Annotated in this window: 34 protein-coding genes (1 of these 34 running past the window's edge); 5 read left to right on the plus strand and 29 right to left on the minus strand. The window is 67.6% G+C overall.

What is annotated here, in order from left to right:
* The 17 genes from NM2_RS19355 to NM2_RS19435 all read right to left on the minus strand — a co-directional run.
* The coding region (locus NM2_RS19355) for an NAD-glutamate dehydrogenase domain-containing protein (protein WP_245718117.1) at window positions 1–2,937 on the minus strand (2,937 nt) is incomplete at its 3' end.
* A 138-nt stretch (window positions 2,938–3,075) separates the two neighbouring features.
* The gene (locus tag NM2_RS19360; RefSeq protein ID WP_067670575.1) at window positions 3,076–3,825 is read right to left on the minus strand and encodes a hypothetical protein; all 750 of its coding nucleotides are present in this window, start codon (window positions 3,823–3,825) and stop codon (window positions 3,076–3,078) included.
* Window positions 3,822–4,916, minus strand: a complete 1,095-nt coding sequence (locus NM2_RS19365; RefSeq protein WP_067670577.1) for a discoidin/SUN/FTP domain-containing protein — start codon at window positions 4,914–4,916, stop codon at window positions 3,822–3,824. The genes NM2_RS19360 and NM2_RS19365 overlap by 4 nt, the downstream gene beginning before the upstream one ends.
* 77 nt (window positions 4,917–4,993) lie before the next feature.
* Window positions 4,994–5,365: a helix-turn-helix domain-containing protein gene (locus NM2_RS19370; protein ID WP_245718118.1), complete on the minus strand. Its 372-nt coding sequence runs from the start codon at window positions 5,363–5,365 to the stop codon at window positions 4,994–4,996.
* Window positions 5,362–7,077, minus strand: coding sequence for a type VII secretion protein EccE (eccE, locus tag NM2_RS19375; protein WP_067670581.1), 1,716 nt, complete (start codon window positions 7,075–7,077; stop codon window positions 5,362–5,364). The genes NM2_RS19370 and eccE overlap by 4 nt, the downstream gene beginning before the upstream one ends.
* Window positions 7,074–8,429, minus strand: a complete 1,356-nt coding sequence (gene mycP, locus NM2_RS19380) for a type VII secretion-associated serine protease mycosin (protein ID WP_067670583.1) — start codon at window positions 8,427–8,429, stop codon at window positions 7,074–7,076. The genes eccE and mycP overlap by 4 nt, the downstream gene beginning before the upstream one ends.
* Window positions 8,429–9,961: a type VII secretion integral membrane protein EccD gene (eccD, locus tag NM2_RS19385; protein ID WP_067670662.1), complete on the minus strand. Its 1,533-nt coding sequence runs from the start codon at window positions 9,959–9,961 to the stop codon at window positions 8,429–8,431. The genes mycP and eccD overlap by 1 nt, the downstream gene beginning before the upstream one ends.
* The gene (locus NM2_RS19390; RefSeq protein WP_245718119.1) at window positions 9,958–11,469 is read right to left on the minus strand and encodes a MinD/ParA family ATP-binding protein; all 1,512 of its coding nucleotides are present in this window, start codon (window positions 11,467–11,469) and stop codon (window positions 9,958–9,960) included. The genes eccD and NM2_RS19390 overlap by 4 nt, the downstream gene beginning before the upstream one ends.
* A gap of 35 nt (window positions 11,470–11,504) precedes the next feature.
* Complete coding sequence (locus tag NM2_RS19395; RefSeq protein WP_067670664.1) at window positions 11,505–12,386, minus strand: ESX secretion-associated protein EspG; 882 nt, start codon at window positions 12,384–12,386, stop codon at window positions 11,505–11,507.
* 5 nt (window positions 12,387–12,391) lie between these two features.
* The gene (locus NM2_RS19400) at window positions 12,392–12,697 is read right to left on the minus strand and encodes a hypothetical protein (RefSeq protein ID WP_067670585.1); all 306 of its coding nucleotides are present in this window, start codon (window positions 12,695–12,697) and stop codon (window positions 12,392–12,394) included.
* Window positions 12,698–12,748: 51 nt separating this feature from the next.
* On the minus strand, window positions 12,749–13,126 hold the full coding sequence (locus tag NM2_RS19405; RefSeq protein WP_067670587.1) for a hypothetical protein: 378 nt from the start codon (window positions 13,124–13,126) through the stop codon (window positions 12,749–12,751).
* A gap of 94 nt (window positions 13,127–13,220) precedes the next feature.
* Window positions 13,221–14,456, minus strand: a complete 1,236-nt coding sequence (locus tag NM2_RS19410) for a PPE domain-containing protein (RefSeq protein ID WP_067670589.1) — start codon at window positions 14,454–14,456, stop codon at window positions 13,221–13,223.
* A gap of 30 nt (window positions 14,457–14,486) precedes the next feature.
* Window positions 14,487–14,801, minus strand: a complete 315-nt coding sequence (locus NM2_RS19415; protein WP_067670591.1) for a hypothetical protein — start codon at window positions 14,799–14,801, stop codon at window positions 14,487–14,489.
* A 105-nt stretch (window positions 14,802–14,906) separates the two neighbouring features.
* On the minus strand, window positions 14,907–18,914 hold the full coding sequence (eccCa, locus tag NM2_RS19420; protein WP_067670593.1) for a type VII secretion protein EccCa: 4,008 nt from the start codon (window positions 18,912–18,914) through the stop codon (window positions 14,907–14,909).
* A gap of 3 nt (window positions 18,915–18,917) precedes the next feature.
* Window positions 18,918–20,471 carry a type VII secretion protein EccB gene (gene eccB / locus NM2_RS19425; RefSeq protein WP_067670595.1) on the minus strand — a complete coding sequence of 518 codons (1,554 nt, stop codon included), beginning with the start codon at window positions 20,469–20,471 and terminating at the stop codon, window positions 18,918–18,920.
* 4 nt (window positions 20,472–20,475) lie between these two features.
* Window positions 20,476–22,236 carry a type VII secretion AAA-ATPase EccA gene (eccA, locus tag NM2_RS19430; protein ID WP_067670597.1) on the minus strand — a complete coding sequence of 587 codons (1,761 nt, stop codon included), beginning with the start codon at window positions 22,234–22,236 and terminating at the stop codon, window positions 20,476–20,478.
* 381 nt (window positions 22,237–22,617) lie between these two features.
* Complete coding sequence (locus NM2_RS19435) at window positions 22,618–23,571, minus strand: C40 family peptidase (RefSeq protein ID WP_067670599.1); 954 nt, start codon at window positions 23,569–23,571, stop codon at window positions 22,618–22,620.
* Between the two features lie 216 nt (window positions 23,572–23,787).
* On the opposite strand from NM2_RS19435, the gene NM2_RS19440 reads away from it, so the two are divergent.
* Entirely contained in the window at window positions 23,788–25,053 is a 1,266-nt protein-coding gene (locus tag NM2_RS19440; RefSeq protein WP_067670602.1) for a hypothetical protein, read from the plus strand.
* A gap of 26 nt (window positions 25,054–25,079) precedes the next feature.
* Here the strand turns inward: NM2_RS19440 and NM2_RS49130 are convergent, their stop codons facing one another.
* Both NM2_RS49130 and NM2_RS19450 read right to left on the minus strand, forming a co-directional pair.
* A complete protein-coding gene (locus tag NM2_RS49130; protein ID WP_067670604.1) occupies window positions 25,080–27,116 on the minus strand; it encodes a hypothetical protein in 2,037 nt (678 codons plus the stop codon).
* Window positions 27,117–27,258: 142 nt separating this feature from the next.
* The gene (locus NM2_RS19450) at window positions 27,259–29,163 is read right to left on the minus strand and encodes a type VII secretion target (RefSeq protein ID WP_169816196.1); all 1,905 of its coding nucleotides are present in this window, start codon (window positions 29,161–29,163) and stop codon (window positions 27,259–27,261) included.
* A gap of 137 nt (window positions 29,164–29,300) precedes the next feature.
* Here NM2_RS19450 and NM2_RS19455 point away from each other — a divergent pair, with 137 nt between their 5' ends.
* From NM2_RS19455 to NM2_RS19470, 4 genes are all read left to right on the plus strand, one after another.
* Window positions 29,301–30,689 (plus strand): hypothetical protein, encoded by a 1,389-nt coding sequence (locus tag NM2_RS19455; protein WP_067670665.1) that lies wholly within the window; start codon window positions 29,301–29,303, stop codon window positions 30,687–30,689.
* Window positions 30,690–30,733: 44 nt separating this feature from the next.
* Window positions 30,734–31,165: a YbaB/EbfC family nucleoid-associated protein gene (locus NM2_RS19460; protein WP_067670609.1), complete on the plus strand. Its 432-nt coding sequence runs from the start codon at window positions 30,734–30,736 to the stop codon at window positions 31,163–31,165.
* Between the two features lie 72 nt (window positions 31,166–31,237).
* Window positions 31,238–32,896, plus strand: coding sequence for a hypothetical protein (locus NM2_RS19465; protein ID WP_067670611.1), 1,659 nt, complete (start codon window positions 31,238–31,240; stop codon window positions 32,894–32,896).
* A gap of 2 nt (window positions 32,897–32,898) precedes the next feature.
* Complete coding sequence (locus NM2_RS19470) at window positions 32,899–46,944, plus strand: zeta toxin family protein (RefSeq protein WP_169816197.1); 14,046 nt, start codon at window positions 32,899–32,901, stop codon at window positions 46,942–46,944.
* On the opposite strand, the gene NM2_RS19475 is transcribed toward NM2_RS19470, so the two are convergent.
* The 10 genes from NM2_RS19475 to NM2_RS19520 all read right to left on the minus strand — a co-directional run.
* Window positions 46,938–47,843 carry a transglycosylase SLT domain-containing protein gene (locus NM2_RS19475; RefSeq protein ID WP_067670615.1) on the minus strand — a complete coding sequence of 302 codons (906 nt, stop codon included), beginning with the start codon at window positions 47,841–47,843 and terminating at the stop codon, window positions 46,938–46,940. The two genes, NM2_RS19470 and NM2_RS19475, sit on opposite strands and share 7 nt — an antisense overlap.
* A gap of 305 nt (window positions 47,844–48,148) precedes the next feature.
* Window positions 48,149–50,689 carry a hypothetical protein gene (locus tag NM2_RS19480; RefSeq protein WP_067670617.1) on the minus strand — a complete coding sequence of 847 codons (2,541 nt, stop codon included), beginning with the start codon at window positions 50,687–50,689 and terminating at the stop codon, window positions 48,149–48,151.
* Window positions 50,690–50,703: 14 nt separating this feature from the next.
* Window positions 50,704–51,006, minus strand: coding sequence for a hypothetical protein (locus NM2_RS19485; protein ID WP_067670619.1), 303 nt, complete (start codon window positions 51,004–51,006; stop codon window positions 50,704–50,706).
* An 8-nt stretch (window positions 51,007–51,014) separates the two neighbouring features.
* Window positions 51,015–51,386: a hypothetical protein gene (locus tag NM2_RS19490; RefSeq protein ID WP_067670621.1), complete on the minus strand. Its 372-nt coding sequence runs from the start codon at window positions 51,384–51,386 to the stop codon at window positions 51,015–51,017.
* Window positions 51,387–51,395: 9 nt separating this feature from the next.
* Window positions 51,396–52,115 (minus strand): hypothetical protein, encoded by a 720-nt coding sequence (locus NM2_RS19495; protein WP_067670623.1) that lies wholly within the window; start codon window positions 52,113–52,115, stop codon window positions 51,396–51,398.
* Window positions 52,112–52,462, minus strand: coding sequence for a YbaB/EbfC family nucleoid-associated protein (locus NM2_RS19500; RefSeq protein WP_067670625.1), 351 nt, complete (start codon window positions 52,460–52,462; stop codon window positions 52,112–52,114). The genes NM2_RS19495 and NM2_RS19500 overlap by 4 nt, the downstream gene beginning before the upstream one ends.
* The gene (locus NM2_RS19505) at window positions 52,459–53,949 is read right to left on the minus strand and encodes a PPE domain-containing protein (RefSeq protein WP_067670627.1); all 1,491 of its coding nucleotides are present in this window, start codon (window positions 53,947–53,949) and stop codon (window positions 52,459–52,461) included. The genes NM2_RS19500 and NM2_RS19505 overlap by 4 nt, the downstream gene beginning before the upstream one ends.
* Before the next feature lie 29 nt (window positions 53,950–53,978).
* Window positions 53,979–55,652 (minus strand): hypothetical protein, encoded by a 1,674-nt coding sequence (locus NM2_RS19510; RefSeq protein ID WP_067670629.1) that lies wholly within the window; start codon window positions 55,650–55,652, stop codon window positions 53,979–53,981.
* On the minus strand, window positions 55,649–56,230 hold the full coding sequence (locus NM2_RS19515) for a hypothetical protein (RefSeq protein ID WP_067670631.1): 582 nt from the start codon (window positions 56,228–56,230) through the stop codon (window positions 55,649–55,651). Before NM2_RS19515 ends, NM2_RS19510 begins: the two co-directional genes overlap by 4 nt.
* Before the next feature lie 120 nt (window positions 56,231–56,350).
* Window positions 56,351–57,671: the 3' portion of a C40 family peptidase gene (locus NM2_RS19520; protein ID WP_067670633.1), read on the minus strand. It continues 206 nt past the right edge of the window; only the last 1,321 of its 1,527 coding nucleotides appear in the window; its start codon lies beyond the right edge, outside the window; its stop codon occupies window positions 56,351–56,353.

A 57,671-nucleotide genomic window follows, 5' to 3' on the forward strand; every position in this document is an offset into this window, starting at 1 on the left:
ATCGACATCCAACTCAGCGAAATGCCGCTTCACACTCTCCCACGCACCCTTGGCCGTGATACCCATGGCCTTGTGGTCGTAGCCGGTGGACCCGCCGGAGGCGAAGGCGTCGCCGAGCCAGAAACCATAGGACTGGGCGACCTCGTTGGCGATATCGGAGAACGTCGCCGTTCCCTTGTCCGCGGCCACCACCAGATAGGTGTCGTCACCGTCACGGCGAACCACACGCTCGGGCGGAATCACCTCTCCCGACGCATGATCCACGTTGTCGGTCACGTCCAGCAGACCCGAGATGAACGTCCGGTAGCACGCGATACCTTCGGCCTGCGCGGCCTGCCGATCCGCCGCCGGGTCACCGGATGGCGCGGGCGGCTGCTTCACCACGAAACCACCCTTGGCACCCACCGGCACGATCACCGCGTTCTTCACCGCCTGAGCCTTCACCAAACCCAAGATCTCGGTACGGAAATCCTCCAACCGATCCGACCACCGCAACCCACCACGAGCCACCGGACCGAACCGCAGATGCACACCCTCCACCCGAGGCGAGTACACGAAGATCTCGAACTGCGGCCTGGGCCTGGGCAATTCGGCGATCTCGCGGGGATCCAATTTGAACGACAGCTGCGGTCGCGGACCGCCGTCCGCGTCCCTGCGGAAGTAGTTGGTGCGCAACGTCGCCGAGATCAGACCGAGGATCGCCCGCAGAATGCGATCGGTGTCCAGGCTGACGACCGCATCGATGGCATCGCGCAGATGTGCGGACACCTCGGCCGCGCGGACCGCGGCCGCCTCGGGCACGCCGTCGGGATCGAAACGGGCGTCGAACAATTCGGTGAACCAGCGCGCCGCGGCGGGATGGGCCAGCAGAACCCGGGTGATGTTCGCGAAGGTGTACGCGAATCCGGCCTGCTGCAGATACTTCGCGTAGGCCCGCAGCACGGCGATCCGACGCCAGTCCAGCCCCGCGCGCAGCACGAGTTCGTTGAGCTGATCGACCTCCGCCCGACCGAGCCACATGGCCGCCACGGCATCACAGAAGCGTTGGCGCACAGCGTCTTCGGCGGATGTGCCGGGCAGGCCCGGCCGGGTGAGCTCGCGCTCGAGATCCGGATCGAGGGCGCTCCGCAACAGCGTGGCCGGGGCCCGGAGCCCGAAGTCGTAGATCCATCGGCTGGTGTGGCCGGGCAGGTCGATCCGGTACGGGCGCTCGTCGAGCACCTCCATGCCGAGGCTGTGCAGCAGCGGCAGAACGCGGCTCAGCGAAACCTCCGAACCGGCGACGTACAGCGTGAAACGCCATTCACCCGAGGGGGATTCGGGATCACGATACAGATTCGACCCGACCGCGCCGTCCGTGAGCGCGGTCAGCCGCCGCAGATCCTCCAGCGCCCGGGCCGGTTCGTATTCCTGCTGATAGCTCGGCGGGAAGGCATCCGCGCTGCGCTGCGCCAGAGCCGCGTCGAGCTCCGGCGCGCTCGCCGCCGCGGCCACCAGCCGGTCGACCCAGGTGCGGGTACTCGCGAACAGCAGTTCCTGGATCCGGTCGCGATTGGCCTCGGACAGATCGACCGGCGGGGCCGGGCGGTCCCGATGCACCGTGAAATAGATTGCGGCAACATCGGATTCGGTGACCCGCGCGGAGTAGGCGAGGTGCTCGCCACCGAATTCGGCCGCCAGCACGTCCTGCATGCGCAGCCGGACCTCGGTGGAGTACCGATCACGCGGCAGATAGACCAGGCAGTGCACGGCGCTGCTGCGCTCGTCACGGCGCAGGAACAACCGGACCTGACGGCGCAAACCGACATTCATGACGGCCGAGACGGTTTCGAACAACCGGCGCGCGTCGGTGGCGAACAACTCTACGCGCGGGAAGGTTTGCAGCATCTCGAGCATCGCCCGGCCGGAGAAGGAGGTCAGGTCGAGCCCGGCCCATTCGATGACCTGGTGTACGCGCCGCGAGATCACCGGGATGTCGAGGATGTCCTCGTGCGATCCGGTGACGGTGAAGGTTCCGGCGAACATGTGCACGCCCGGTACGCTCCGGCCCGATTCCGTGCCGGGATCCGCGACGCTCACGAAGCACAGATCCGCGGCCCCGGGCAGCGCCGACTCGACCGAACCACCGGCCAGGCGCAGCGCAGGCCCCTCGGCCCGCACCCCGGGAACCGCGGCGCAATCACGCAGCACACCGAGCCCGGCGCCGGTGAACTGGACCGACTCGGCGGGCCCGGGCTCGGCCGGGGCGAGCGGGTAGTAGCCGTAGCCCAGGACGCTGAAGTGACCGTCGGCGAGCCAGCGCAGCAACCGGGCGTACTCGCCCGTCTCGTCGTCCCCGCCCGAGCGGGCCGCGAGTTCCAGGCGGTCGGCCACCCCGGTCATGAGATTGAGCATCGCGGGCGAATCGTCGTTCACCCGGCGCAGTTCCGCGAGCTGCGGTAGCAGCACCCGTTCGAGGCCGTCCAGCGCGTCGGCATCCGTAGCCGGGCTCAGCTGCACGTGGATCCAGGACTCGGCGGTGGTTCGAATGTGCACGTCCGGATGCCCGTCCGCCTCGCGCGGTGACACCCCCTGCAACCGGCCCGCGGTGTCGCGGGCGACATCGAATACGGGATGCACGACCTCGGCGATCACGACACCCAGACGACGCAGCGCCGAGGTCACGGTATCGACCAGCATCGGCATATCGTCATTGACGATCTGAATCGCCGGGCCGAGCTCACTACCGTCCGCGACCCGGTAGACGCGGGTCAGCGCGACGCCGGGCTTGCGTAGCGCGGCGAGTTCGAGATGGTGGCGGAAGATTCGTTCGGCGCGATCGGTGATCGCCGGCGCCGCCGCACCCGGCTGGATCCACCGGAAGTACACCGCCTCGAGATCGGTCGGATCGTCCCGGAACCTGGTTGCGGGGACCGTCCGCTGGGTGGTAGCCATCATCACTCCGCACCTTCCGTGGAGATCGAACCGTGCCGCCGGTCGGTATATACCACTATTTAACGGCACATTATTTATTGTGCCATCGTGGCCTAATCGCGTGTTCCCACCTGCTGGAAGAGGTCCGTCACCCGGACGTCGTCACAGGATCAGGCCCGCACGCACCAGGAAGCTCCGCGCGCTCGTCCGATCGGCGAAACTGCTTGTCTCGATTCGTAATCCACTGCGGGCGTCGGCATACCACGCGGTCATCGATGGCCCGATCGCCACGAAGACGCTGCCGGACGCCAGAACCGTCGGGCCGGCGGCTCGCCAGCCCGCGATGGTCTGCGCGATCTCATCCGACTGCTCGACCCGCACCGAGAATTTCAGCGGCGCTCCACCGGTGATGCCGCCCATGAGGAGTGAATTCCTCGAATCGACGACACAGTTGTCGACGGGCGACGGCATGTCGGAGTGCTGGCACGTCGCGGCATTGCGCAACAGACCGGGCAGCGCGTCGAGCGAGTCGAGCTGCCCGATCGTCGGCGCCGTGGGTGCGCACGATCGGATCACCAGGACCACGAGTACGCCCATGGCCAGGATCAGGACCAGAGCCGCCTTCCACGACCTGGCCGCAAGCCACTGGTCAACGAGCGCGGCCAGACCGGACACGACGGTCTTCTCGGTTTTCGCCTCCGCGTGCTGGACCTCGGCGACGTCATGTCCGGCGTCCCGGACCAGCCTCGCGGTACCGTGCAACGCCTTGTCGGCTCCGGCCAGAATCGCATGGCCGGGTTCGGCGACGGGCGCGGGCGCGTCGGCCAGCGGCGCACCACAGTGGGCACAGCGCGAATCCGCACCGACGTTGCGATGCGCGCAGTACTGGCAGACCAGGTGAGAAATACTCAATTTCCAGTGATCACAATCGATGAGATGGCGGTGACATTGACCGATGGATCGCCCTTCGACTCCAGGATCGTCAGCGTGATCTTCGAGGCGCTCACCGGCGGGGAGAGCTTGGTGACCACCAGATTGCGCTGGTCGAGAGTCTGCTGCGTGTAGGTGGTCAGGTTGGAATCGTTGAGCTGATACGAAACGCGGCTGACCGTGCGGTACTTGTCCCACTGGTCCGCACCGTCCGAACCGACGCTGTCCCAGCCGGGCACGATGCCGATCGAGCTCACCCGGTAGGTCTTGTCCAACTCGATGGTCAGGACCTGCCCGTCGACCTTGTAGGCCCGCACGCACGCCCACGCCTTCCCCGACGACTGACCGGCGAAGGCGTCCATCGCGTCGGTACTGCCCGACGGGCAGTGTGCCCGAGCCGATTTCACCTGAACGGTGGCGGAAGCCTCGTCCGTCGTCGGCGCGGCCGCCGACGACGACGGCGCCGCCGCCACGGGGGTGACGACCGCCAGCTGACTCGTCTTCTTGTCGTCGCCGCCGGTCGTGACGAGCACGATGATCAACAGCACCACCAGCACCGCGGCCACCGTGAGCGCGACCTTGGGCTTGCGCAGCTGGATCAGCAGATCCCGGCCGAATCCCGCGGCCGAGGTGGGCCGGGCCGCGGCGGGCGCCGCGGTTGTGCGACCGGTCGGCGGCGTTTCCGCCCTGCTCGCCGCCTCCGGTGGCGACTCGGGCCGGTTCGCGGTCACCTGGCCCAGGTCCGAGGAGAACGGCGGGCCCGAGGGGGGCTCCGCCGACTCGCCGTTCAGCAGCGCCATGATGCGATCGCTGGCCCTCGGCGCACCGCCGACATGTCGTGGCCCCGGCGGCGCGGGGTCCGGGTCGGGATCGGGATCGAATCCGAGCGGCTCACCGGCGCCCGGATGCCCGACGATTTCGCTGGTGACCGTCGGAATACTGATCGCCGGATCCGCGGTCGACGCGCCGGCCGCCGGATCGGCGGATCGTCCTAGCGCAGGGTCGGAGAGCAGAGCTTCCAGAACCGCACCACGATGGCGAATAAAAATATCTCCCGGGTCCGAGTCGGACATCCCCGGATCATATCCGCGACGGACCGCGCGACGGGTGAGCCACTATTCCCACCACAGAGAACAATTCTCCGCAGCGCTCAGGATTCCTTGTCGCCGGTGACGAAATACTCGGGCGGGACATCGAATACTCGCGCCAGGGCGATTATCAGGTCGAGCCGCGGAATAGCCTCGCCGTGCATGAGCCGATACAGGCCCGACTGCGACACCGGCACATCCGGATAAGCCAGCTCCAAATGCTGGGCCAGGGCGTACAGCGTCAGTGACCGGGTCAATCCGTCCTCGGTCGATACGACCGATTCGGAAATCAAATCCGCCAGTCGACGGGAGAAAATTGTTGCCGCGACTTGCCTCGGGGTCATCGTGTCCGCACTGTCCTGATCCTGAAAATCTTCGCTGGTCGTCTCGGAATCAACTGCCACATTGATAAACATACCGTCGCCTCCAATCACCGCACGCGAGGTTTCTCGGGCAGCGGAACTGTTGTATACACCTCGAGCGCAGTTCCGGGTTCGGAAACTTCGGATACTGCGGGTGGGGATTCGAAATATCGAGTCTCGCCACGCGGCTCGATCAACTCGACCCGCACCTTGCGCATCGGGATGCTGACATCGACCGAGGTCGCGCTGACCTGATCGATCGCCAGATCCGCCGAGCGGCGGTGCGGTGTGCCGGGCTCGCTGATGGTGACGGTCGTGTGCGCCGCCGACACCCGTGGTGGCATCTGGTCGAATACGGCGATCGTAGCGGGCGAAGTGTGATCGTCCGTGTCCGTACCGGTGCCGTCGGTATCGGGCGCCAACCGCAGCGAGGTGGGGTCGCCGACCACCGACACCAGCTGCGACCAGCGCTGCGGGCGGCTCGAATGCACCTCGACATCCGCCCCGACCACCATCGCTCGCAGCACGATCTGTTGTGCCACAGGCAGATTCGCATGCACGTCGATGGTTCTCCGCTGTGGGTTGTAGCGTGCCGGATCGAACAGCGGCAGCGCCAGGGTGTGCCGCGGCTGACCGCTGATGGCCCCGAGGATCTGACCGTTGGGGCCGATCGCGATGGGCAGTTCGGCGAGCAGTTCGTCGGATGCGAGGTCGTTGCCCGAATCGTCGCGCGGCACGTCCCGGATCGATGTCCCGGTGGGGAGCGTCGCCAGCAGTGCCACGGACTGCCGCCCACCCAGCGAACGCAGATAGCCCGGCGGCGCGGTGGTCAGGGCGGGCCCGACGTAACGCACCACACCGCGCGATCCCAGGGCGCCACCGTCCAGGCTCACCACCAGGGTGGTCCGGCCCCGGTTCCAGGTCCAGCAGTCGTCCAGGCCCGCACCCTCGAGCCGGGTCCAGTCGATGAGGAAACTGGACACGCTCCGCCCCGGCACCGAGGACTCCAGATGTCCCCACTTCTCGCGCAGGTCCGACAACTCGACTCCGGCATGCAGCAATCTGGTCGCCTCGCGCAGCGCGTCCGCCGGTAGCGCGTGTGCCGCCGTCCCGTGTTCGCGCAGCCTGCCGGCGATGCGGTGTGCCGCGGTGGCCAATGCCCTGGGCGCCGACTCCTCGACCGGTCCGCGCCGGGCCAGAACCTCGAGGTTGCGTTCCTGATCCAAGCGGACCACCAGCCAGGTCTGCCGATTTCCCACCACGGGATGCGAGCCGATCAACTGGTCGTACAGCATGCTGTAACTGCTGGCCGATCTGACCCGCTGCGCGGTGGTCACGATGTCGATGTCGACGGCGATGCCGTACTGGTCGAGCATCGGAACCAACGCGTCGACCGGCACGGTGTCCTCGGTGTACAGGGTGTTCTCACCGATCACGGTGGGCAGGTCCAGATTCGGCGCCAACTGGATCATCGCGACCAGCGTCGAGCCCCCGTCGTGGATACCGCAGGCGCCGGCGGCGACCGTGACGTCCCGCACGGACAGCGGGGTGGCGCGGAGCTGGGCGCGAGCCGCGCGACCGAACCGGTACTCCGCCCAGTCGAGCGACCACCGCACCGCGGTGCGACCGTTCACCCGGACGATCACGGTGACCAGCAGCGCGGCGACCACCGTGGGGCCGATCCACCAGGGCAGCCGAGCCCACATTCCGACCAGTACGAAACTGCCGCCGATCACCACCGTGGCAACCGGTCCGCGATCGAGACTGCCGATCCGAATCCTCACCGCCGTCTCCCGATCACGGAATTCGCGCAAACGGCGCCCACACCCAGCAGGACGGCGACCACCACGACGATCGTCGCCGCCGCGGCCGGGCGGTAATCCCTCGGGCGCGGCGGTACCGGCATCCGCAGCTGCGACCACCGGAAGAGCCCGGCGGGCGGCTGCGGCGGCGTCCGATAGCTCAACGCGGCCAGCGGATCGATGACACCGGCCCCGACCGTGTTGTCGATACCACGAGCCGGGGCGTGCGCGGACGCGGTCAGCCGCGCGGCGATCTCACTCGGAGTCTCGTTCGGGAATCGCGACCGCAACAGCGCGGCGACCCCGCTGACGTAGGCCGCGGCGAACGAGGCGCCACCGACCGCCACCAGTTTGTCCGGCTCGCCGACACCGTTGATCACCCCGCCGCCCCCGGGGCCCAGCGACTCGATTCCGGTGCCCGGCGCGGCCACCGAAACCCACGGTCCCACAAGCGAATCCTCCATCGCCGCGCCATTGGCGTTGGTGAACCCGACGGTCAGCACATCGGGTGAGAACCAGCCCGGGGTGGATATCGTCTTCACCGCCGCCCAATTCCGGGGGTCCGCGGGCCGACCCGGGTCGATGGCCGGGTTCTGCTCGCAACCCGAAGTGCCCGTATTACCGGCTCCGGCCACGATGAGCGCGCCCCGGACGTGCACCGCGTAGCCGATCGCGGCCGAGAGCACCGACTGATCGACGTGGGCGTCGGCGGCCATACAGACCGGCAGCGACACCGCGATCACCCCGGCCCCCAGATTCGCGGCGTGGGTGATGGCGTGAGCCAGGGCCCGGACATCGAGGTTCACCTGCTGGTTCGGATCCGAACTCGCGGGCAGGTCGGCCCGGAACGCGCCGGAGTGATATCGGATGGACACGAGCCGCGCGTCCGGCGCGACACCGGCGAAGCCGTCCCCGGAATCCGGTGCGCCACCGATGATTCCGGCGATCAGCGTGCCGTGCGCGTCGCAGTCGGACAGGCCGTCGCCACCGGCCGCGACATAGTCGCCGCCGCCGGTCAGATTGGGCAGCCGTGGACTCGGCGACACCCCGGTGTCGACGATGGCCACGGAGACACCCGCGCCGCGGCTCAGCGCTCGCGCGCGGCGCAGATCCAGTGCTCGATCCGGCGGCGGCACCTGCGACAGGTCACTGTTCCGCAGGACACCGGTCGCCTCGCAACCCTTGTCCTGTTTCGTCGGAAGTTCGGGTCCGGGTGGACCGTCGGGAGGTGTCGCCCCGACCAGCACCACGGGCGGATCCAGCGCCGCCGCCGGTGCCGCGCAACAGGCCAGCACCAGCGCGGCCAGCGCGGCCGCGGGAATGGCGACGCGCATCAGATCGCCCGCATCGCCGTGTAGATGCCCATGATCCAGAAGGCGATGATGGGGACGATCAGGACGAACGCGTACTCGACCAGGTCGACGATCCGGCGGGTGACCGGGGACAGTCGCTTGTCCGGCAATTTCATCGCCGCCAGGCATCCGATGCCCGCCGCGAGGGTGACCACCACCGCGACCAGGAGCCGGGCCGGGGCACTGCCGTACGTTCCGACCAGCACCAATCCCGTACCGACCACCGTCACGACGGAGGCGGCGAGCAGTGCCAGGGCCTGGACCCGGTCCGGATACCACCGCACCCGCAGCACCAGGATCCCGGCGACGGCCGCGGCGAGCACGATCTCCCGCACGCCGCCCGGACTCGCCGCGGCCGACACCACCGAGGCGACCGCCAGCAGCACCGACATCGCGACGATCAATCCGCGCAGGCTGGTGACCGCCAGCCGGGCCCGGCCTTCGATGCCGGATTCGCTGTGCTGATAACGGAATTCGGGATCATCGGCCGGATCGTGGTCCGGATCCATGTCGCGCGCCGATTCGGCGTCGAAGATATCGGCCAGCGTCGCCGGCGCGACCTCGTTGCCGGGGTCGGGCAGGTCGGGCGGCCGGATGCGGGCGGCGGCCACCGCCAGCCGCGGGGCCAGCGTGAGCCCCACCAGCCCGGCGAAAACGGCTCCGCCCGCCACCTGCCCCACCGACACATCGAAATAGGCCAGCGGCAGCGCGAGGACGGTCACCATCACACCGAGCACCGTGACCGCCATCAATGTGGCGATGCCCCGGCGCGTCAGCCGCATCATGGTGGCCGCGGCGACAGCGGCCACGACCGATCCGGCCGCCACGTTGGCCGCGGCGAACCCACCGGCCCGCCCGTACGCCGACGGCACCAGCATCGCGCCGCCAGCGAACAGCAGCGGCAGCGCCGCGAGCGAAAGTCCCAGGCACAGTGCAGGTTCGGTGTGCCGCCGGCCCGTGATCAGCGCCGCCGCCCAGCAGGCCGCGCCGAGCAGCAGCGCCGGCAGCCCGCACCACACCACCGAGCCCTCCCGCGACCAGGACAGCGACAACATCGCCGCCGTCGCGGCCGAACCGGCCACCAGGGCGGCCAAGCCGGCGATTCTGGTTGTCGCGGGGTCGAACTCGGCGAATTCGCGTTCGTTGATCCGGGCCAGCGCATCGGTGATGTCCTCGACCACCGGCGTGAACATCTCCGCCGACTCGACCACCGACAGCATCAGCACGGCGCCGTCCACGATGTCGTGATCAGCGAGGCTGCGCCAGCGTGGCAGCGGCGGTTCGCCGGGACGAGCCAGACTCCACTGCCCGCTCGGCGCGGCGAAGTCGACGGTCTCGTCGTCGATCGAACCGGCCAGCACGTCCAGCAGGTCATCGATATAGGTCTCGATCGTGAATTTGGTCGGCACCACCACATCGACCTGATAGCTGGCCACCATGATCGCGATCCGGGCCCGCGCGACCTCCGCGGACGCCTGCGCCGGAGCGGGGGCCGGGGCGAAGGCCGTGCTCATCGCCACCCTCCGCGGTCACCCGTGGCGGCCGGGTAACTGGGGAATCCGTCCGCCAGCGACGCGGCGAGCTCTTCGAAGGCCAGCGCGGTATCACCATCGAGCAGGCGCAGATCGACTTCGCCGCCCTCCGCGAGATGGGCATCGTAGGGCACGATGCGGGTGGGCCGCTGCGCCGAGCTGAACAGCTTCTCGATCTGGTCGACCTCGACGGTCGGTCTGGCGGCCTGGTGGTGCACGATCGAGATGATCGATTTGGCGATCAGGTGGTGCATCCCATGCGAATTCAGCCAGTTCAGGGTCGCGACCGCACCCTTCACCCCGCCCACCGTGGCCGGGGTGACCACTACGACCGCGTCGCTGGTCCGCAGCACGGTATTGGTCACCGAATCCAGCACGCCCGTGCCGCAGTCGACGATCACGAGGTTGTAGTGCCGCCGCAGCACCTCCACCGCCGAGGTGTACTCCTGTCCCGAGAGCGCCTCGGTGGCCTCGGTGTTCCAGGGCGACGCGATCACCGCCAGATCGGCCTCGTTGATCGAGGTGAACGAGTGCACGGCGGAGAACGCGTCCAGATTCCCCGCCTGCGCGAGGTCGCGCAGGGTCAGGCCGTACGGATGACGTTTGGTGCGAGTGGGCAGATCCCCGAAATCCGGGTTCCCATCGATGGCGACGACCCGGTCCGGCCGCAGGACCGCGAAGGTGGAGCCGAGGGCGGCGGTCACGGTGGTCCGGCCCACACCGCCCTTCACGCTGATCACGGCGATCTGATAGGTCGAGGTGAGCTGGCGGCGGATTCGGCCGCGGCGATGTTCGGTGCGCTGCTCGGCCGGGGACAACCCCAGGTTGAAGCCGACCTTGTTCAGCGCGCCGCGCATACCGCTCTGGGATTTCAACTGGGCTCGCCGGGCGGCGGCGATATCGGCGAGCAGATCGGCGGAGGTCAACGCGACCGGCAGCACCTCCGCGCGCCCGGCGGTGTCGTACGCGGCGCGCTCGGGCACTCGGGGCGCGGGCAGGCCTGCACCGGGCTGCTCTGTGGCCCTGGGGTTTTCGGCAGAGTTCGCGGATTCCCATGCCGCTGAGGCATTTTCGGCGGCGGCGGTGAATCGTGGTGTGGCCGTGGATGTTCGCGCGGGCGGCTGCGGCACGGGCGGCGCCGCGGTGGCCGCCCCGGGTTCCTGCGCCGACCAGGTCTGGTTCGGATACCGGGTCTCGGCGGCCGGACGCGCGGCCGCGGATGTGGCCGACACCGATCCGGCGCCCTCGAACCGGTCGCCGCGCTCAACCGCGCGAGGCGGCGCGGGAACCTCGGACCCGGCCGCGGAGTAATCCGGCGTGCCGCCATCCGACGGCTCGACCGATGCCGAGGTGTTCGCCTCCTGGGCGACCGGCCCCTGACTCGGCGCCGCTGCCGCCTGCTCGTCGACCGGCGCGAAGAAGGCGTCGTATCCGCCCCGAGCCCGCACGGACTCGGTCGAATGACCGTTCATACTCGGTGCTCGGTTCATTTCCCTCATCCTCTCGAAGAACCCAGCGGGAACGCTCAGCCGGTTCGGCTGGTTTCGAACCAGCTGCGGCCGGGCAACACATCGATCAAGGCCCCGATGCCCGCCTGCAGGGCCGTGTCGTACCCCGGGGTGTAGGTAGCCCAGACCTCGCCGTCCAACGCCACGCTCGGCGATACGACGAACCGCCCGGACCGGGTGTCGAACACGCTCAGGCACACTTCGGGTTGCGGTGACGTGCCGTCGTGGTGCTCGATCACGACCACCTCCGCGCGCCGCACCACCTCATCGAAGACCCGGCTGAGCACACCGGCGGCGTGCGGTGTCGCGCCCAGCTCGACCAGGCCGCGGCGCCACTCGGCGGGGTCGGACAACACCTCGCCCAACTGCTCGGACCGGACCGTGACCGGCTCGAACCGCAATGCCTCGCCGGGGCCGAGCGCCGCGGACAAGGCGGCGGTGACGGTGTCGAGCTGGCGATCCGGCCGGAATACCGGCTGGATGACGACATGGTCGTCGCACCGCACCGCGAGCACATGGGTGTCACCGGCGCGCACCAGCGAGAAGCGCAGCATCTCCCCCGGCTCGCCCTCCTGCCCGATATCCACGATGCGAGCGACCAGCTCCATATCCGGCCGGTACAGGCACTGCAACCAGTGCTCCACCGTCGGGTGCACGGTGTCGTCGTCGATGAGCACACCCGCCTCGGCGAGCTGCTGCGCGACGATCTCGTGGGCCGGATCCCGGCCTCCGAGGTGGTAGGTGCTCGGCAGTAGCGCCAGTACCGGCGGATAGGAGTCGATGCCGACCAGATGTTTCAACAGCAGGGCGGCATCGACGTTCAGATCGAGGGCGATCGGATCTTCGTTCTCTCCTTCGCTCGGCGGGTCACCGACGGCCGAATTGGAGATCCCGGGCATCACCGTCAGATGTGCGACAGGAACCCGGCGCTGACGGCGTGGTCGGTGTGCTGGATGTAGTCGACCGCACTCACCACCGTCTTGTTCAGGGCCGCCAGGTCGTTCTCGTACGCGTCCAGCCGCTTCTTCAATTCGCTCAGAATCTGCGACGCCGCCTCCGAACCCTGGCCCTGGAATCCCTGGACCAGCGCCGTCCACATCTTGCCGAGGTCGCCGTTGGTCTGATTCATACCACCCGCGATATGCGTCGTGTGAATCGATGCCTGGTTGACCAGGTCGTATTTTGCGCTGACTACTCCACTACCGGACATTTTACTTCGAACCTTTCCAATCAGAAATTTAGCGAGGGAAATACCGCCGCGTCAGAAACTCGTGTCAACCTTCGAGAAACTGGTGTTTCCAGCGGTGTAGCTGCTATTGCTGCTGTCGTCGGCGAAGGCCGTGCCCTTACCGACCATATTGGCCGAATCCTGTGCCGCCTGATCGAATTTCACGTGCGCATCCCGGAGCGGAGTCAGAATGTTCTGGTCGAGATAGTTGGCCAGCCGCTGCGCCGAGCTGATCGCATTCTGGACGGCGTTCTGGGTTTGCGTCCCCGTCTGACCACCCAGCGCGTTCTGCCATTCCTGCTGGTTCGACTGCAATTGACTGATGTGGCCGAGGAGTTCTCCGTGCGCCGTCGCCGTCGCCTTGGCGCCGGCGACCAGATTCTCCGGATGCGCGAGCGTAAGTTGGGACATTTCTCATTCCTTTCGCGGACTTACTGTCAACCCCGGCCGAATCACCGCGGAAGCTTGTTCGAGGGTTGGGGACGCGGCGCGACCACCGGGACGACTACTCATCGGACCCGCCCTCATCGCTGTACTCGATGACGCCGACCACGGGCGTGTGCTCCAGCACGGGCACGTCCTGCGGATCGCCCGGCGTGTAGACCTTCGACGCCTTCTTCTCGTCCTCGTCGCGGCGGCGACGCATGCGCCCCTCGGGTGCGATGGCCCCGCGGGGCGCCGCCGCGCGGGTCACCGGCGCCTCCGCCGGAGCGGCCGAGGAGGCCCCGAATGTCCTTGCGCCCGTTCCCGACCGCCAGTTGGCCGGCATCTTGTATCCGGTCGAGGCGCCCGACATCGAGCCCAGCCGGCCGCGAGTCATACCGAGCGCCACCGCATTGACCGCGCCCGCGCCCACCGTCCCCGACCTGAGCGAGTCCTGCGAGCCCGTGGACACGTGCTGCTGGTTCACCACCGAGTCCTGGGATCCGTTCGTCCCCGGATCCGAACCCGAGACGCTGGGGTCGACATTCGGCGACGACTGTTCGGCGGCCGCGGTCTGCGGACTCGTCGGATCCGCCGATTGCGTTGTGCTGGAAGGTATCTGCTGGCTCTCCGACCCGGTTGTGCTGCTGGATTGCAGCAACGAGGAGGATCCGCTCATCGTCGGGGAGTACAGCGCTGTTCCCAGACCTCCCGAGCCGCCCGAGCTCAGGTAGTCGACCGACATCGCGGTCGGCAGCACCGGACCACCCGCATTGGAGACGATCGGCTGTGCGAGTACCGGTTCCGGGAAGCTGGCCAGAATCGGCCCGAGCGTCGCGGCGTAAGCGCCCATCACGCCGAGAGCGGCTCCGACGATCGCGAAGATCTCGGTGTCCATCGCCAGCGCCAGCGGTGCGACCGGAGTGGAAACCGCCGCGGCCGCCTCCAGCACCGCCTGCCGAACCTCGAACTCGGCCAGCCATACGCTCAGGCCGACCATCGCCTCCTGCGCCGTCGTGTAGGTCGTCGCGACGGCATTCAGCTGCGCGGCGGTCGCGGCGGCCACATCGCCCTGCGCGCGCAACCAGCTCGCATGCTCCCGAAATCCGGCCTGGGCGGTATCGGATGAAGGCCCGCGCCAGGTCTCACCCATCTGGGTCATCGAGCCGTCGGTGCCGGCCGCGGCGGCGTGCAATTGTGTGGCGATTGCCGTATAGGATTCGGCGGCGATCACCGTCGGAAATGCCCCGGGGCCGATCAGCACCGGGTCGATGATCGCATGTGCGGCCAGCACGAGGGAATCGAATGGCAGCAGCATGACATCAGCTTTCGCACCAGGAATCGTCGATTATTCGACGAATGTCGATCGACCGAAGACGGATCCGCCACCCAGCAGGTCGGCGATCAAATAGTCCGCGCCGATCACGGGCAGCACCGCACTCGCCTCCGCGCCGCAGCCGATTCCGTGCAGCGCGGCCGGAAAGAAAGTACCGGCGTGTTCGAAAGCCGCGAGCGGCAACTGCGCGCTCACGACGTCGGCGGCCGGAGCGAGCGGAACCACCAGCGGCGCGACCTCGGTAATGGTCTGCAGGACGTCGGCCTGGGTGGTGCCGAGCTGCCCACTGATGACCGAGAGATGTTCCGGAGTAACCTCGAGAGCCATGGCATTCTCCTAACGGGCGATGCAGACCCGTGCGGGTCGTATATCGAGAACGCTAAAGCATTCCCACTCTTGGGGATATCCGTCGATCGAGCCCCGACCTGCGGTTCAGTCTTGATCCGGCTTCCAGGCAGCCTGGACGAGATCCTTGCGCGAATGCAGCGGCTCGACGAAGATCCCGCGGCCCAGCGGCTGCTTGATCGGCTTCACATCGCCGATGAGCGCACCGTCCAATCGCGAGCCGTCCATGATCAGACCCGAGGAGTTGAGGTTCTTCATCTGGCCCATCACGTTGTCGTAGAGGGCCATGTCGGCCTGCGCGATATTGCGTGCCGCGATGACGTGCAGGCCGGTGTCCCGACCGTCGACGATGATGTCCTTCAACGAATCCAGCGGATTCATCTGCCCGCGCTGCGCGACCATGTGGTAGTCGTCGATGACCACGAAGATCTCCGGCCCGGTCCACCACGAGCGCTCCTTGAGCTGCTGTGCGGTGACGCCGTCCGGCGCCCGGCGGCTGCGCATCTTCGCGGCGAACGGGGGCAGGCCCTCGATCAGGTCGCGCTCACTGGTCAGATAACCGATCAGATGTTCCTCGGGTACCGCGTCCATGTGCTGGCGGCGGTAGTCGATCAGCAGTACCCGGGCTTGGTCCGGAGTGAACTGTCGTGCAATGGATTCCAGCAGAGCGCCCAGCACCGTCGATTTACCGCACCCCGACGAGCCGACCACGATCAGGTGCGTCGAGACACCGAAATCGACTGTGGCAGGACTCAAATCGGACTCGCGGACACCGAACGGCACCACCAGGCGCTGTGCCAGGGTGGTCGGCTCCGGGATTGCGGCGGTGATCTCGTCCAAGCCGATCGCGGCCGGCAGCAGCTTGACCTCGGGAGCCCTGCGGCTCTCGTATCGCTCGTTCAAGTGCTGCACGGCAGCGGCCAATCCGGCAGCGGCAGAATCGGATTCGCCCACACCATCGATGCGCGGCAGCGCGGTGAGCATGTGCAGCGCCTCGTTGGAGATGCAGCGGCCCGGACGATCCGGCGGAATGGCCGCGACGACCGCCCGGTGCGCACCGAATACGGTGTCCGTCAGGTCGCCGAGCCGCATCTCCAGCCGCGTCTGCACCAGATCCTTGACCGCCGGGCGGATCGCCGCCCATCGCGAACTGCTGACCATCAGGTGGACGCCGTAATTGAGGCCCTGCAACGCGATCGACTCCATGACCGGCTGGTACTCGTCGAAATACGGTCCGTTGGCGGCGAATCCGATATCCCAGCCGTCGATGACGAAGAACACGTCGCCGTGCACATCGCCGCGAGCGGCGAGTTCGGCCGATTCCCGAGGTACACCGCGCCGCCGCCGGAATTCCCGCATGGAGTCGATGCCGAGGTCGGCGAACAACGATTGCCGGCTCGCCAGCAGGCCGGTGATCAGCGCGAAAGTTCGCCTGATCCGGTCGCCTTCACGGGCGGAGGCGACCGACCCGACGTGGGGTACGCCGCGCAGCGCGGACAAACCGCCGGAGAAATCGAGGCAGTAGAACTGCACCTGTTCCGGGGTGTGCGTCAGCGCGGCGGACATGATCAATGTCTGCAACGCGGTCGACTTGCCCGACTGCGGGCCGCCGACGACCGCCGTGTGACCACCGGCCCCCGACAGATCCACCGACCACACGTCCTGACGCTGCTGCCGCGGCCGGTCCATGATCGCCACGGGTATCCGCAACGACCCCGCGGGCACGGTGGACACGAGCCGCTCCAGCGTCGGCGCGACGTTCAACGGCGGCAACCACATCGCGTGCGCCGCGCGACCGTGACCGGCCAGCTGCTGCAGCGCGATCTCCATGACCGTCACCGGCTCGGTCTCGACGGTCTCGGGTGTGATCGGATCGGGCTCGGGGGCCGGCTCCGGCCGCGTGTTCGGGATGAACGCGGCGGTGAACCGTTGCGGCGGACGGTATCCGCCGCCGGGCCGGCGGGCACGCTGGGTACTGGCCGCGGAGATCTGCGCAGGGGCGACATAGGTGCTGCCGACGTAGGCGGCCTGAAAGCGTTGCAGATCGCCCGAACCGACCCGCAGATAACCCGATCCCGGTTTCTTGGGCAGATGGTAGGCGTCGGCCGTGCCGATCGCGTCACGGGAATCGCTGGTCTGGTTGGTACGCAACGCAACCCGGTAGGACAGATGGGCTTCGAGCTCACCCATCCGGTTGGCGGGCACCTTCTGCGATGCCAGCAACAGGTGGATGCGCAGCGACCGGCCGAGCCGTCCGATGGCCACGAACAGTTTGGAGAAGCTCGGGTGCTGCTCGAGCAGTTCGGCGAATTCGTCGAGGATGATCAGCAATGTCGGCAGCGGCGCCAGCTCCGCGCCTTGCTCGCGGGCGCGCTCGTAATCCGCGACGCTCGCGAAGTTGCCCGCGTCGCGCAGGATCCGTTGCCGCCGCGCGATTTCGCCGTTGATCACGTCCTCCATGCGGGTGACCAGATCGGCCTCCTCCTCCATGTTGGTGACCACGGCGGTGACGTGGCGCAACCGGTCGAAGCCGAGGAATGTCGCGCCGCCCTTGAAGTCGACCAGCAGTAGGTTCAGCACGTCCGGCGAATGCGTCGCCACAGCCGAAAGCACAAGTGTCCGAAGGAATTCCGACTTTCCCGAGCCGGTGGCGCCGATGCACATGCCGTGCGGGCCCATGCCCTCCTCGGCCGACTCCTTGATGTCCAGGTAGACGACCTGACCGGTGGGATCGTGGCCGACCGGGATGTTCAGCCGCGCCCGGTCGCTGTCGCGGCGACGGGGCCACTGCCGTTCGACCCGCAGCGCGCCGGGATCGGGAACGCCGACCATGTCCTCCCACGAGGTGCCGCCGCTGGCCTGCTCGGCGGCCACGGCCTCCACCACCGTCGACAGACGGTACGGGGACAGGCCGCGGGCCAGAGCCGTCATCGCGGGCACCGACATGGCGTCGGCCATGCCGACCCGCCGATGTCCTCGCGAGGTCACCTCGTGCAGCTGATGGTCGGCGGCGACCTCGAACGCCAGCGCCCGCGGCAGGCTCTGCTCACCCGGACCCAGCCGGATCCAGGTGCATCCGTCGATACCCGAGATGTCGCGCTCGGTGGCGGCCCCGCTCACGCCGACGATCAGCAGGAAGTGGGTGCGGTCCAGGGTGGGTTGCGTATTGGCGGAGAACGGTCCCCGGTTGAGTCCGGCCAGCACCTTCGCCCGCAGCTCGGACACGGTCCGGTAGACCATGCGGCTGGACCCGATCGCGTCGGTGTCGCTCGGATGTTGTGTGTGCGGAAGCCATTTGAGCCACGCCCACTCCGGTGCGTCCGGATTCGGCAGCACGGCGGCGATGGCCACCTGATCGGGACCGTGCAGCACCGCGACCTCCGCGATCAGCGCGCGCACCAGAGCCGCCGACGCCTCGGCGTCACCGTCGAAGCCGACCTGCGGCGCCGACAGCAGATTGATCGCGACCGGCATCCCGCCCACCGTCGAGTACGCCTTCGCGAAACGGGTCACCTCCACCACCCCGACCGGATCCAGGTCGGAGGTGGGCGCCGCCTCCGGCACGATCACCCGCACCTGGTTGGCGATCCGGCCCCGGCCCACCCGCGCCCGCAGGAATTGCGGACTCGCGACCTGCACCTCCCACATCCGGGTGCCGCCGACCAGCCGCGAAATCTCGGCGGGACCGGGATGCGTGTGGCGCAGGAACGTATACAGCTCCGCCTCCGCCTCGTGAACGGACTTGCGGTTGTCGGCGATCGAGCGCAGATAGTCCTTGCGCTCCTCGTTGAGTCCGGCCGCGCCCCCCGCACCGTTGCCGCTGACCGCCCCGCCCATCATCCCCAGGCTCGACACCAGCATCATGGCCGGGAACATCAGCATCGTCGGTGACATGCCGCCGCCGTTGCGGAACATCATCACCATCATCCCGCCCATGCCCGCCATCATCACGACGGGCATGATCATGCGCAGCCGCGACGGCGGTACCGGCCTGGGGAGTTCGGTGGGCGGTTGCAGCCGGAGTTCGGTGATCGCGGGCGCCTTGGGACCGCGGACCGCGCGAGCCGGTCGCACGAATCGACGAGTGGCAGTCATGGCTCAGCCTCCGGCTTGGTTGGGGATCGCGATGGCGGCCTTGTCCACCGCGACGCCGTCGTGCTCGATGCGCGCATCCCGTTGCGACAGAGCGGGACCCACCGCGAACAGCGAGACGATGCTCCACGGCGCGGGCACCGGCGAGCGCAGCCCGAGTGCGGCCAGGGTCTGGTCGCCGCTGTCGCCGGGCGGGACGTCGAGCCCGTAGCGGACTCCGCTGTCGGAGACCCAGAACAGGCCCTCGCGCAGCGGCGATCCCGGATCGGTCCCGGTCACCTGAACGAATCGCCCGACGTTCGCGTCCACGAACGCCGCATCGGCGGTACCGCCGTGCGATACCGGTCCGGTCACCAGATCGACTGTCCGGCTTTGTTTCTCGGCCGTCAGCGGCAGTTGCCTGCCGACGATCAACTCGGTCGCCGCATTCGGATCGCCGCTACCGCGCGACCAGTGATAGCAGGTCACCGTGGACCGCGAATCGATGACCTTGACCGCCCGAGCGGGGAAGGTGTCCGTGCCCGGCCAGGCGCCCGGCCGGAGATTGGCCGCGACGACATCGGGCCCGACCGTCATCGTCGTCACGGTGCCGTGCGAGTTGGCGTTGCGGATCATCGCCGCGAGCACCGCACTGACCTGTACCAGGCCGGTCTGCGAGACCAGGTAGTAGGACGCACCACGATCCGGTGCGGACATCGTCAGCACCGACCCGACCGGAACGGTCAGACCCGAGGTCAGGGTGGCCACCGTACCGGCGCCGGGCACCGTGGGCACGCGCAGCGGCGGCACCTCGGCGATGGCATCGATCAAGCCCGCGGACGCGACGATCACCGGCACGGTCGGATCGATGCCCAGCGCCAGGGTCACCGCCGAATCGGTGAGGCTGATCGCCGCGCGGACGACCCCCTTCTCCCGGTCGTTGTACACCAGCCACGTGGTGGTGCCGCTGCGCAGCAGACGAGCCTCACCGTCGGCGAGCGGGCGCGCGGAGTCACCGTCGACGGTGAGCGCACCGGAGATCGCCGTGGTTTTCACCGGAGACCAAGCGGTCGTGGGCAATCCGGTGGTCGGATCGATCGGCGCGGCGGCGCCGATTCGCGCGGTGTCGCACACCGCCCACGACGAGTCGCGGCTGCCGTCGTCGACGATGGTGCCGGGCGCCCCCGGAATACCCACCCACGGCCCCCGCGGATATTTCGCGATCTCCTCGCGCGACACCGGAGTCGGATTCTCCGCCGTACCGGTGATCAACCGGGCGGAGGTCAGATTCAGCGCGGGATACAACCGACCGCTCAGCCGGACGTACACCGCGCCGGAATCCTTGTCGGACACGATATTCGCGCTGTCGACCTGCTTGGCGGGTTTGAAGAACGCCATCACCGCCGCGCCCGCGACGATCACGCATGCCAGCGCGATGCCGATCGACAACGCGGTGGACCGGCCGCGCTGCGGGTCGTCGACCATGGACACGTCGCGGCGGACCAATGCGTGCTCGATGCGGTGCAGCAGAAATCGCCACCCCGATATCTGGTGTTTGGTCACCACCCGGAAGCGCGGCACCGCGTCAGCCCGTCGTGGTCGGCGCCAAACCCGCCAGCGCGGCGGTGATGTCGGGTGCGGCGATGGTCATCAATTCCTCGTCGCTCATCGCCGCCACATTCACGTTTTCCTTGGTGAAGCGGTAATCGCGCTCGGCCTCGGCGGCCTCGACCACATTGCGGACGAACCGGCCGTTGCCCACCAGGTCGATCAGCCGGCGGCCGTTCCTGGACTGCTCGGCCAGCTCGGTGCAACGCTCGTGCAGCACCTCGCGGGCCTCTTCCGACAACAGCGAATCCTTCTTGCGCGCAATGACATCCGCGATCTGCACCAACTCGCCCGCGCCGTAGCTGGCGAAACGGATCCGCTTGGTGAACCGGGAGGACAAGCCGTCGTTCGAGGCCAGGAACCGATCGATCTGATCCTCGTATCCCGCGATGACCACGACGAGTTTGTCGCGGTCGTTCTCCATGCGGGCCAGCAGCGTGTCCACGGCCTCCTTGCCGAAGGCGTCGCCGCCGGACAGCCCCTCCTGGATCAGGGTGTACGCCTCGTCGATGAACAGCACCCCGCCGAGCGCGGAGTCGATCAGCGCATTGGTCTTGGGTGCGGTGTGGCCCAGGTGGGTGCCGACCATGTCGTTGCGGGACACCTCGATCACCTCGGAGTTCTCCACGACGCCGAGACCGGCGAAGATCTTCGCGATCACGCGGGCGATGGTGGTCTTACCGGTGCCGGGCGGACCGGAGAAGATCAGGTGCTGCGATTTGGATTCCACCGCGAGCCCGCGTTTGGCGCGGACCTGATCCATCAGCACACCCGACTTGAGCCGGTCGACCTGTTCCTTCACCGAGTCCATGCCGATCTGGGCCTCCAGCAGGTCGGAAGCCTCGGTGAGCAGGGTTTCGCGTTCCTCGCGCGCGGCCGAGGCCGCGGCCTCGCGGGGATCCTGTCCGGAGGTCGGATCCCACAGGTCGGTTCGCGAGGCGAGCAGGTCCGGCGTGGTCACCTCGAGCGTGTAGGTCTTGTCCCGGACCGCGCGCTGCCATTCCTCACGTTCGGACCACAGGCCGGATCCCTGCAGCCCCTTGAGGATTCGGTCGGCGGTCTCGCTGTCGCCGTTGTGCCGGTGCAGCATTCCGAGCAGAAAGTGCGCGTCCGCCCAGATGTAGGACAGGTTGCCCGAGGAGCTGTCCTCGACGATCCGCTGCGCCCGGGGCATCGCCTCGCCGAATCGTCCCAGGTGCGCGAGCGATCGGGCGGCCATCAGTTCGGCGCCGATATCCAGCAATCCGTCTTCGAGCACCGATTTGGCCTGGCGGGCGTTGACCACATCCAGCCAGCGTTTCGTCCGGAAGTACAGCGACATCCGGACGAAGTCCGATACGTCGTCGCTGGGCACCTGATCGAGGATGGCGATGGCCTCCTGCCACTCACCGCCCTCGGCATAGGAGCACGCCTGGGCGACCGCGATCTGGTCGCGATCGGCCATCGCGACGCGCAATCCGTAGATCCCGATCTCGACCTGACACCACAGCGCGCGATCGACCAGGCCGGCGCGTTGCTGATCGCGGTAGAGGTTGTGCGCGGAACGGTAGGCCCCGTAGATCACCTCGGAGGTGCACTCACCGGCCATCGCGCGGCCCAGCCAGGCATCGCACATGTCCGGGTCCAGATCGGTGGCGGCACGAAACGCCGCCAGAGCATGCTGTTCGTTGCGTATTCCCCCGGCGACCAATCCCAACGATTGGACACCCGTGTAGAACGCGTCCTCGGCCGCAGACACCTGGATTTCCCTTTCGCCGCACTCGCCTGCCCGAACGATAGACACTCGGCGTCGCGAGCCGATTCGTCACAGTTCCCACCCATGGGAAGTGTGCGGATCGGAGCGAGCCGAGGACGTCGTCGCACCCGCCTCGCCTGCATCAACGCATTAATTGTTGTACCGCTATTGATCGTGCCGTCGTTTAGCGGTACGATTGATCTCGGGTCCACAGTCCCTCATCCTGTCGGCCCAACCCCCTCAGGAGGGTGCCCGGCGGCCGCGATCCGGCTGCCGGGCACCGGCGGAGTTCATACCCCGCACGGGTCATCGGTTCCCTCATCCCGATGACCCGCCCATGGCGGCGGCCGGTGACGTTGGGGCGACGCACCGGCCGTCCCCGATTCACATCACCCGCACGACCACCGCTTCGCTCGGCATCCGCGACCATCTGACCGTCGAACCCGAGTGCGGCGCTTCGATGACCATCCCGTTACCGGCCGCCAATTGAACGTGCTCGGGCCCCCGCGCACTGAAGGAGCTGGCCGGAAAGACCAGGTCGCCGGGTCGCACATCCTGCATCGGAACCCGTACGCCGCTATAGATCTGCTCGTAGGTGGTCCGCGGCAGGAGAACTTTTCCGTCGCTGGCCTTCGCGATCGCGTACTGGGTGAGCCCGGAGCAGTCGAAGCCGCCGCCGGTCGGCCCCCCGGCGCCGCCACCGCCCCAGATGTACGGGGTACCGAGCCAGCCGCTGGCCGCGCTGACCGCGTTGCCCCCTGCCGTTCCGTCCGAAGCGATCGGGTGGCGAGGGCGGTATAGCGCCCGGCCGGTCGATCGTGCGCGCGGCCGGCGACGACGGCGGCGGTTCGACGATCCGGTGCGGCCGCGCGAAGCCTGTGGGATCGCGGGCGGAACGATCTTCGCCGCGTGCCTGCGCGCGGCGGCGACATCGGCATCGACCTGCTTGGTGGCGTCGGTGATCGTGGCGTGCGCGGCGGCCAGCAGCGCCGGTCCGCTGAATCGGGTATCGCCGAACGCGGAGATCGCCTGGACGCGAGCCCGCAGGTCGGCGATCTGATTGGTCAGCTGATTACGGCCGTTGAGCGTGCCGTCACCGGCGGCGGAAACGGTCTTGCCGACCGCCGAATCCTTGCCCGCATGTGCCTCGGCGACCGACATCTGCATACTGCGCGCGTCCTGGTAACCGTTCATCGCGGTACCGGAATGCCCGTTCGCGCCGGCGGCGATCTCCGCGACGGCGGCCGCCGTATTCTCCGCGGACGGCTGCCCGGTGCCGTAGAGGCCCAGGAGCGAACGCAATACCCCGTCCAGATCGTCTGTCAATTGTGGCGACATTGGGCCGACTCCCCAGCGCTCATTCGTGATCGCCCTCTCACATCGGCCGGTCGAAATAGCCCGCCATTCGCGAATCGACGGGTGTTCCGCGCTTCTCCGGGGCGGGGTTGTCGACGACTATGCGGCAATCGGTCCGGGAAGCGAAACCATTCTGCTTCCCAATCTCGGGAAGGCCGGACAATGAACGGGGACCTGAATGGGAGGCGATGCGACAGCATGGCGAACGGATTAGAGGTAGACGCCGAAGGCCTGGCGCCCCTGTCATCCCTCGGCCAGCAGCAGCTGGAGGTGGACGCGGCGACAGCGCAGAGCCCCCAGTACGAGTACACCCAGAGTCCCGCTGCCACTACGAGCGCCACGAGCCAGAGCGCCGACACCACGAGCCAGAGCGCGGATTCCGCGACCACCGGCAAGGTCGGGCACTATTGGACCGTACCGGCGCTGACCGTCCCCACCGGCGCGTCGAAGGCTTTGCGGGCGTTCATTTCGATGGCGCACGAAGCAATTCAGTCCGCGGTGGATCTGCTCGGCAGGAATATGCCCGAACTGCCACCATCGGTCGACGATCTGCTGCAACCGGTCGTGTATACCGATCTCGGAGAAGGCGAGAGCACCGACGCCTATAAACAAGCCCTGAGCAAGGTGCAGGCCGCGCAGACATCACTCCTGGGATTCGACCACCAGGTCGCACAGACCACTCTCGACGTCGCGGACGGGCACAGCGAAACCCTGACCGCCATCCAGGACATCGTCGAGAAGCTCAACACCGCCCTGGCGGCCGTCCCCGCGTCCTTGCTGAAGGGCCACGAGTCCACCGTCATGAAGTACATCGCCAGTGCCGTGGAGGCGGTCTACAAGAAGGTCGACGCGGTCTACTCCTACAACCAGAGTCTGGCCGGTAACTCCTCGGGAAGCAGCTCCTCGGACGGCAGTTCCTCGAACGACAGCTCTTCGGACGGCTCTTCCGGCAGCGGATCCGGCAGCGGATCCTCCTCCGGGAGTTCCTCCGGCTCGTCCACGGGCAGCTCGTCCGGAAGTGATGGACTCGGCAGCCTCCTGTCGGAACTCGCGCCGCTGGCCATGATGATCCCCGTGGGTCTCATGGCGCTGGCGCCGACATTGACCCAGATGTTGCAGCCGAACCAGGACAAGAACCACAACGGCCAGAACGGAACCGGCCAGCAGAATCCGGGTCAGGCCGCGCCCGGGAATCCGAACGCGCCGGGCGCCGCCACCGCGCCGCAGCCCGCCACCGCGCCACAGAGCGACCCCGCCGCCACGCCCCAGAGCCTTCCCGCCACCGCCCAGGGGAACAACCCCGCCACCACGCCCCAGAGCGAACCCGCGCCCGCGCAGCAGAACAATTCCGGCAGCACGCCGCAGCCCAGTTCGCCACCGGCGCTGCCGGCACCCGGTAACGCCACCACACCCGGTGTGCAGACCGCGGCGCCGAATACCGTCGCTCCCCCGAGCCAAGCGTAACTGGCTCGCGCACAACGTTATTCGGGTCAGGCGGGCTGCGGGTTCCTACCTCCCGCCGGCGCTGGACTCTGCGCTCCGTCCGATGCCACGACCTGTGTGGCGGGCGTGTCCTGCTGACCGGAACCGTCGGGGATACCGCCGGGATGGAAATACCCCATGAAATCGCCGTACTGACTCTTGCCGCCGGGGGGGAAGTTCGGATCGCCGAGCAGCACCGGTTGGCCACCGATCATCGCGTGCACTCCGGCATCGTCCTTGACGATCACCGCACTGCGGTGCTGCCACTGGACGATATCGCCGGTTTGCAGTTGCGAGCTGTCGACAGCGGTGCCCGGCGGATGCCCCACGGTGCCGGTATACGCGCCCCAGCCGTCGCTGCCATTCGGGTTCTGCGCCGCATTGTGCAATGCCTCGGCCACCGCCGACGGCACCTTGACCGAGCCGACGCCGTTCATCTTCAGATCCACCATGGCATTGGGATTGGTCGCGGGCGGCGGCGATGTGGCCGCGGCCGCGTGCACCGCACCGGCGAGCGAATCGCTGAGACTCTGCGGATTCGTATGCGCCACAGCGGGAGTCGCCGTCACAGTGCCCGGCACGGCAGTACTCGAACTACCGCTGCCGCCATTGTCACCGTTCAGCGTCTGCTGCGGGTGATTGATCGAGTTCAACGTGGTGCCCAGCGTCGGCAGCGTTGTCAGCAGCGGAGCGATCGCGCTCACCAGCGTGCTCAGAACGTTGCTCGAATCCCCGGAGGAGCCGCTGGCCGATTGGGTATTCGACGTATCCGTGGAAGCCTGCTGGGTCTGGGACTGCTGGCCGGAATCCGAACTGGTGTCGGATTGACTGGTGTCGGTTTGGGTGGTGTCGGTCTGGGTGGCGTCGGTGCTGCTGGTGGCGTCCGTGGTGCCGTCACTGAAATCATTCGGATTCAGGATGTCGGCCAGAGTTTTGGAGCTTGCGCTCGAACTCGTAGTCCCGTTCCCCTTTCCGGTGCCTGTTCCTGTGCCGGTGCCTGTTCCTGTGCCGGTCCCTGTTCCGGTTCCGGTGCCATTTCCATTACCATGGCTGCCACCGCCGCCACCGCCGGAAGCCTTCCCGTCTTTATATCCCTGCTTGTATTCCGGGGAATTCTTGTCGATCGTGTGCTTCAGATCCTGCATATGCTGGTTTACGGCATCGACCTTGTCCTGCGCCTTGTCGATCAGGTCGTAGATGTCACCGATGAGCTCGTTTTCCAGATTTTTCGGTATCTTGTTGTCGGCAGGAGTGGCGGTGGTGCGCGGTCCGGTGGCGTTGGGCGAGGTGATCACGATCGCGGCGGCCTGGAGCTTGTCGTGCACACCGCTGGTCTCCTTGCCGATATAGCTGAGCCCATTGGTCACATAGTCGGGGACCTTCGCGGTGTGGCCGTCGGTATCACCGTCCAGGCCGTTGAGCCATTTTTTGATGGAATTGATGTCGTCGACCTTGTCGGTGTACTTGTCCAGCATCACCGAATGATCGTCCGGATCTATCAGCTTGTCGTCGGTCAGCTTCTTCAGGATATCGGGCCGCTTCGACGGCTTGTTCAACTGTAATTGACGGGCCAGCGTATTGACCGCCAACTCTCCCATGGCGATCGTCGCCCGCAGAACGTCTGATTCCCCCTCCGGATAATAGAGGGGGTATTTGTAATCCGATGCCGACTGCTTGTGGTAGTCCCTGCCGGTGAGCTTGCCGCTCGACGTCTCAACCAGTGATCCGTTCTTCTGCAACTGAAGCCCGGCGTTGATGGTGCACGCCATCGATGACAGGTCCTTGACGGTCCCGATCCGCTTCCCGTCCTTCAGAATGACGAGATCACCGCTGGAACCGACACTCAATTGGGTGTCGTCGACATTCGTCCCTTTGGCGAGTGTCGTATTCCAGGTCTGCAGAACACCGTGATCCTTGTTGCTGAGAACCAACTGGCCGTTGGGTTCCCAGGTCAGGGTGTTGTCGCCGTTCTGCAGCGATTCGCCCGGAGCGAGATGCTGGTTGTAACCCAGCGTGTCCTTTCCATTGGCCGATGAACTACCCATCGCCCCGGCAGATCCTTTTCACCGTCGACCTCACCATCGTCGATCCTTCCCACGGGTGGGACCTGAGACCGGAGCCGTACATCGGGCGACCTGCCGACCGGCTATCCGAAGGCGGCCCGTCGCGGCCGCGAACTTTCTCATCTCACTCCGGCGAGACATCCGGCCGTGCCGTCGGTGGCGCCACCACCGGCGGCGGCGCCACCGATGGCGGGGCGGAGGCCGATACGACGCCGGGGGGCGGACCGGCCGTGACACTCGGTGCCACGACCCCACTGGGCGAAATCACCGGGCGAGCGACGCGCTCGGACTCGGCCGCGGACACCGCGGGCGGAACCTCCACGAACCGTGGATGTTTCACGATCTGATCGTGCGCGTACACCGCGTCCCGCAGTTGCTGCCGCGTCGGCTCCTCGGCCTGCAGCAGCACCAGTTCGTTGCAGCGGCGCTCGAACACCATCGCGCGCAGCGCGGCGACCTCGTCGTCGACGCGCAGGTCCCCGGGCTCGACCCGGCTGACATCGACCCGCCGCGGCAGCATCGCCGCCGACAGCAGATCATCGGCATCACGCAATTCCGCCCACCACGAGGCCGGGACCTCACGTCCCGATTGCAGTCCGTCGAGAATCCGCTGACGCAGTACTCGGGCGCCGCGGGCGTCCGCGGGTAGTGCCGCGCCCGCCCCCACCTTCGCCTGGGCGTCCGATGCCAACTCCAGACTGCGTTGCGCGATTTGCGAATCCGGCACGGCCGCAGCCTGTTCCAGCGCCTGCGTGGAGCCCGCGAGGCCCAGCCGGTCGGCGGTGTCGGGTGTGTACACCCGCAGATCGACGTCGTAGGCCGGGCCGACCATATCGGCCATCGAGGCGTTGTTGAATCGTGCGCGCAATCCCGAGTCGATGGGCCCCGAGGACACCAGCGCGGTCAATTCGGCGCCCGCCTTCGCGCCCCAGGCGAGACCGAATTCCGCCAGCACCCGCGCCGGATCCGAGATGCCCTCCCAGGGCGAGCCGAGCTCATCGGAATCGGCCGCCAGGAACTCGTCCCACAGCCACGGCGTGGATACCTCGCGCGGCAGGAAAAGCCCGGCGGGGAACCAGCCGCGACCTTCGTTGGAGGTGATGAAAACGCCCGCGCCGCTGGGACTCCGCATCACCGCGACCGACCAGTGCAGGCCGAGCACCGATGAATCCACCGCCGCCAGCACCGCACCGAGCAGGGCCTTGGCGACCACCAGGTCGTTGTCGACCGGCTCGCCCACCACGTACGCCGGTTGCGCGTCGCGTTCCCGCGCCGCGGAGACCGCCGCCGCGAACGGCGTCGGCACGGGGATCGGCGATGCGTCGCCGCCCGAGGGTGGTTGCCCGGCCCCGCGGTCGTCGCCCGGTGCGAAGACCGACCCGCCCGAAAGGAGCGATCCCGCCGGGCCGTTCGACATCGGCCCGGCGAGCGACGGCTCGACCGAGGGCGCGGTGGGACCGGTAGGTCCGGTCGGGCCGGTGGGGCCCGACTGACCGATCGCGCCGGGATCCGGGACGCCTCCCGAGGTCGACGCGGGTGTGCCCCCGCCCCCGGCAGAGGGATCGGTGGACGCCGGGCCACCCACACCGTTCAGCGGAGTCGAACCGTGCGAGGCCCCGCCGTTGGGATATTGATCGGCACCAGGGGTGCCGCCGTTCGTGAACGGCCCCGTACCGGGCAACATCGCGTTATCGGTTCCGGTCGGATGGCTGTGTCCCCCACCGGCATTGCGGATATTCGACGCGCCCTGGTCGTCGGCGTTCTCGTAGGCCAGCACGGCCTTCGCCAGCTGATCCGCGGTGCTGTCGTGCTGGTCGGCGAGATGATTACCGGCGTTTTCCCTGGCGGTGTAGTAGTTCTGCAGGGCCTGATACACCGGATAGGCGATGGTGCCGTAGCTCGGCAGGAAATTGTCGAGCCATTCCTTGGGCTGTTTGGCCCACTCCCGGGTGTCGCGGGCGACCCGTCTGTGTTGTTCCTCCAACCAGCGCAACGTAGCCATGTCGACATGGATGCTGTTGTCCGGCATGCTGAACAACTCCTTCCCACCGCAGTTGCCACTCATTGTCGATCGTTCCCATCACTGGGAACAGCCGTCGGATCGAAGCCGCACGTACCGCCGATACCGTCGACGGTCGACGGATACGCCCGAACGAGGAGGACGGTGTGGCCGACGAGCCGCGGGGGCCGACCACCGATGACGATCTCGCCCGGGAACTGACGCTGCACGGTCCGCTGGGCTGGGAGCGGGTGGACGCGGTATTCGCGATGACCGTCACCGCCGAGCTCGGCCATCTGGTGTATTCGGTCGGCGACCGGACGGTTTCGATGGATCCACCGGAGCAGGTACTCGCGCAGGTTCGCCGGCTGCGAGCGGCCGCCGCCGATTCGAGCGCGGGGCCGTGGTGGCGAATGCTGGTGGTGCTCGACAACTCCGGCGCGCTCGAGGTCGAGTACGACTACGGCGAGGAACCGTTCCCCGCGGGCCAGTTGTTCACCCCGGAGGTGTACCGCGCCGATCTGGAGGCGATCCCGCGGGCGCGAGTGCCGGTCTGGCTGGCCGCCTACGTCGGCCACGGCGACCGGCAGCGGCGCACCCCCGATCAGGCTGCGGCCCAAGCACGTTCGGATCGCACGGCCCGCGTCTGGGCGAGGCTGGCCGAAAGCGAATTTCCGCCCTTTCCCCTGATGTGGGCGCGGTGGGCGACGCTCGCGGCGGCCTTCGTCGCCACGGGGTCGGAGCTGGGCCCGCGGATGCAGCCGTGGACCGGCGTCTTCGAGGGGGTCGCGCGCGGAGGCTCCACGTTGTACGCGCTCCCGTCCGGGCGGGCGGTGCTGTCGGGCGGTGTGTGGAATGCGCCGAGTTTGCGGGCCGCGTACGCCGAGGGCGCGCCGATGCCGAAGCTCTATGCGGGCGCGCCGGATTGGGTGGCCGACCCGGTGCTGAACCCGCGTGCGGGTACGGGCCTGCTGTCCTTCTGCTACTGGTGGGAAGCGGGACGCTGGTATCGCGGGCAGTCGCCCTCGGCGGCGGAGTGCGCCTCGGCGGTACCTGGGATGTGGACCCACGACACCGTGACCGATATCGTCACGGATCTGGCAGGACACTCCGGTCGCGGCGATATCCGTTATGCCGCAGTGGCATTGGTGTCGGCTGCGGAGGCGGGCAGGGTTACCCGGGAGCTGCTCGCCGACACGTTCGGCGCGGACGGCGGGATCGATGGCGCGCTCTACCAGTGTTCGCTGGCGGGGCTGGTGCCACCGGCGCCCGAGCCGCTACCGGCCGAGGCCGCGACGGCCCGGGTGCGGGACTACATCACCGGGCGGCAGCTCGACACCACCGGATATCCGTTGTCCCGGTTGGTCGCCGAACGGTTCAGCGTCGGCTGGATGGTGTACTCACCGGTGCCCGGCGAAGAACTGGCGATCGGCCGGTCGATCTTCTATCTCGCCGACGACGGGGTGCTGGAGCACTCGTCCTCCTCGATCGCCCCGTCGAGATATATCGCCGATTTCGAGCGGCGATTCGCCGCCCGCCAGAGCCCGGCCGCCTGATGCGGGACCTTCGAGCCATCCCTACCGAACGATGAGGACGTCCCGTGGATCGATGGGAACAACAGGGACTGCGGTCGGCCAACAGCGGAATTCGCAACCAGGTCGAACACATTCTCGACGCCTACGAGGAACAACGCGCGCAGCTGTCCGAGGTCCAGACCCGTCTGGCGGCGGCGCGGTCGACGGCGAAATCGGCCGACGGCCTGGTCGAGGTGACCGTGGACACCGCCGGTGTGCTGACCGAGGTGCGGTTCGCGCCGGAAGCCATGCGCAGCAACCCCGACACCCTCGGTCGCTCGGTCACCGAGGCGGGACGAGAGGCCGCACGGCGTGCGCACGAACAAGCGCAGACCATCCTCGCCCCGATCGCGGAGGCCGCGGCGGCGATGCCGGAGCTGGCCGACCTGGTGCCCGGCGCCCCCAGCCTCCGGGATCCGCTTCCGGATGACGAGCTTCCCGCCAGCGGGAAGAGTTGACAATGTAGCGACAGCGGCCGGTAACGGGCGATCATCCTCTCGCACCGGCCAGCGGAGGTCGAAGGGTCGCGCATGGGTGAGTCGTTGCGAATCGACGCCGATCTGGCGCATGCGCTGACGACCGAACTGTCCGCCATCGCCGATGACGCGCAGCAGGATCTGAACCAACTGCGCGACGCCCTGGACCGGGAGGGCGAGTGCTGGGGTCACGACGAACCCGGGCGCGTGTTCGGCGAGAACTACGAACCCGCCGCGAAGAACGGGCTGACCAGCTTCACGCACCTGGTCGACAATCTGCGCACCCTGGGAAAGAACATCGGGGACGCCACCGACGCGATCAACGTCCAGGACCAGACCGGCGCCCAGCAGTTGCGTCAGCAGAGTTCCGGCTCGGATTCCGCTGCGCCGGAGAGCACATCGAATCAGGCGGGGCAGCGACAACCGACGTCCGCGCCGGCGGCGACATCCGCGTCCGGCGACACGACGGACCCGAATTCCGCCACCGCATCGTCCGCCCCGGCCACCACGACCGGTTCCGGCGACAGCACGGCTCCCGGCGATACCACCGCGGCCCCCGCGGCTTCGGCATATCAGCCGGGCATCAGTCCCGCCGATCCCACCTCATCGCCATCCGATCCCGCAGATTCCGGAACCGCCCCGCAGACCTCCGGGCAGCAGTCACCGGACTCCGCCGCCGACGCCGGGGGTTCTCCAGCGGCTCAGACCCGTGCGCCGCAAGCCGTTTCGGCCCCCGCGTCGGCCACCACGGCGTCGAAACCGCAGGCCCCGACCGCCGCCGCCGGGTCGTCGTCGAAGGTTCCGTCCTCGGACATCCCGTGGCCGGGCGCCAAGGCCGCACCGCAGCGCAACGCGGCGGGAACACCGTGGTCGCCGAGTTCCCCCGGCAATCCCGCACCCGGACAGGTACTTCCGCCCCGGCGACGCGCGCCCGGCCGGATCCCGCTCGAGCCGGAACCGGCCTCGCGACCGGAACGCAGAAAACCGCAACCGCCGCGGATCTCGGTGGGCGCGGAACGTACCGGCGCCGCTGCGGCACGGGCACTGGCGGATCGGCACGATCTGGATCTGGTCGGGTTCGATACCGGCGATGTCGACGACAAGACGGTGCGGGAGATCGCCGCGGCCGTCGACGCCATGCTCGAGCGGCATCCGTTCCTGGTCCTGGCCGGGATCGAGATCACCGAGCTCACCGATGGTGCGGTATCCCGTGTAGTGCCGAAACCGGCACGCGAGAAGAAACCGGCCGATGCGAAATCCGGGGCACGGATCCTGCTCGACGGGACGGCGATCACCGACCATGATCGGCTGTCCGAAAAGCTCCGTACGACAACACAATCCGGTGAATCCATCCTCGAATTCGAGGCCCGGCCGGTGTATTCGACGATGATCTACGCTTTCGGCGCGATCGCGCAGAACGCGGCAGGTCCGCAGGCGCGCCGACTCGCGCAGCGGACGCTGATCACCGAATATCACCGCATCAGCGGGCCGTGGCACGGGACCGAGACGCTGGCCCGGGTCGCCGGTGGCTATCGGCGCTGGCGGTCAGCGCTGAGCAGCCGGGCCTTCGCGCAGGGGCGCTTCAACCCGCGCGACGCGCTGGTGGCGGCATTCGCCGAGGTCGAACTGCGCGGCGAGCGCGCGGGCGCTCCGGCGCGGGTGCTGCACCGGCTGGTCGTCGAGCGGGCGCGCGAGCGGTCGAATTCGCTGTGAGCGTGCACATTCCGCCGGGGTTCCCATCCTGGCTGGTGGATATGGTGCTCGGGCATCTCCCGGTGGGAGACCCGGACGCGATGCGCCGCGACGCCGACTCCTGGGTCGCCGCGGCACACCGGCTCGGGGAAACCCAGCAGCGGCTGGAAACGCTGCGAGCCGGGCATGCCGCCACGGCCATCGAGGGAGCCACCGGCGAGACGATCCGCAAGCAACTGGACCAGCAGATCGCCGATACGAAGTCACAGATCGCGCTGTGCAACAGCAATGCCGAGCGTCTGTACGAGGCGGCCAACTCACTGGAGTTCACGCAGTACGTGATCATCGGCATGGGAGCCGCCCTGCTGGTGCAACTGGCGGTGGACATCGCGAGTTTCATGGCCGCCAAGACGGTCGCCGACCGGATAGCGGCCGATACCGCCATGAAGCTGAGTGCCCGTGATCTGCTGAAGTGGTTGCGGCAGCAGGTGATCCGGTTCGCGGTCGAGCATCCGCATCTGTCGCTGGTGGTGCGCGGCGTGGGGCTGGGCGCACTGACCGGTGGCGCGGTCAACGTGGGAGCACAGGTCGCGCAGATCGTGCAGGGACACCGGACATCGATCGACTGGAATTCGGCCGGGGTGGCGACCGCCGCCGGTGCGGCCGGCGGTCTGGTCGGGGCCGAGGTCGGCCGGGTGGTGGCACCGGCGGTGAGCCGGATCGGCGCGAATTCCGCGTCGAAGTTCCTGCGAGTCGGCGGGCATGTTCTCGGCACGGTGATCGCGGGCGCCGCGGGCGGTGCGGCCGGTGGAGTGGCGGGTGGGGTGACCGCCGCGGTGCTGACCGGGCAGCCGCTCCGGAGTTCGAATCTGGCCGAGATGGCGCTGGCCGGGGCCGGCGCCGGATACATCAGCGCCGCAGGGGCTGCCATGCGGACCGGGCGCGCGGCGGCGACGGCGGTGCCGCGGGCCGGAGCGGAGTCCGGGGCGGGGGTGCCGACCGATCCCGTGGTATCCGCGAGGGACCCGCAGGTCACCGGTGACGGTCAGGTGCCGCGGCCGGACGGTCTCACCCCCGAGATGATGGCCATGGGCGACGAGATCGCGCGCAAGGTCGCCGAGGATCTTCCGGCCGGGCCGGAAGCCGACGCCCTCGCCGAATTCGTCGACGGCAAGGGCTCCGGCGACCTCCATCAGCAGATCGCCGAATATCTACGGCAACAGGGGGATTCGGGAGACAGCGGATCCGCCGGATCATCGAAGGACACTGGCGGACAACCCGGTTCGACGCGTCCGTCGTCGCCGACGTCCTCGGCGCCATGGCGTGGTGAGGGGTCTCCGGTGACGCACGGCGGTGGCGGGTCGGCGCACGTCGGCGGCCAGGGGACCCGCAGGGTGGTCGCCACCACCGATCTCGCGGGGTCGCCGGGACATGGCTCACCGGCGGGCCGATCCGGTCTGCCCGAGCGGATCACCGTGCAGGCGAACGCGGATGGGGCCGGACCCCCGGCGCCGTTGGAGGCGCCGACCGCACACGCCGACAGCGGCGTCACACACCCCGACAGCGCTCCGGTGAAGGCCGAACCCGGCGCCGCGGAGTCCTCGCAGACGACCGGATCCCACGGCGCGGGGGACGGCGGTCAGGTCGACGGCGGCCACGACGGCCCGACCGCCTCCGAGCACGGCGGCGAACCCGGCGGACCATCGGAACACAGTGTCCCGCAGGATCATTCAACACCCGGCGACGAGAATCCGCCCGGACCGGACGCGGGGCAGGGAGACGGTCCGACGTCTGCCGACGACGGAGGCGGGCATTTCGTGCCCGCGGACGACGGTGGCGGCGGACCCAGCCACTGTGTTCCGTACGCGGTGAACAAGATTCACGAGCTGACCGGACTCGAGGTCGATCCGGCAGCGCTCGGCGATGACGCGGCCACCGCCGGCGTCGGTGGGCGCCAGGCCGCGCAGGCGGTGGGTGGCGGCTGGCGACCGGGTGGCGTCGACTCGCCGAAGGCCCTCGTGGATGAAGTGCGGACCAAGGGCGGGGCCGCGCTGATGGGCGTGCAGCGCAGCGGCACCGGCGCACATGCCGCCGTCGTGACGCGCAATGCCGAGGGCGGGATCGAGATCTACGAGCGGATCGGCGACGTGGCCCGCAAGGTGTCCGGCAACGAGGTCGTCGAGTGGATCCTCGACGAGAACGGGCAGCCGATCCTCGAGATGAGCACGGAGGTCGACGACGCGGTCGGGCACTGGCTGAACGATCTGGACGCCGATAAAACCTACGCGATCGTGTTCGAGGTGGATCAGGCCGGACACACGGGGACGGATCCAGGCGGGCTGGCGACCCGGCAGAACGTCCATCCGGACGGACGGCTGGTACCCCAGGTGAAGCTGGATTCGGAGACGGGATCCGGGGCTCGCCCCGAACTCGATATGCCGCGCGACAACATGCGCGGCGCGGCCGTCCTCGAACGTCCTTCGACCGGCGTGCGCCGTCCCGCTCTCGACCTGGATTTCGACACCGAATTCCAGCAGCTCACAACACAATTCGACGGCGAGTCCCCGGCGGCACCGATGAGCCGGGACGCAGCGAGCGCGCCGGAGTACACCGACGCACTCACCGACGGTTCCGCACCACACGAGACCCTGTCGACCCCGGACGCCCAGGAGGCGACATCCACGGCCGGGGATACCGCACCCAGCGCGCTCGACCCTGTCGCGCAGCCGATCTCGTCGGCGCCCCAGCCGGACGCGACGTCATCGGCCCATCCTCTCGACGAAACCGCGACACCCCACCCGGATGCGACGTCACCAGCCCACCCCCCCGGCGAAACCGCGACACCCCACCCCGCCGCAACCTCACCAACCCACCCCACCAGCGAAACCGCGGCTCCGCACGCCCAGCCCGACACACCGAATTCGCCTACAGTCACACCGCAACAGACGGCTACGACGCAGACGCCACACGCCGGTGCTGTCCCGCCGGGGAACAGCACCGGCGCTTCTCTGCTTGCCGCACAACAGAATTCACCCGGACCGACAGCTGGATTCGCGCACGCGGGCGGCACCCAGGCATTACATCCCGGTCTGACCGCCGGAACGCTGAGCGGGGCCGAGGCGGCCGCCGTCATGAACGACCGCCCGGGTATCGGCTTCGGCGAGGGCGACGATGTGCCGCCGGAGGAGATCACCTTCCCGAAGGGCGACGAGATCGCGACCCGGGTGCCAGGTCACATTGCCAATCCCACGCTCGACGGCGTGCCGGACCTTCCGATGCCCGACGACGCGCCAGAGGAAATCGGGTTCGGCCAGTCGGATTACATCGTGATCCCGGGTGTCTCGGGCCCGCCGGAGCCGGAATCCGATCGCGAGATCACCCCGATCGTGCCGAAACTGCCCTGGGCTCCGGCGGATCGGCCCGCCGAGGTCACCGGCATCGGGCAACCCGGGACGTTGGACCCCACGGCCGACCCCGGCAAGCCCGCGAACACACGACCGGCCGAATACACACCCCTGCCCGAGTACGACGCGTCGCCGCCCACCCACCTGCCCGCACTCCCCGCCAAGGAGCCCCCGCAGAAAGTCATACCCGACCACTTCACCCCTCCCCTGGACAAGGACGCCCGGGACGCTCCGCAACCCCCGGGCCCTCCACGTCTGAATCCCGACGACCCCAACCCCGGCCGCATCCCCGACGAGAGCGGAATCCCTGGGCCGGAACGAATCCCGACCAGGCAATTGGCGCCGCCGCCACCAGCGCCGGTGGTGCCGATTCGCCCGGTCCCGTGGGCGTCGGCGTCGGCCGGCGGTTCCGGTAGGCGGCGCAAGAAAACCCCGCCTGAGCCCCCCACACCGCCACAGGACCCGGCGCCCTCGATACCGATGGCCTCGGACGCTGCGAAACCACCGGCGAAAGATCAGCCCGCCGGTGATCGGGGAGCCGACGAAATCGACCGTGCCACAGCGGATCTGGCGGAACTGATCGGAGTGTCGCCGCAGCTGATCCAGCGTTCCCCGGCGGCTGTCCGGCAAGCGATCAAGCTGGTGGAGGACCGGCTTCGAGAGAAGGCCGCGGAAGACCGGGACCGCGCCGAACGTAGTACTCGCCCCGAGCAGCTCGCGCAGGACATCGCGCTGGTTCCGGCGTGGATCGGCCGCTCGGTGGCCCACGACGTCGCCGTCCAGGACGCGACGGCGGGAAGGCCGGCGCCACCACACGACGAATTACGCCGCACAGCAACACAACTCGAAGAACTCCTCACCGCGCTCGGCCCGCAGGAGCCGAGCCCGGAGTGGCTGGCGCCGGTCAGCGCCGACCCGTTGCACGAGCTCCGCCGCGTCGGCAGACGACCGGATGCGCCCCCGGACCTTGTGCGGCTCGTCGAGACCGCCACTCGATTCTTCGGGCTGCGAACCGTGGCCGCCGCCGTCGAACCGGTCCACCCCGTATTGGACGGCTGGCCGAATCCGGAACAGGCAGATCTGGCTGTCGCGATCGCCTGGGACCTGGCACGCCAGCTACCGGCGCCGCAGCGGGCAACGGCCGAAATCCATGGGGAGCAAGGCAATCGGTGGGTATCGATCGAGGTGACCGGCACTACCCGGGACCTGCCGGTCCGTCCGGGTGCCACGGCCCCGGCCTGGCCCGCCGTGGAATCGCTGGACGACCTGGAGTGGCCGTGGGGCTTCACGCTGGGCCGGTCCGCCGGATTGACGGTGGGTTTCCGCTTCTCCGAGAGCGGCGGGGTCGAGGATCCATCGCTGGAAAACTCCGATCCCGCCATCAGCCTGCACTTCTCACCGGACACGCTCCCCATTGCGCCCAGGACGGCGCGGCACAGGTTGCGCAGGTTGGAGACCGAGGCAGGCGTCCCGGCCGAGCACATCGACGACGCGCTCCTGGTGGTGTCGGAGCTACTGCAGAATGTCCTGCGACACGCCCCCGGCGATGCGGACCTCCGCGTCCGGACGACCGGCGGCACGCTGCGCGTGGAGGTCAGCGATCACAGCCCGAATCTGCCGTTCCGGCAGCCGGGAAGCATCGGCGCCAGCGAAGAGGATCTGCTGGAGGAGCACGGCTACGCCTTCGGTCTATGGGAAAACCTCGCCAGCGCATGGGGTGTCGACGCCCGCCCGGACGGGAAGACCGTCTGGGCGGAGTTCCGCGGCGACGGGCCGGACCCGGCCGATCAATCGTCGAGCAATCCTCCGGGACAGCCGTCCGAACCCGCGAACCCGACGAGCTCGCAACCGAAAACGTCTAGCTCGCCGGTGCCCGGCGCACCCGGACACAATGCGCCGACCCCGGGCCCGACCGTGTCCTTGCATGATCCCCTGGCCGAGACGGGGCTCGGCCCACAACGCCCCCGACGCGCCAATCCTCGGGTCGGCGGACCGGGCTTCGCCGGAATCCCCGCCGGTGGCGTGGCCTTCCACCACGACCCGGACAATCCCCACAACCAATGGGCCGCGGCCCCACCCCGCGAACAGCAGAAGCAGAAGCCGCCCGGCCCCTCCCCGGCCGCATCCGCCGAGCCGAGAGCCACGGCTTCCAGCTCACCGCCCCAAAATGCCAAAACTGCTGCGGCACAGGAGGACTCGGCCCAGAATGGTCGGGCGTCCACACCCTGGAGCGCGGACACCACCGGTGGCCGAAGCGGAACATCGGCGGCACCCGGCCGAAAACCGACACCCGAGGACGTCAAGAACGCCCGCGCGAGGCGGCTCGAACGGGAACGGCTCGCAGCGCAAGCCGCGCACCCGCCGACAGATCCTCCCGCAGCGGGTTCGGCCACGCCGACACCGGGGGTCGCAGCCGCCACCGGACAGGACGCGGCCACCGTTCCGCCGGGCGGGGCGAATCCCGTTGCCGCCCAACAGGAGACGCCCCCGAACACGCTCGCGGCCGACGACTCGCCGAGCGAGACAGGCTGGCGAACCCTGACCATGCAGCGGGAGGTGCCGCTGTCGAACTGGTCCTACAACCGCGAGCAGAGCCTGGCGGTGGCGCGCTGGATGCTGCAGCGGCTACGCGATGTGGTGCTGCCCGGACTGCATCCCGACGCCACCCCGGAGCAGATCGACGACGCTTTCTACTCCGACAAAGAGATCGAGAGCGGCATGGTATTGCGGACCGTATCGCTGGACGAACTGCTGGCCGACGGAAATCTGCGGGAACTGAACGCGGCGCTGCTCAACGCCACCGACCGCAACACGAGGTCCGGCAATCCGGCGGGCACAACCCTCAACGAGGGGCTCGCCCGGCTGTTGGACCAGCCGGACGACGTCTTGGAGGCCACCGCCCGCAGGCTGGGCATGGACGTGGAGATGCTGCGACGAGCGCGGGCATCGATCCACGACAAGATCGCCGCCGAACGTCCCGGCACGCCGATCACGGCGAACGACATGCGGGCGGTCAAGCACTGGGTCGCGCCCGGTGCGGAGAGTTCGCTCGCGGAATACACCCGCAGCCATGTCTACGAGCCCGCCGACAGCCCCGAGCGCGATGCCCAGATGCTGCGCCGGCATCTGCTACTGCACGATCTCGCACTGCTCGGCAAGGCGTTGTCCCGGCGTGAGCTGGAGGCCTTCCAGAGCCTGCGCCTGCTACGCAAGGAACGGCTGGATTCGGGCCGGGCACTACCGCGCGACGAGCAGGGTCGCGTCGATGTGCCGGCGCTCGAGGCCGAACTGCGGGCCGAGGACCCGACCTTGCGCTACGCGCTGCCGCTGTACGAATACGACGAGCACGATCGTGACCGGAGAGTCACCGATACCGACGGGAACGCGGTGGTCTACCGCGTGCTGGCCTTCTACGACGAGGGATCGATCGATCCCGCCACCGCGCTGCGATTCGACGGCCCCGACCACGACTATGTGGTGGAACTGCCCTTGCGCCCCGGAGTTGTGCTGCAACATCTCGGCTCGGATGATCCCTGGTTCCTGGAAACGGCTGTGCGACGCGGCTTTCCGCTCGCAGCCGGTATCTCCGGCGCTGCCGCCCGGCTGGGCAGCGCTGCCCTTTTGCTGTACAACTCCGGCGAAAGCGCACCTGGGGATATATCGCCCGACGACGTCGCCGCCATGCTCATCGGATTCATCGAGCGGGAGCACCACACGCTATACGAGACGCTCCACGGCCTGCGCCTGGCCGGGATACCCGTCATCGACGACGCCGATTACGCCACACCCGAGTCGATGTACTCGGCCGCGGAGCGCTGGGCCGGGCAACTCGGCTACCCGAAGAGTGCGTGGCGACAGAAGTACACCGTCTCGGCGTCCTTCCACGCTGGGTCGCGTGGCGCCGACGTGCCGTCGGCAGGCGCCGCGCCATCGGATCCGAGGCTGGCGCATGCCACTGGAACCCGGGCAGGCTCCGGGAGGCGGGGCCCGCAACCCGCCCCCGGCATGGATGGGTCGAAAGCCTCTCCGCCACAAGGTGTATCCGGAGAGCAAGCACCGGCGGAGGTATTCGCAGAGACCGTCACCCCACAGCCGAACGATGTTTCCACCGACCGACCGGATACCAGCACGACAACCGAGGCGGCGGACACCGGCCGGAACAACTGCGCGGTGGTGATGCTCCAGGATCTGCACGCCGCCGGCGTAGCCGTACGCGAACCGGCCCCGGCCGAGATCGGCCCGGCGGGCATGCCACTGGTAGGCAGCGACGGTCTCGAAGACCGGATGCCACACCTAGAAAACGGCGACCCCAACCAATTCCAGGAAATCCCGCTCGACCCGGACAGCGCCCACTCCGTCGACGAAATCATCGCCTGGGTCGACCAACACCTGCAACCCCACGCAAGACAGGTCGCGGTGGTCGTCGAATTCGCCCCCGAGGACCAGGCAACGGTAACCCTGCCCGACGGCAATCGAGAGAAAGTCGGCGGCCACGGATTCCTGATCAACGCCGACCCCCACACCAACGACAACCTCCCCCACGGCGACCCACGACGAGTCGTACGAGCCTTCGTCCTCGCATTCGACAACGACAACCACCCGACCGCCCTCCCCGACGCCGTCCCCCGCGCCCCGGTCTCCCCCCGATTCCGAGTCGGCCGTCCCGCCGACAGCAATCCTCCCGAGGACGGCGATCAGCGCAATGGCCCGAAAAGCACTCCACCACAACAGAACCCGGCCCATGCCGCGAGCGCCCCACCATCGCAGCGGACGGTCGGCCCAGCGACCGGGGGCACCGCGTCCATGCCTTCCGCCCTGGCGCCGAACGAGTTGCGGGCGCTCGAGGCCGCGAAGGAGGAGGCCGCGGAGATCGTGGCCGAGGCGTTACGCCCGGCGCGCCTGCTCGGCATGGACACCACCGGTCTGCACCAGAAGAATCCCGCCGAGATCGAAGAGGCGATCGACGATCTGGAGGCGCTACAGCAACGTCGGCTCACGGCGGTGCTGCGCCGACTCGTCGTCGACGCCCTGGCGGCGCGGGTGCTGGGAGACGAAAAGCCCACATCGGAGGTCAGAGAGTACTACGAGCTGCTGAAACCGCATATCAAGGCTGCTCAGGACTATGTCGGTGAAGTCCGCACGGCGCTGGCGATGCTGGCGGCCCGGCAGGTCTTGGCGGCCGAAGGCGCAGACTCGATTGCCGAGGGGATCGGCGAGGTGCCGGGGCAGTGCATCGTCGTCGCGTCGCCACTGGTGGGGCAGGAGCAACTGGTGGACGCGCTTGCGCCGACACTGCGTGAACGAGCCGTCCGAGAGGGGCTGCCCATCCGGTACCGGCAGGTGCTGGTCGACGAGGACGGGCGGCTGAGCGTCCGACGAGTGTCCGGCACACCTGCCGAACCGGAACCCCATCTGTGGAATTACGCCGACAGCGAATACATCGCATGGCTGAACGATTTTACGGATGAGCGACCTTTCGCCGAGAAACTGGCCGCGGCCAGAGCCTCGGGCGAAAAATCACGCAAGGTTCTCAAGGAGAATTCGAACAATGAATCGATGTCGGAAAAAGTCGTTCTGGTTTTTTATGAGAACGACTACCGGGCAGTCGAGAAGACGGTTCGAACCGAGGACCACGCCGATGGAGAGGACCTGGGCGCGAAGACCCTGCGGAAAATAGGCGTTCCGGCTCCTGAAACAGTGCGCCTCCGCGAACTCGGCGAACCCGGTGAATTCGGCGAACTCGGCGACCGGGTCGTTTTCATCGAGTACGTGCCCGGCATAGACGCGAAGGACGTCCCGGGCGCGGGTGGGTCCGACGCGTGGCCGATGTTCTTCCACACTCCCGGTGGTCGCCGAATGGGATTCGGCGACATGTTGCTGGGACCGCCCGATAGACATGAGGGCTCGAACTGGCGGCTCCAGCATCGATTTCGGATCCGCCCGCTCGACAACAGTAATATCCATACGAACTCATATTCGTTCGGCATGTGGCCGGAAGAGGGGTTCACCACTCACTTCGTCCAGTGGAAAAACGGCTGTCCCGAATGGGTTGAACACGACGTCTCCCGTACGGAGTTCGAGGCCTATCGCCAGGCGGTCAGCGAGGTGGAGACAGATTACGATCACCTGAACAAACAGTTCTGGCACCGGACGATGACACGAATTCTCAGGTTCATCGAAAAGAATGTAAAAGATGAGTCTGCGCCACCGATCCCTGCGCTCGGCAAGGTTATGGAAATCTTGGAGGAGCTTCGCGGAATCATTGCCGACCAGTTGAGAATTTTCGAACCACACGACATCGCGACACACCGGGATTGGCGGAGGGAAATATCGTATCTGAGACAATTCTACGTGGATAATCCCGATCCGGTCATGGCGGAGTACGTCGAACTTCTGGATGGACTGCTGAAACTGCATCTTGCCGCAAGGATGAAGCGGGTGAGCATCGACGACCTCGTCGATGCGGGATTCGAGACGATATTTCCTGCCGAATCGTCCGAAAATCGCCTCGGCCGCCTGGGCGGCGGTAGAACGGAGGTCGTCGACAGCTACCTGGACAATCTGTCGCTACGGCTGGACGATCTTGCCGTGGGCGCGAAATATCCAGCCCCGAACAACGAATCCGACGAAGACTGGCAGAGCCGCTTCGACCGCGAAATCCGAGCGACAGCACCCCGCGCCGCCGCCCCCCACGATCCGCCCCCCGGCCCGACAACGCAGTTCCACCATTTCGACCAGCGCGCAGCACTCGACCTTCCGCAGCCCAAGAACCACCGACGATTCGGGGCGGCCGGATTCGCGGGAATTCCCGAGGGCGGCGTCGCCTTCCACAATCGGGACGGCATCCCCTGGGACGCGCCGAAACCTCGAGCCTCCAACAATGGTGCACCGCAACAGAACTCGCCCACCATCCCACCGGAACCGGCTGTCGACCTCGACAACCTGCGGGCGGTCCGGAACGCGGTCGCGACGGAATTGGCACACGTGACGGCCGACCAGGCTCACGCCGTGGTGGCACAGCATGAGCTGGAACAACCCCTCGCCCTGTTGAATGAGCTGCTGGCCGTACAACAAGGTGCGCATGCGCCGGGCACCGCGGAGCAGCTCAACCTCCTGATGGACTTCGTGCACGCCGTGGATTTTGCGCTCGCACCGCTGGCAGAGACCTCGCTTCGGGATACGAACCGCGCCCTCGCCGCAATCGCGAAGGAGCTCCAGGCAGCGCCCACCGGCCCACAAGTGCGGGCCCGCGACACAGACCTGGTCACGGGGGTCGATCAACGCCAGTTGCTTCAGGTGTGGGAAGGAGCTACCCAGCAGATGGTCCAGGCCGGGTTCGACGTGGACGAAGCGGACCCGCGCAACGCGGCCGATGTACGCGCAACCACCGAGCACTACGGGAAGCTGATCCGTGTCGTCGGACTGTTGGAGGACTTCCTGTCGTGCGTGCAGACACCCGATGGGATGGTCACCCCGGGACGCCTGCGGCTGCTGAGAGACAACTTCACAACAACGGCGGCGTGGTTGGTGCACAATGCCGCCGCGGCAGGCGAGATGGACCGGACGGCAGCGGCGGTCGTCACCGCTTTCCGGGCCGCCGGACGTGAATTCCACGACTTGGCCGCGGCATTGATCGCGGTACACGGAATCCCGGCCGGGCCCGGACAAGCGGCAGTGCATGAAGTGCCGCCGCAAACGCAAGTGACGTGGCCCGAGCCGCAGGCCCCGGCAGCGCCACAACCTCCGCAAGCGCCCACGGCACCCGACGACCGCGCCGCACAGTCCGAAACATCCTCTGCACCAGAACAATCGAACCCGGAACCGGCTCACGGCCGTCAGTCGGGGCCGGACCCGCACGTCGAGCAGGATGATGGGGGCTCACTTGCCGCGGTGAGCGATGTCGGCTTGCGGCACGAGACCAACGAGGACGCGTTCGCGACCGGAGTGGTCGACGTCGCCGGTACACCGGTGCAGGTAGCCGTCGTATGCGACGGCCGGTCGTCCTCGGCCCAGGCACATCGCGCCGCGCGAGCGGCCGCGGACGCGGCTCGTGACGACATGGTGGCAGCCCTGACCGCCCCGGCCGTGCGCGCCACCGGACGATTCGACCCGGTGGAAATCGCGCAGCGCGGCACGGCCGCCGCCAAGAACGCGGTTCGGGCCCTGGCCACATTGCCCGAGTTCGCCGACCTGCCCGAGGAGGAATACCCGGACTGCACGATCGTCTCGGCAGTGGTCGAGCCGGAGCGAGGGCAGGCGACGCTGGATTGGGAGGGTGACAGTCGGGGATACCGGCTCTCGCTCCGACCCGGCGATTCGGAACGGGTCACCGAGGACGACTCGATGCTGACGATGCTGATGCGACGACTGGGCATGTCAGAAGCAGAAGCCATGCGGGACCCGCGGGCGCACATGATCTCGCGATCGCTGAGCATCCCGTCCGCAGAAGAGTCCCACGCGAAGACAATTCCCTTGCCGCCCGGGGATTTCCTGTTGCTGTGCACTGACGGAATGTGGAACGACACCTTCGAGGCCGAGTCGCTCGCCGATATCGTCCGGCGTTCCTGGGAGGAGTCCGGAAGTCTCCTCTCCGCGGTGCGGGCTCTCGAAGGGCAAGCCCTCGCCAACGGCGGGCACGACAACATCACCGGCGTGCTGGTGCGGATCGCACCGCGCGGGCACGATGCCGGACCACTCGACGCCGCAAGCGAACTCGGGAATCGAGCCGCCCCCGGAGGTTCTCGCGAACGGCCCCCGGGACCGATGGTGTCCCTCCGCAATGCCGCCGACCCAGCGGTCGAGCTCGGCCTCCGCGACAAGCGACGAGAACGGGCGCCCCGGTTCGGCGCCGAACACGGTCTGGCCGCCGATCCGCACTTGGGCTTCCTCGACAACAACGGAACACCTTGGGGCACAGCCGCTCCCGGCACCGCTCCGGCCAAGCCCGAAGCAGCCGATACGGAACCCGCAGAGCTCGAGCAACTGCTCGAACAACCCGTCTCTCCCCTGGAGCAGTCCAGTCCGCCGCGCGAAGGCACAACACCCTGGTCCCAGTCCGGCGGTGAATCCTCCGCCGCGGCCCCGGCGAGCTCGGGAGGCGAAAAAGGCGAGGCGCATCCGAAGTCGCCGGCAAGCGAACCGGATACCGATGTCTTGGCGCCCGAACGGTATGAAGTGGCCGACGACCAAGCGGAGGCCACTTTCCGCGAGAAGGTGATCCCCGCTGTTTTCGGCGAAGAGGTCCCCGGTAGAGCTGACATCAGAGTCCTCGACGATCAGGAGTTCCTGATCGGCTTGCCGGATCCGGTACTGCGAGTGCTCGGCGGGCAGCCCGGCGCGGCCAAATCGACGGTGCTGCCGTCGATCGTTCAGGACTTCGCGCGGCGAGGTGGCGTGGTCTACATCGGCACGATCGATACCTTCCTGCGTTTCCACCCGCGCTACGAGGAATTGATGGCCCTCGATGACACGGCCACCGGCCTGCTCATGGATTTTGCTTGGCAGCTCCAGCAAAAGGCCATCGATCATGCGATCGCCCTGCGGTGCAACGTGCTCCTGGAACAGACATTGACCAACACGCGAGGGGTCGGCGCGACTCTCTCACGATTCACCGGCGCCCACTTCACCGTGGAACTGGATGTCATCGCGGTACAGCCGCACGTCTCCAAACACCGAACCGTCATGCGCTATGTGGAGGGTCGGCTCTCCGGAGACCGGCGGGTGCTGACCCCGGCACAGGCGCACGACGATGCCGTCCCGGGATCGGCGGCCACCGTCGCGGAACTCGAATCGGCCGACGCGAGAGTGCGAATCGAGGCAGTGCGGGTACTCGGCGTCGACGGCGAGACCTACGAGACCTACTACGACAACCACCGCACCGCGAACGGCGAATGGGCGAAGCAGCCGAAAGCCGCCGACACGCTGCAGGATCGGCGCAATCGCCCGCTCACTCCCGGGGAGCGACGCGCTATCGCGCGACGAGCGAGCAAGAATTACGATGCGATCCTCGCCCGGATCGCCACCGATCCGAATGCCGCGGGCTGGCAGGAACTGCGCCTGCTGGCATCGGGACCGGAGGTCGCGATGCCTTGGCTGGCACGCGGTTTCGACAGGCCGGACGACGTCGAGGGAGTCGGTGACGACGATCCGGTCGCGAACCGGCCCGGCGATAGGACCGATGGCCCGGTCCACGGCATGATCGATACGGTGACAACGACTTTGGTCGATCTGCTGGGCGCGCGCCCTCGACTGCGACAGGGCAGCAGGGACGGCATCAGCCACACGGAGATCACTCTGTCAGGTGAGCGAGGAGACGCGACGTATCTGGTTCTCACCAGCGACGGCGCTTCGAACCGCGAGCAACTGCTGACCGTCATGCCCGCCCCGAACGCCGATCGCGCAACGTTCGGGCCAGCCTTGCGCCGGGTGCTGTCCTCGATGCTCGACGGTTACGACGACATGTCCCGGATCAGCGCGAATGCGGCACTGTTGTTGACCCGCACGCCGCAATCGCCGCACACCTACGCCAAATGGGAGGTATGGGTCGATGCCGCCGCCGATCCGGGGTTGCTGCGCATAACGATTCATCACGACCGCGGCGCGCCGGTGCTCGAACGCGAGTATCGCCTCGGACGCCGTGGCACCGGTACCGGGCGGGATCAGTAACCCTTCGCGGACCGGCTGGCATCCGCCTGCTGGACATTGCTCATGAGGTTCGCGCCGTCTCGGGACACGTCGTATCGGTGCATCACATAATTCATGCTGGCCGCGATATTGGCGGTCGGGTCGGTGATGGAACTGGACGTACCAGCGACGTGGTATGCCTCGAATGTACTGGGAATCGTCTGCGTGAGCCCCTGTGAAGGGTGTCCGGCCGCGGCATTCGAATCAGACAGGTTGATGGCCCCGACATCGCCGCCGGATTCGCGTTCGATCAGGGTCAGATAACCTTCGGTCCATTTCTCCCGCGCCGCGGGATCGGTGATACCCAGGGCATCCAATGCCTTGCCGATGTATTCCTCGAGCTGAGATTTGTCGAGCCGATGGTGCGCCGTGCCGCCACCCGAGCTGCTCACCGGCTGAGTGTATTTGCTGTCGTAGCCCCCCGAGCTGTCGACAGGAACATAGCCGCTGGATCCGGAGTTTCCGCCGCTGTAGGAGGAAGGAACGTAGGGAGTCTCGGAACCGCCGACCTTGTCGGCCTGCGACTGGACCTGATCGTTGGCGAGCTGGACCTCGTCGTGGACGGAGACCACGGCGGAAAGGACAGCCTTGGTCAGCGGCGCTTCCCTGCTGGCGGAGAGATATGTGGCGCCCTCGGCCGGTTCCCAGTCGTGCGCGGAATCCAATGTGCCGGTGAGCTGGTCGATTGTCTTCTTGATTTCCGACCAGGTGTCCGCCGCGATACCGCCGGTCTCGTATGCGGAGGATTTGACGCCCGCGTCCTGTTCATGGATCTTGGACTTTATATCGTCGATATCGGTCATTTTGGTCGAATAGTCGTCGACCATCTTGGCCGCTCCCCCGCTCACCGTCGCCAGCTTCTTGTCGTTCAGCAGCTTCACGAGGTCCGGGGCCTCCTCGGCATGTCCCGAACCCAGCAGGTCGACCGAGGTCTGGATAGCTTCTCCAGCGGTATCGATGAGATCCCTCAGCCCGGGCGAAGCCGCGGGCGGACAATGACTGTTCAGGTCGACCGTTCGGTAATGTTTTACGGTAGCGGTTGAGCTCACCGGGCACCACCGCATTCTCGCTCGTAGTTTTCCGTCGTATTCGAGTATCTACTCTTCCCACTGTCGGGCAGGCAGGGGGAGAAGGGGTTTCGGTATGGTCGCTGCGGGCATGCCGCGCCGCGAAACGGGAATCGCTGTCATCCAGGGCCCGCGGTGATCGTGGGCCGACGCTGGACAGTCTCCGCCGCTGTCGGCGACGGCGTGAAGCCGGGGTGATCGAGCAATTGACCGTGCGCGTAGACCGCATCCCGCAAGAGCTGACGGTTCGGCTCCGCCGCCGAGGACAACAGCACCAATTCGTCGCAGCGACGCTCGAAGAGCATCGCTCGCAGCGCCGACGCCGACTGCCCGTCCGTCGACTCGGACCGCAACTCCCCCAAGGGAACTCGCGAAACGTCCGCCCGCGACGACAGCATCGAGGCCACGATCAGATCGTCGACGTCGCGCAACTCCGACCACCATTCGTCCGGCACGGACCGGCCCTGCCGGATCGCCTGCAGAATCCGCTCGCGCAGGGTGGCGGCGCCCAACGACGACGCGACGCCCGAGCCCAGTTTCGCGACCCGCGCATGGGCATCGGCCGCGAGTTCGACACAGCGGGAGGCGATTCGCTCGGCGGGCACCGCGGTCACCCGCTCCAGCAGATGCGGTGCGCCCACCAGTTCCAATCGATCCGCCAAACCCGCTGCGGGACAGGAGAAATCCATGACCGGCGCCGCGGCAACGGAACCCTCGGCAGGTACACCGGGCAACTGGCGGTGCAGTTCGTCGTCGATCGGCTGCGACGAGACCAGCGCCGAGAGCCGGGCGCCCGTTCTCCCGCCCCAGGCGGCGGCGAACTCCGCCAGCACCCGGGCCGGATCCGAGATCCCTTCCCACGCCGAACCATCCGCGACGGACCACACCCACGGTGTCGACATCTCACGCGGGAGGAATACACCCGCGGGCAGCCAGCCCCGTCCCTCGGCGGTGGTCACGAATGCGGCAACCCCGCCCGGATGCCGCATCAGCGACACCGCGCAGCTCAGGCCCACGGTGACGGACTCGGTAACCGCCAGCAGGCTGGACAGCAGGGACCGCGCCAGCACCAGATCGCCGTCGACCCGCTCGCCCAGCACGAATGCCGGTGCGGCCGCGGCCAGCATCGCGGCCCCCACCGCGTCACGCACGATGTGGTTGCTGCCCTGGGCATCCGCGGAGTTGTCGGCGGCCTCGTCGCCGCCGGCATCCGGGGTGTCACCGTCGCGCGTACCGTGCCGAGTCGTGGCCTGCCCCTTGGCCTGTGCCGCCGTTACGCCCGGCGCGCCGACGGCTTGCGCCGGACCACCCGAGGCGGTGGTTCCCGGCGTCGTAGCACCAGGGGGCGATCCGCTCGGTGTCGCCGAAACCCGCGGAGCCGCACCGGCTCTGACGTCCGCCGAAATCTTCGACTCCGGTGTGCTCGCGCCCGCGTGATTCGCCGCCATGGGCGACGCGGCGGCAGCGGACGACGAAACGACCTGTTGCGGAACCACCACCGAGGATCCCATCGCACCGATCATGCCGGGCCCCAGCAGCCCCGCTGCCGCGCCGGACGTTTCGTCCGAACCGCTCTCGGCCGCCGCGGGCGTCCCGGGCGAGGACCCGGGATCCACTGACGAATTCGCCACCGGCACAGCATCGTCGGGGTGATATCCGCCCGAATCGGTTGCCGCCCCGGAAACCGGCGCCGGGCTCGAATACGCCTCGCCGGGATCCGAGGTCATCGGAACATCCGAATCACCGAACGACTGCCCGGCCCCGGAGGACACGGTCCCCGGCACGAACGATTCGACCGGAGCGCCGCTCGTCGTATCGCCGTAGGACGGCGCGGGCGCCGGAATTTGCGGCGCCCACGACTGATTCGGTTGTGCGACACCATCTCCCGGAACATTCGACAGCTGCCCCGCCGCATTCGGCAGGACCGACACGGGTGACTGCAACCCGAACCGATTGAAGAAATTCTCCAGAGCCCGCAGCGCCGGGACCGACGGCGCACTGCCATCGCGCGACAGCCCGACCCTGCCGGGACCGGTGTCGTCGAATCGGTGCCCTGCCCCGGAGGTCCGCGGGGCTGCGCCCGTGTCGGGACCACCACTGGACCGATGGTGCGCGGTAGCCCAGGGATCGCGCTGCCCCAGCAGCTCGGCCAGTACCGCGAGCTCTGGTAACCCTTGTGGGCCAACCGAATTCAACGCGCGCGACATCGCCTTGGCGACGTCGTCCCGGGCATCGCCGATGATGGCGGCGATCCGCTCACGTTCGGCCTCGGGATCTTTGTTCTTCTCGTCGGAGGATTCTGCGATTACTTCGCGGATCTCGGCCGTGGCCTGCTCGACGATGTCGTGAATCCGATGGCGAGTCCAGTAGACGATCGCGGAGATGTCGCGGAAGGTGTCCGCCGCGGCCACCAGGGCATCGACGAACCGGTCCAGCGTCGCCTTCTGGGCCAGCATGTGATCCTTCACCGGTTGCAGCCCCACACTGCTCGGCACCGCATCGTCGAAGGCACGGCGGGCGCGCTCGGCCTCGGCGGGATCCAGCGCGGCAGCCCCGTTGCGCGCCACCATCTCCAGGTTTCCCCAGTCCGACGGCGAGATCGACGGCCAGTTGTCGCCGACGATGGCATTCCAGTACGGGCTGTCGCTGTCCGCGTCCATGCGTAGTCCGGACCCTAGCCGTGCACCTGCGCGCCCCCCGCGGCATCGGCGTCGGCGATGCTGGTGCTGGCGTAGCGGGCCTGGTCGTAACCGGCGTCGGTGCCGCCCTTCGCGGAATCGATGGCACTGCCGAACCATCGCCGCATATCGGCCGGAATCGCACGCAACCGCCGGTCGAGCGGCGAGCGCCCACTGCCTGTCACCGTGAAGCCGTCGGCGATCTCGCGGACCTGGCCGGTGAACGAGGTGACCGCGTGGTGGTGTCGGCCGGAGGTCGCGATCGCCTCGGCGGGGTTGATGTTCAGATCGTCCGGCATGCCGTGTCCTATCTCGGGTCGCGATTGGCGGAAGTGGCGCCGAATTCGGCGGCTTCCATTGCGCGGTAGGCGGATTCGGTGGGCAGATCGAACGAGTCGATGGTGTAGGGGCGGGTGCCGTTGAATTCCATCTCCGCCCGCAGACCCACCCGCGATTTCTGATGTGCCAGCCGCGCGAGCCGGACGATCTCCGTGGCCAGCCAGGCATCCCCGTTGTCGCGGGCGTCGTCGGTGATGTGCAGTCCGACGATCTCGCCGTCCCGCCCGCAGGCGACGCCGACGCTGTGGTCGGGATTGAACACCTCGTAGGTCATGGTCCGCCAGTTCGGCGCCGCGTCTCCGACGTCGTCGGCTTGGTCCACGGCAGGGGTTTCGGTCATCGACTGCTCCTAAAAACGTACGGCGGGACCGGGTTCCATCCCGAAGCCGGAATCCTGTGATGCGCCCGGCCGCGGACCCGTCAATCGCTCGTCGAGCGCGGCCCAGGCATCGTCGTCGATGATCATGACCTGACGCAATTGCCAGAACCGGGCTCCCAGATACATCTCGCCTCCCCCGTCCGAGGTGATGTCGAGGTGATCCGGGCCATCGATCGACGCGTTGAGCGTGACGGTGGTGATCGGCGGGTTCTTGTCATCGATCTGGATGATCGTCGCGCCGCTGCCGGGAATGAAACTCTGCCGGAAGCGCGAACCGGCCTTGATCGCCACCGCGGCGCTGTTGGTCGTGAGGGTGACGTCCGGATTCAGCAGCAGCTGCATCGCCCACGAGCGGGCCGCGGTCTCCGGCCGGTCACCGTTGATCGAAATGGCCAGCGAGCAGGACAGATCCAGGACCAGTACCGACTCGGCAGCGGTGACCCCGGCGATGACCAACCGCTTCGGTGTGCCGCTGGGAAATGGCAGATCATCGGCGGCGAGGGTCGTCACATCCGAGCCGAGACCGGCGCCGGTCACGGGATGGGCGGAGACCATTCCCGTGGCGACCTCGACGGTGTAGGCGGCGATCGGGCCCGTGCGGCCATCCGCCACCCCGGCCAGCCGGACCAACCCCTCCTCGTGCAACCACCGCACGGTATCGGCGACGGTTACTGCGCCCGGCTCGCTCACAAGACGAGCTCCGCCGCATCGGATTCCGCGTCCGAATCGCTGTCCTCACCCCACGGATCCCGGTCCATGAGCTGCTCGTACTGGCGGGCGGCATCGGCGGTACTGTCCCGGATCGCCGCCATGATCTCGGTGATCAGTTCGCCGGACTCGAACCGATCGACGGTGCCCGGCGCCAGATAGAGCGAGGTCAACCGGCCCATCGCATCGACCTCCGGAATGACCGCACCGCTGGGCGAGGGACGGCGCGCGGTAATGGCGTCGATCCGCTCCCGCAGATCGGCGATCTTGTGCCGCAGTTCGCGCGCCGCATCGAGTGCGGCCTGCACGTCGGGGTGGATATCGTTCATGCTGTGCCTCCGGATTGACTCGGGGTCTGGGAGTTCGAGGGCGTGGGGGGTGTCACGGTCGGGGCGATCGTCGGCTTCTCGCCGATGACCTGCTCGGTGTGCGGAGTGTCGTCGACGTACATCAGCCGATCGGGATGCCACGCCACCACACGGTTGCGGTCCTGGTTGCCGCCGGCCCCGTTCATACCGGGCGTCATCGGCATGTACGGCATGTACGGCGAGCTGCCGCCGGCGGCCCGGCTCGCCGTGGCCGCCGCCGTGTCCAGCGACTCGATCACCGGCGCTCGGGCCATGGTCGGTGAACCGGTGAGTTTCGCCGCGGCAGCCACCATCGGCATCGAGGCCACCTGGAAGGCGGAATTGGCCCCGGAATCAACCGCATTGGCGATATCGCCGATCGGCACGCCGCCGCCACCGCCCTCGAGTCCGCCGTAATCACCGGCATAGTCGGCCAGATCGCCGATCGAATTCTGATCGGCGTTCTGGTTCATCCCGTTCATGCCGTTCGACATCATCGAACTCATCATCGTCGGCAGCAGACTCGCCAACGTGCTCATCATCTGACTGCTGTCGCTCGAGCTGCTACCGGAGCTGCTGTCACCCGAGCTGCTACCGCTGCTGTCACCCGAGCCGCTGCCCGAATTACTCTGCGCGCTACCGGAATTGACAGCTGTTGAATAGCCCGCGATAGCCTCGGCGGATCGGGCGTTCTGCTCCTGCGTCTTGGCCAGCGCATCCGCTACGCCGGCTTCGTTCTTGGATCGCATCGCGGCCAGCAATTCCTTGCGCGCGGCGATGATCTCCTCGGGGGTGGGGTGTTTGGCCTTCGCGGTATCGAAAGCCGAAGTGTAGGTGTCGATCCCGTCGGCCAGCTTGCCCAGGTAGGTGCCCAGCTGATCCAGCCAGTTGCGGTGCTCGTTCAGCTGGGCCGCCGCCTCGGTTCCGACGGGCGTCCAGCTCCGCAACGCCTGAGCGGCCTGATCCACGCCCTCGATCGCGGTGCGATGCGAACCATCGAGGTAACTGCGGATATTCCCCGCGAAGGTGGCAGCCGGTCCGGTGCCCGGACCGGACCGCAGCTGCTGCGCGAAGGTCAGCGGGTCGATCTCGGCGCCCGCGGTCGGCAGGTTGTACGTCGGTGCTTGCCGGGCGGTCGGCGTCGACGGTTCGGCGACCGGATTGGTGAGCACATCACGACCGCTGCCCCCGACCATTCGCGCACCCGTATCGTCGGCCCGGGTGTAATCGGCGGCCGCGGAGCCGGTCTTGTGCGCATGCTGATGCACCAGGTGCAGAACGCCCTGTGTGCCGTTGAACAGCTGGGCGGCCTGAGAATTCGCGCCCGGCACGAAACCGCCGGAGATGTGGTCCGCGCCCGCGGGCTGCACCCAGCCCGTCGGCAGTCCCTGCCCGGTGGTCTGCGCCAGATCGGCGAGGTTCGACGCCACCGTGACGAGTTCCGCCGGGTCGACATTCAACGACTCCACATCTGCCTCCTCTCACCTTCGGCGCACGATCAGCTGCCCGGCGCTGCCGCGGCGGGCTGTGGCGTCTGCCCGCCGGTCGGGTCGCCGGTGGCCGGGAGCGCATGTGCCCCGCTCCCGTCGTTCGACGCGCTCGCCTCGATGCCGTGCGGATGGGCGAATCCGGAGAAATTGCCGAAATCGCCTGCCTTACCGGAAATCTGGGGCGTGAAGTCCTTCTGCTGACCGTCGACGATCACCTGCAGGCTGCCGTCCTGACCGGAACCGTCGCTCGAGCCCGAACCGCCGCCCTGGGCCGAACCCCACACGATCACGATCGCCGTGTGGTTGCTGTCCCAGGTGGCGACGTCGCCGGTCATCAGCTGGCTCGGATCCACGCGATCGCCGATCTGCTTGGGATCGCTCCACTTCGCCGGGGTGTTCGCACCCTGTGCATAAGCGGCCTGCGCATCGGTACCGGCCTGATTCGCGAACGCCGCGTCCAGCGCGTTCGCGACCACCGGGGACACCTTCTGGACGCGGCCGTCCGGGAATGTGTAGTCCACGAGACCGTCGGCGCCCGGTATACGAGCCGGGGGCCCGGCGGGCGGAGCGGTGGTTCCCGGACCGTTCGGAGCGGTTTGCGCGGGAGCCTGGGCAGGAGCCGCCGGTGCGGCCTGCGCCGGGGCAGCCTGGGCCGGGGCCCCCTGCTGGTAGCCGGGCGGATATGGCTGCTGAAGCTGATTGTTGGGATTCTGATCGGATTGGTTCCGCATCATCGACTGCATCTGCATCATTTCCATCATCGGACCCAGCATGCTCGAGATGTCGGAAAGCCCCGAGGAACCGGTGTCACTGCTGCCCACCGAACCCGGGTCGGTCGAGGAGGAACTCCCGGGGTCCGTGGAGCCGGTGGAGCCGCTGACGTTGCTGGGGTCGCTCGAACCGGTGACGCCGCTGGCGTCGCTCGAGCCGCTCGCCCCACTCAGGTCGGGCGGATTCCAGGAGATATCGGAGGACCCGCTCGCACCGGATGCGCCGGTGTTGTTACCGAGAGCCCCGGGGTCGTAACTGCCGGATGCTCCACTCGAGCCGCTCGCCCCACCCTTCAGCAGTGCATTGTATTTATCCAGCAGGTCCTGGTACTTGCCATCCAGCGTATTGTATTTATCTGTCAGATCTTGGAGTTTCTTGGTCTGGTCGTTGACATCGCTACCTTTACCGTTCATCGCATCGGTAGCCTTGTTGATATCCGTTTCCATCTGCTTCAGGCCGGACGACGTGAATGTCAGGATATGGGTATTCTCATCCTGGCCGTCGCCCGGAGGAGTCGCAGCCAGATCACTGAGTTTGGTGATGTCGGTACCGATGGCGTCCTGGTATTTTTGCAACTTGTCCGCAGCATCCCCCACGTCCTTGGCCACCGCGTTCAGCGTACTCAGCAAGGTTTCATATGACTGCTTGAGCTGCGCAGCCACCGCCATGTAGTTGCCGCCCGCCTCGCTCGATATTTCCGTCTGCTTCACCTGCGGGACATCCATGGTCTTCGGCAACGAATTTCTTTTGCCGTCACCAAATTTCAGCCACATGTTGGTTATGTTGGCAACATAATCATCGTCGAGGTATTTTTTTACGGAAGTCGAGATGTCGAGCGTCTTGAGGCTGCTGTACTTCTTCCATTCCGGAGAATCCCAGTCCGGGATCAGAAGCGGCGGCATGCTGGTCATGAATTAACCATTTTACCGTCAGCCTGCTTGATCTTGACCGCACCGGATGTGGGGTACTGAGCTAATCCGTACTTGTCGTATATCAGCTGTGCCTGGCTATCGCTGCCGCTGAATGGAACAGTGCCCTTGGAGGTGTCCGTGCCCGCCAGACGGGTCGGCAAGGTCTTCGGCATGGATACGGATGGGGCCGAGGCATGACTGTCCGCGTTGAATGCGGTCGCGATCCCGGCACCAGCACTCGCACCTTCGAGGGCCGCCCCCACGTTCCTCGAAGTCCCCACCGCAGTCGCCAGAGCTGAAGCCCCAGGCATGACACTACGAGCCGCTGCGCCGAGCAGACCTCCTCCGATCCCGCCGAGAGCGCCGTCTATCACGAAGGCTTTCGCCCCCTCGTTGAAACTGCCGGACTGCGCCCACGTCCACCCCCCACCGACCAGCCCAGCCGCACCAGCGGCAATACCCGCTGTGGCAAGGAGCCCCAGGCCAGCCGGATTGGCGATCAGTGCGACAGCAGCGATAGGTGCGGCAGCGGTCGCTATGCCCTTGGCGACATCCCCGACGACACTCCAGAACCCCATTCGAGATCACCTACCTGGTACAGGGGCAAACCGCGTCATGGAGCAGTCGACCACACGCGAAACTTCCATCGGACCCCCTTATTGTCATGGATTCCCACCCCTGGGAATCGTGCACGCGCATCAAGTCCACCGGCTGGCAGCGAAGCTGCTGGGCAGGCCCACCACCCGAACGGTCGCCCCGGTATGCGGCGCCTCGATGCATTGCCCGTTGCCGATGTACATCATGACGTGCGTGGGGCTGCCGTTGTTGAATTCGGCCGCCGGGAAGATCAGGTCACCGGGCTGGATATCGGACGCGTTGACCTTGGGTAGTTGCTGATATTGCTGCGCGGCCGTACGGGGAATCTGCGCACCGGCCGAAGCCGCCGCGTACTGAGTGAGGCCGGAACAGTCGAATGCGTAAGGACCCTCGGCGCCGTATACGTAGGGTTTTCCCTGTTCCGACAGCGCGATGGAAATCGCTTTCTGCGCGGCGGACGAAGATCCCGTGCTGGACCCGGATATCCCCTCCGCCGCAGGGTAGTTCACTCCGACGAGGTTGTAGAGGTACTGGTCGGTGAGCCGGTTGATCTCGACGGCGATCGCGTTGGCGTTGGCGTTACTGTTGCCGACGATCTTCAAAGCATTGGTCAACGCCGAGACGAGGATCTGATGAACCTTTATTTCGCCGTCTCTGGTGTACGCGGCGGAACCGAGTTGGCTCAACTGACTGTTGGTGTTGTTGATGACTTGACTGAGGGCACCCCGATCGACGGACTGGTTTCCGGCAAGGTATTCGAGAAAGGAGGCGAGTTCGGTGTCGAGGTTGTTGTACGCGGTACCGGCATTCTGCTGATATTGCTGTGCAGTGTTCAGCGCCGACATTCCGGACCCACTACCGCTGGTATCGACTTGATTCTGCACGGACTGGGTCTGCGGGGAACTGGTGTCGCCGCTGCCGTAGGTGCCGTCGAGCTGGTTCAGCGCGTTCTGAGCGTTCTCGGCATCCGATCCGCTGCTGCCGGTAGCGCCCGTTCCGTCGGTCGTTCCGCTGCTGCCCGTTCCGCTGCCACCGGATCCGCCGAGCCCGCTCAGCGCGGACGCGATCGTGGGGAGCATGGATGCGACCATCGTCGCCGCGGGCGCAAGCTGCGTGAGCAGATCCGAACCATTGGGCGAGGTGTTGTTGCCGCTGCCCTGCCGAGCGGGCCGGGGCTGCGCCCACTGCGACGGCATACTGCCGGGCTGCGCCGAACTCGCGGCAGTCGTCGCGGCGGACTCCGCCGCGCCACCCTGGCCCGCCCCGGAAGTGGTCGGCGCGGCGCTCTTGCCGGTCGCGGACACGCCCTGGGCGGCCGCGCTCTGTCCCTGTGCCGCGGCAGTGGTTGCCGAACTCGCGGTCGCGCCGTTCTGTCCGGGCGCTACGGCCTGCCCGTTCGAATTCACATTTCCGGGTGAATTC

It is taken from the genome of Nocardia miyunensis NBRC 108239 (assembly GCF_001613065.1).
Taxonomy (GTDB): Bacteria; Actinomycetota; Actinomycetes; order Mycobacteriales; family Mycobacteriaceae; genus Nocardia; species Nocardia miyunensis.

Coding starts and splice junctions, on each gene's coding strand:
- NM2_RS19365 (WP_067670577.1), bottom strand. CDS start 4,916: ATGTCCGACTCGGACCCGGGAGATATTTTTATTCGCCATCGTGGTGCG.
- mycP (WP_067670583.1), bottom strand. CDS start 8,429: ATGCGCGTCGCCATTCCCGCGGCCGCGCTGGCCGCGCTGGTGCTGGCC.
- eccD (WP_067670662.1), bottom strand. CDS start 9,961: ATGAGCACGGCCTTCGCCCCGGCCCCCGCTCCGGCGCAGGCGTCCGCG.
- NM2_RS19390 (WP_245718119.1), bottom strand. CDS start 11,469: ATGAACCGAGCACCGAGTATGAACGGTCATTCGACCGAGTCCGTGCGG.
- NM2_RS19395 (WP_067670664.1), bottom strand. CDS start 12,386: ATGCCCGGGATCTCCAATTCGGCCGTCGGTGACCCGCCGAGCGAAGGA.
- NM2_RS19400 (WP_067670585.1), bottom strand. CDS start 12,697: ATGTCCGGTAGTGGAGTAGTCAGCGCAAAATACGACCTGGTCAACCAG.
- NM2_RS19405 (WP_067670587.1), bottom strand. CDS start 13,126: ATGTCCCAACTTACGCTCGCGCATCCGGAGAATCTGGTCGCCGGCGCC.
- NM2_RS19410 (WP_067670589.1), bottom strand. CDS start 14,456: ATGCTGCTGCCATTCGATTCCCTCGTGCTGGCCGCACATGCGATCATC.
- NM2_RS19415 (WP_067670591.1), bottom strand. CDS start 14,801: ATGGCTCTCGAGGTTACTCCGGAACATCTCTCGGTCATCAGTGGGCAG.
- eccCa (WP_067670593.1), bottom strand. CDS start 18,914: ATGACTGCCACTCGTCGATTCGTGCGACCGGCTCGCGCGGTCCGCGGT.
- NM2_RS19435 (WP_067670599.1), bottom strand. CDS start 23,571: ATGTCGCCACAATTGACAGACGATCTGGACGGGGTATTGCGTTCGCTC.
- NM2_RS19440 (WP_067670602.1), top strand. CDS start 23,788: ATGGCGAACGGATTAGAGGTAGACGCCGAAGGCCTGGCGCCCCTGTCA.
- NM2_RS49130 (WP_067670604.1), bottom strand. CDS start 27,116: ATGGGTAGTTCATCGGCCAATGGAAAGGACACGCTGGGTTACAACCAG.
- NM2_RS19450 (WP_169816196.1), bottom strand. CDS start 29,163: ATGCCGGACAACAGCATCCATGTCGACATGGCTACGTTGCGCTGGTTG.
- NM2_RS19465 (WP_067670611.1), top strand. CDS start 31,238: ATGGGTGAGTCGTTGCGAATCGACGCCGATCTGGCGCATGCGCTGACG.
- NM2_RS19480 (WP_067670617.1), bottom strand. CDS start 50,689: ATGGACGCGGACAGCGACAGCCCGTACTGGAATGCCATCGTCGGCGAC.
- NM2_RS19485 (WP_067670619.1), bottom strand. CDS start 51,006: ATGCCGGACGATCTGAACATCAACCCCGCCGAGGCGATCGCGACCTCC.
- NM2_RS19490 (WP_067670621.1), bottom strand. CDS start 51,386: ATGACCGAAACCCCTGCCGTGGACCAAGCCGACGACGTCGGAGACGCG.
- NM2_RS19500 (WP_067670625.1), bottom strand. CDS start 52,462: ATGAACGATATCCACCCCGACGTGCAGGCCGCACTCGATGCGGCGCGC.
- NM2_RS19510 (WP_067670629.1), bottom strand. CDS start 55,652: ATGACCAGCATGCCGCCGCTTCTGATCCCGGACTGGGATTCTCCGGAA.
- NM2_RS19515 (WP_067670631.1), bottom strand. CDS start 56,230: ATGGGGTTCTGGAGTGTCGTCGGGGATGTCGCCAAGGGCATAGCGACC.